The sequence below is a fragment of the Clostridium sp. C105KSO13 genome (genome assembly GCF_001517425.1).
Lineage (GTDB): Bacteria > Bacillota > Clostridia > Lachnospirales > Lachnospiraceae > Muricomes.
In genome coordinates, this window is sequence record NZ_FBWL01000154.1 from 1 (window position 1) to 57671 (window position 57671).

53 protein-coding genes and 2 tRNA genes (1 of these 55 running past the window's edge) are annotated in these 57671 nt (G+C 43.6%); 8 read left to right on the plus strand and 47 right to left on the minus strand.

Annotation, left to right across the window (positions count from 1 at the left end; translation table 11 throughout):
• Positions 1-262: 262 nt before the first annotated feature.
• The 13 genes from BN3456_RS04455 to BN3456_RS04515 form a co-directional block, all read right to left on the minus strand.
• Positions 263-847 carry an HD domain-containing protein gene (locus BN3456_RS04455; RefSeq protein ID WP_089982939.1) on the minus strand — a complete coding sequence of 195 codons (585 nt, stop codon included), beginning with the start codon at positions 845-847 and terminating at the stop codon, positions 263-265.
• Positions 848-927: 80 nt separating this feature from the next.
• On the minus strand, positions 928-1374 hold the full coding sequence (locus tag BN3456_RS04460) for a MarR family winged helix-turn-helix transcriptional regulator (RefSeq protein ID WP_089982940.1): 447 nt from the start codon (positions 1372-1374) through the stop codon (positions 928-930).
• Positions 1375-1429: 55 nt separating this feature from the next.
• Positions 1430-2488, minus strand: coding sequence for an NAD(P)H-dependent flavin oxidoreductase (locus tag BN3456_RS04465; protein ID WP_089982941.1), 1059 nt, complete (start codon positions 2486-2488; stop codon positions 1430-1432).
• A 23-nt stretch (positions 2489-2511) separates the two neighbouring features.
• Positions 2512-4194 carry an acetyl-CoA carboxylase carboxyltransferase subunit alpha gene (locus BN3456_RS04470; RefSeq protein ID WP_347457808.1) on the minus strand — a complete coding sequence of 561 codons (1683 nt, stop codon included), beginning with the start codon at positions 4192-4194 and terminating at the stop codon, positions 2512-2514.
• A 97-nt stretch (positions 4195-4291) separates the two neighbouring features.
• A complete protein-coding gene (locus BN3456_RS04475) occupies positions 4292-5626 on the minus strand; it encodes an acetyl-CoA carboxylase biotin carboxylase subunit (RefSeq protein ID WP_089982943.1) in 1335 nt (444 codons plus the stop codon).
• Positions 5627-5641: 15 nt separating this feature from the next.
• Positions 5642-6073, minus strand: a complete 432-nt coding sequence (fabZ, locus tag BN3456_RS04480) for a 3-hydroxyacyl-ACP dehydratase FabZ (protein WP_089982944.1) — start codon at positions 6071-6073, stop codon at positions 5642-5644.
• A 56-nt stretch (positions 6074-6129) separates the two neighbouring features.
• Positions 6130-6585: an acetyl-CoA carboxylase biotin carboxyl carrier protein gene (accB, locus tag BN3456_RS04485; protein ID WP_089982945.1), complete on the minus strand. Its 456-nt coding sequence runs from the start codon at positions 6583-6585 to the stop codon at positions 6130-6132.
• Between the two features lie 9 nt (positions 6586-6594).
• Positions 6595-7833 carry a beta-ketoacyl-ACP synthase II gene (gene fabF / locus BN3456_RS04490; protein ID WP_089982946.1) on the minus strand — a complete coding sequence of 413 codons (1239 nt, stop codon included), beginning with the start codon at positions 7831-7833 and terminating at the stop codon, positions 6595-6597.
• A 22-nt stretch (positions 7834-7855) separates the two neighbouring features.
• Positions 7856-8596: a 3-oxoacyl-[acyl-carrier-protein] reductase gene (fabG, locus tag BN3456_RS04495; protein WP_089982947.1), complete on the minus strand. Its 741-nt coding sequence runs from the start codon at positions 8594-8596 to the stop codon at positions 7856-7858.
• Entirely contained in the window at positions 8590-9510 is a 921-nt protein-coding gene (gene fabD, locus BN3456_RS04500; RefSeq protein WP_089982948.1) for an ACP S-malonyltransferase, read from the minus strand. The genes fabG and fabD overlap by 7 nt, the downstream gene beginning before the upstream one ends.
• Positions 9503-10441: an enoyl-[acyl-carrier-protein] reductase FabK gene (gene fabK, locus BN3456_RS04505; protein ID WP_089982949.1), complete on the minus strand. Its 939-nt coding sequence runs from the start codon at positions 10439-10441 to the stop codon at positions 9503-9505. The genes fabD and fabK overlap by 8 nt, the downstream gene beginning before the upstream one ends.
• A 27-nt stretch (positions 10442-10468) precedes the next feature.
• A complete protein-coding gene (acpP, locus tag BN3456_RS04510) occupies positions 10469-10693 on the minus strand; it encodes an acyl carrier protein (RefSeq protein WP_089982950.1) in 225 nt (74 codons plus the stop codon).
• 129 nt (positions 10694-10822) lie between these two features.
• Positions 10823-11782, minus strand: a complete 960-nt coding sequence (locus BN3456_RS04515) for a beta-ketoacyl-ACP synthase III (protein WP_089982951.1) — start codon at positions 11780-11782, stop codon at positions 10823-10825.
• 199 nt (positions 11783-11981) lie between these two features.
• Between BN3456_RS04515 and BN3456_RS04520 the strand changes: the two genes are divergently transcribed.
• Positions 11982-12065 (plus strand) — tRNA-Leu (locus tag BN3456_RS04520).
• A gap of 89 nt (positions 12066-12154) precedes the next feature.
• On the opposite strand, the gene BN3456_RS04525 is transcribed toward BN3456_RS04520, so the two are convergent.
• The 15 genes from BN3456_RS04525 to murB all read right to left on the minus strand — a co-directional run bounded on the left by BN3456_RS04525 (position 12155) and on the right by murB (position 27061).
• Positions 12155-12394 (minus strand): helix-turn-helix domain-containing protein, encoded by a 240-nt coding sequence (locus tag BN3456_RS04525; RefSeq protein ID WP_089982992.1) that lies wholly within the window; start codon positions 12392-12394, stop codon positions 12155-12157.
• Positions 12395-12699: 305 nt separating this feature from the next.
• Positions 12700-13107: a hypothetical protein gene (locus BN3456_RS04530; RefSeq protein ID WP_089982952.1), complete on the minus strand. Its 408-nt coding sequence runs from the start codon at positions 13105-13107 to the stop codon at positions 12700-12702.
• 91 nt (positions 13108-13198) lie between these two features.
• A complete protein-coding gene (locus BN3456_RS04535; RefSeq protein ID WP_089982953.1) occupies positions 13199-14107 on the minus strand; it encodes a DUF4340 domain-containing protein in 909 nt (302 codons plus the stop codon).
• 10 nt (positions 14108-14117) lie between these two features.
• The gene (locus tag BN3456_RS04540) at positions 14118-15512 is read right to left on the minus strand and encodes a GldG family protein (RefSeq protein WP_089982954.1); all 1395 of its coding nucleotides are present in this window, start codon (positions 15510-15512) and stop codon (positions 14118-14120) included.
• Positions 15513-15524: 12 nt separating this feature from the next.
• The gene (locus tag BN3456_RS04545) at positions 15525-16391 is read right to left on the minus strand and encodes an ABC transporter permease subunit (protein ID WP_089982955.1); all 867 of its coding nucleotides are present in this window, start codon (positions 16389-16391) and stop codon (positions 15525-15527) included.
• Positions 16375-17367: an ABC transporter ATP-binding protein gene (locus BN3456_RS04550; RefSeq protein WP_089982956.1), complete on the minus strand. Its 993-nt coding sequence runs from the start codon at positions 17365-17367 to the stop codon at positions 16375-16377. The genes BN3456_RS04545 and BN3456_RS04550 overlap by 17 nt, the downstream gene beginning before the upstream one ends.
• Before the next feature lie 173 nt (positions 17368-17540).
• Entirely contained in the window at positions 17541-19244 is a 1704-nt protein-coding gene (locus BN3456_RS04555) for an ABC-ATPase domain-containing protein (RefSeq protein WP_089982957.1), read from the minus strand.
• Positions 19245-19463: 219 nt separating this feature from the next.
• Positions 19464-21578: a glutamine synthetase III family protein gene (locus BN3456_RS04560; RefSeq protein WP_089982958.1), complete on the minus strand. Its 2115-nt coding sequence runs from the start codon at positions 21576-21578 to the stop codon at positions 19464-19466.
• A 236-nt stretch (positions 21579-21814) separates the two neighbouring features.
• Entirely contained in the window at positions 21815-22681 is an 867-nt protein-coding gene (gene fba / locus BN3456_RS04565) for a class II fructose-1,6-bisphosphate aldolase (protein WP_089982959.1), read from the minus strand.
• A gap of 123 nt (positions 22682-22804) precedes the next feature.
• A tRNA-Glu gene (locus BN3456_RS04570) sits at positions 22805-22876 on the minus strand.
• A gap of 83 nt (positions 22877-22959) precedes the next feature.
• The gene (locus tag BN3456_RS04575) at positions 22960-23886 is read right to left on the minus strand and encodes a diacylglycerol/lipid kinase family protein (RefSeq protein WP_089982960.1); all 927 of its coding nucleotides are present in this window, start codon (positions 23884-23886) and stop codon (positions 22960-22962) included.
• Between the two features lie 168 nt (positions 23887-24054).
• Positions 24055-24309, minus strand: a complete 255-nt coding sequence (locus tag BN3456_RS04580; RefSeq protein ID WP_089982961.1) for an HPr family phosphocarrier protein — start codon at positions 24307-24309, stop codon at positions 24055-24057.
• Complete coding sequence (gene whiA, locus BN3456_RS04585) at positions 24306-25265, minus strand: DNA-binding protein WhiA (protein ID WP_089982962.1); 960 nt, start codon at positions 25263-25265, stop codon at positions 24306-24308. The genes BN3456_RS04580 and whiA overlap by 4 nt, the downstream gene beginning before the upstream one ends.
• A gap of 10 nt (positions 25266-25275) precedes the next feature.
• The gene (gene rapZ, locus BN3456_RS04590; protein ID WP_089982963.1) at positions 25276-26154 is read right to left on the minus strand and encodes an RNase adapter RapZ; all 879 of its coding nucleotides are present in this window, start codon (positions 26152-26154) and stop codon (positions 25276-25278) included.
• Position 26155: 1 nt separating this feature from the next.
• Positions 26156-27061, minus strand: a complete 906-nt coding sequence (murB, locus tag BN3456_RS04595) for a UDP-N-acetylmuramate dehydrogenase (RefSeq protein ID WP_089982964.1) — start codon at positions 27059-27061, stop codon at positions 26156-26158.
• A gap of 209 nt (positions 27062-27270) precedes the next feature.
• Here murB and BN3456_RS04600 point away from each other — a divergent pair, with 209 nt between their 5' ends.
• The 3 genes from BN3456_RS04600 to BN3456_RS04610 all read left to right on the plus strand — a co-directional run bounded on the left by BN3456_RS04600 (position 27271) and on the right by BN3456_RS04610 (position 32205).
• Positions 27271-28557, plus strand: a complete 1287-nt coding sequence (locus BN3456_RS04600; protein WP_089982965.1) for an HlyC/CorC family transporter — start codon at positions 27271-27273, stop codon at positions 28555-28557.
• A 195-nt stretch (positions 28558-28752) separates the two neighbouring features.
• Positions 28753-29514 (plus strand): N-acetylmuramoyl-L-alanine amidase, encoded by a 762-nt coding sequence (locus BN3456_RS04605; protein WP_089982966.1) that lies wholly within the window; start codon positions 28753-28755, stop codon positions 29512-29514.
• Between the two features lie 102 nt (positions 29515-29616).
• Positions 29617-32205 (plus strand): PEP/pyruvate-binding domain-containing protein, encoded by a 2589-nt coding sequence (locus BN3456_RS04610; RefSeq protein WP_089982967.1) that lies wholly within the window; start codon positions 29617-29619, stop codon positions 32203-32205.
• Between the two features lie 63 nt (positions 32206-32268).
• On the opposite strand, the gene glmM is transcribed toward BN3456_RS04610, so the two are convergent.
• Together glmM and BN3456_RS04620 are read right to left on the minus strand one after the other, a co-directional pair.
• Positions 32269-33618 carry a phosphoglucosamine mutase gene (gene glmM / locus BN3456_RS04615; protein WP_089982968.1) on the minus strand — a complete coding sequence of 450 codons (1350 nt, stop codon included), beginning with the start codon at positions 33616-33618 and terminating at the stop codon, positions 32269-32271.
• Between the two features lie 180 nt (positions 33619-33798).
• Positions 33799-35211 (minus strand): NAD(P)/FAD-dependent oxidoreductase, encoded by a 1413-nt coding sequence (locus tag BN3456_RS04620; protein ID WP_089982969.1) that lies wholly within the window; start codon positions 35209-35211, stop codon positions 33799-33801.
• A 195-nt stretch (positions 35212-35406) separates the two neighbouring features.
• Here BN3456_RS04620 and BN3456_RS04625 point away from each other — a divergent pair, with 195 nt between their 5' ends.
• Positions 35407-36204: an HAD family hydrolase gene (locus tag BN3456_RS04625; RefSeq protein WP_089982970.1), complete on the plus strand. Its 798-nt coding sequence runs from the start codon at positions 35407-35409 to the stop codon at positions 36202-36204.
• Between the two features lie 98 nt (positions 36205-36302).
• On the opposite strand, the gene rpiB is transcribed toward BN3456_RS04625, so the two are convergent.
• The 14 genes from rpiB to BN3456_RS04695 all read right to left on the minus strand — a co-directional run bounded on the left by rpiB (position 36303) and on the right by BN3456_RS04695 (position 50520).
• Entirely contained in the window at positions 36303-36752 is a 450-nt protein-coding gene (gene rpiB, locus BN3456_RS04630; protein WP_089982971.1) for a ribose 5-phosphate isomerase B, read from the minus strand.
• A 94-nt stretch (positions 36753-36846) separates the two neighbouring features.
• Entirely contained in the window at positions 36847-37800 is a 954-nt protein-coding gene (locus tag BN3456_RS04635) for a TDT family transporter (protein WP_089982972.1), read from the minus strand.
• A 16-nt stretch (positions 37801-37816) separates the two neighbouring features.
• Positions 37817-38314 carry a C-GCAxxG-C-C family protein gene (locus BN3456_RS04640; protein ID WP_347457800.1) on the minus strand — a complete coding sequence of 166 codons (498 nt, stop codon included), beginning with the start codon at positions 38312-38314 and terminating at the stop codon, positions 37817-37819.
• Positions 38315-38465: 151 nt separating this feature from the next.
• The gene (locus BN3456_RS04645; RefSeq protein WP_089982973.1) at positions 38466-39485 is read right to left on the minus strand and encodes an ABC transporter permease subunit; all 1020 of its coding nucleotides are present in this window, start codon (positions 39483-39485) and stop codon (positions 38466-38468) included.
• Positions 39485-40549 (minus strand): ABC transporter permease, encoded by a 1065-nt coding sequence (locus tag BN3456_RS04650; RefSeq protein ID WP_089982974.1) that lies wholly within the window; start codon positions 40547-40549, stop codon positions 39485-39487. Before BN3456_RS04650 ends, BN3456_RS04645 begins: the two co-directional genes overlap by 1 nt.
• A gap of 1 nt (position 40550) precedes the next feature.
• Complete coding sequence (locus tag BN3456_RS04655; RefSeq protein ID WP_089982975.1) at positions 40551-42068, minus strand: sugar ABC transporter ATP-binding protein; 1518 nt, start codon at positions 42066-42068, stop codon at positions 40551-40553.
• 144 nt (positions 42069-42212) lie between these two features.
• Positions 42213-43310 carry an ABC transporter substrate-binding protein gene (locus tag BN3456_RS04660; RefSeq protein WP_089982976.1) on the minus strand — a complete coding sequence of 366 codons (1098 nt, stop codon included), beginning with the start codon at positions 43308-43310 and terminating at the stop codon, positions 42213-42215.
• Positions 43311-43459: 149 nt separating this feature from the next.
• Positions 43460-44956, minus strand: a complete 1497-nt coding sequence (locus tag BN3456_RS04665) for a sensor histidine kinase (protein ID WP_089982977.1) — start codon at positions 44954-44956, stop codon at positions 43460-43462.
• Positions 44953-46578, minus strand: coding sequence for a response regulator (locus BN3456_RS04670; RefSeq protein WP_089982978.1), 1626 nt, complete (start codon positions 46576-46578; stop codon positions 44953-44955). The genes BN3456_RS04665 and BN3456_RS04670 overlap by 4 nt, the downstream gene beginning before the upstream one ends.
• Before the next feature lie 55 nt (positions 46579-46633).
• Positions 46634-47194, minus strand: coding sequence for a 6-phospho-3-hexuloisomerase (gene hxlB / locus BN3456_RS04675; RefSeq protein ID WP_089982979.1), 561 nt, complete (start codon positions 47192-47194; stop codon positions 46634-46636).
• Between the two features lie 4 nt (positions 47195-47198).
• Positions 47199-47831, minus strand: coding sequence for a 3-hexulose-6-phosphate synthase (gene hxlA, locus BN3456_RS04680; RefSeq protein WP_089982980.1), 633 nt, complete (start codon positions 47829-47831; stop codon positions 47199-47201).
• A gap of 23 nt (positions 47832-47854) precedes the next feature.
• Complete coding sequence (locus BN3456_RS04685; protein WP_089982981.1) at positions 47855-48784, minus strand: ribokinase; 930 nt, start codon at positions 48782-48784, stop codon at positions 47855-47857.
• Between the two features lie 44 nt (positions 48785-48828).
• Entirely contained in the window at positions 48829-49845 is a 1017-nt protein-coding gene (locus BN3456_RS04690) for a LacI family DNA-binding transcriptional regulator (protein ID WP_089982982.1), read from the minus strand.
• A 12-nt stretch (positions 49846-49857) separates the two neighbouring features.
• Positions 49858-50520 carry a ribulose-phosphate 3-epimerase gene (locus BN3456_RS04695; protein ID WP_089982983.1) on the minus strand — a complete coding sequence of 221 codons (663 nt, stop codon included), beginning with the start codon at positions 50518-50520 and terminating at the stop codon, positions 49858-49860.
• Positions 50521-50803: 283 nt separating this feature from the next.
• Between BN3456_RS04695 and BN3456_RS04700 the strand changes: the two genes are divergently transcribed.
• Positions 50804-51931, plus strand: coding sequence for an ROK family protein (locus tag BN3456_RS04700; RefSeq protein ID WP_089982984.1), 1128 nt, complete (start codon positions 50804-50806; stop codon positions 51929-51931).
• Between the two features lie 72 nt (positions 51932-52003).
• On the opposite strand, the gene BN3456_RS04705 is transcribed toward BN3456_RS04700, so the two are convergent.
• From BN3456_RS04705 to BN3456_RS04715, 3 genes are all read right to left on the minus strand, one after another.
• Positions 52004-53032 carry a sugar ABC transporter substrate-binding protein gene (locus BN3456_RS04705; protein ID WP_089982985.1) on the minus strand — a complete coding sequence of 343 codons (1029 nt, stop codon included), beginning with the start codon at positions 53030-53032 and terminating at the stop codon, positions 52004-52006.
• A gap of 100 nt (positions 53033-53132) precedes the next feature.
• Positions 53133-54104: an ABC transporter permease gene (locus BN3456_RS04710; RefSeq protein ID WP_089982986.1), complete on the minus strand. Its 972-nt coding sequence runs from the start codon at positions 54102-54104 to the stop codon at positions 53133-53135.
• Positions 54101-55609, minus strand: a complete 1509-nt coding sequence (locus BN3456_RS04715; protein ID WP_176699097.1) for a sugar ABC transporter ATP-binding protein — start codon at positions 55607-55609, stop codon at positions 54101-54103. The genes BN3456_RS04710 and BN3456_RS04715 overlap by 4 nt, the downstream gene beginning before the upstream one ends.
• A 555-nt stretch (positions 55610-56164) precedes the next feature.
• On the opposite strand from BN3456_RS04715, the gene BN3456_RS04720 reads away from it, so the two are divergent.
• Positions 56165-57259, plus strand: coding sequence for an alcohol dehydrogenase catalytic domain-containing protein (locus tag BN3456_RS04720; RefSeq protein WP_347457805.1), 1095 nt, complete (start codon positions 56165-56167; stop codon positions 57257-57259).
• 32 nt (positions 57260-57291) lie between these two features.
• A protein-coding gene (locus BN3456_RS04725) for a dihydroxyacetone kinase subunit DhaK (protein WP_089982988.1) crosses the window boundary here: on the plus strand, positions 57292-57671 show its start. It continues 616 nt past the right edge of the window; the window shows 380 of its 996 coding nt (coding positions 1-380); its start codon is at positions 57292-57294; its stop codon lies off the right edge, out of view.

Sequence of the window (57671 nt, forward strand, 5' to 3'; positions counted from 1 at the left end):
ATTTCATGTATCGAGCCGCTTAAATCTCGTCACTATTATACTTCTATTTTAGGCAGGTTGACAATCTGTCTTTTTGGTATACGCAAAATTATTTTTTGTAATTCAGAGTCTGTTCTTTTTGTTCAAATTTCAAAGATATTCGTGCGGGCTTTCTTAACTAAACAGTGTTTCAATGATTTACAGTATATGATATACTGCTTTCATCTAGAAAAGGCTTAACTAAATGACATTGCATAAATGATTATGTTTTAGTAAATTAGCACTAGCAGTCCTGCACATTTCCTTTTTGAATGTGTTTATCCACAATAGCTTTCATACACTTCCAGATGTCCTTAGAAGTCTCTTCTATTTTTTCATTTCTCTTATAAATCTGGGACCTTTTAACCTTATGCTCTGCCCAGCTTATACCATCTGTCGCATCATTGAGCAGCAAAGGCTGAAAATTATCAAGCAGATGAGCATATTTTGCCTCTGCACTTTCGTATTTCTCAAACTCCTCCCACAAATCGCGGAAAAGTTTCCCCTGATCTTCCGGGAGAATGCCAAAAATGCGTTCTGCTGCCTGCACTTCCCTCGCTCTTTTTGTCTCTGCTCCGTCAGAATCATATGCATATGTATCCCCCGCATCAATTTCAACCAAATCATGAATCAGCACCATAATCATAACCTTCGTCAGGTCCGCTCCGGGTACGTATTCCTTCAGAAGAACCGCCATCAATGCAATATGCCAGGAATGTTCCGCATCATTTTCCTTTCTCTTCCCATCTGCCAGATAGGTCTGTCTGTAAATATTCTTTACCTTGTCAATCTCTTTGATAAATTCAAGCTGCTGGTCCAAACGTGTCATGTCATCACCTTTCCCTTCGGTCTGTTATAAGCCGTATTGTACTCCATTTCTTTCCAAACGTCAAAGCGTCTGCTGAAGATTTACTTTTTGGCCTCATAGCCTCGAAAAAACTCTGACAGACTGTTTAGTGTCTTCAAAAGAACCGGTATTTCCTCTGCATCCAGGCTTTTAACCACCGCGTCTGTCATCTGCATGTGGTAGTCCTTGTGATGAGAAAATGCCTTTCTTCCCTTCTCGGTAAGACGGACATAGACGACACGGCGGTCAGATTCACTTCTTTCCCGCACTAAATATTTTTTGTTCACAAGACTGTTGACAGACGTAGTAAGAGACCCGGCAGTAATGCCGAGTTTCCTGGCTACCATAGACATCGTACTGTCGTTTCCGAGCCCGACAGCCTCTATGATGTGCATGTCATTGTTGCTGATATCCTTAAATTCCTCAGTGATAATTGCTTTCTCTTCCAGCTCCCAGATTTCATTAAATAAATGAACGAGGATGTCGTTAATCGTCTCATATGCGTTCACAGATGGGGTGCTCCTTTTTTTATTCCTCTTCTACTGTCAGGACAATGTCAGAACACTATTTGTTATCAAACAGAGAATCTACTACTTCCTTTACCGTCTCTATGCGCTTAGCTTTATATGCATAAGCTCCACAGAATAATAGTGCCTGATCCGCCTTGCCCTTTGCAGCATTTATCAGACTGTCCGTAATACAATATGGGATATCATTCGGGCTACATTTCGCGAGACAGCCATGACATGGGGTATGGGGTATCTTTTCTTCTAGCATAACACGTTTCATAAACGGATTCAAGATTGCGCGTCCCGGCATACCCACAGGACTTTTTACAATAACAATGTCTTCTTTTTCTGCCTTCAAATATGCGCCTTTAAATTCTGTCGGAGCGTCGCATTCTTTCGTCGTAACAAATCTCGTCGCAACCTGCACTCCGTCCGCCCCCAGCCCGGCGGCATGTTTCACGTCATCGCTGTCAAAGATGCCCCCCGCAAGTATGACCGGAATCTTTTTCTGGTATTTTGTTTCATATCCCCGGATGATTTCTATAATCTTTCTGACCTCTTCGTCATAAACCTTCGGTGAGTACTGCTGCAGTTCATCCTGCCTGAATCCTAAATGTCCCCCGGCCTTTGGGCCTTCAATTACGACCAGATCCGCCGTTCTTCGGTATTTCCTGTCCCAATATTTTAAAATAACCTTTGCCGATCTCTCCGTAGATACAATGGGCGCAATCTGAGTTCTGCTCCCTGCCGTCAGTCCCGGGAGTTCTGTGGGCAGCCCGGCCCCCGAAATGATAATATCAGCACCGGCTTTTACGGCCGCGGCAACATGGTTCTTAAATTCTTTAAGAGCTGTCATGATATTGTACCCAATAATACCTTCAGGAGAGATTTCCCTCGCTTTATTCATTTCTTTTTGAATGGCTCTTTCATTTGCCTTGACAGGACTCTTTTCAAAATCCGGCTCCCCAAATCCAATCTGGGCAGTGGAAATAATGCCGACGCCGCCTTCTGCCGCTACAGACCCGGCCAAATTTCCCAGACTGATTCCAACTCCCATTCCCCCCTGAATGAGAGGAATTCTGGTTGTTTTTTCTCCTACTTTAAATGGACCCATATTTTAAAAACCTCTCCTTAACTCTATATTCTCCGGAATCTCTGATAACGCTTTTCTACAAGTTCATCGTTGGAAAAGCCTGTATACACTCTCAAAAAATCACTTAAGGCGACTTCCAGCCGGTTACAGACCTTTCCAAGGTTCTCCCGGGTATAATTCTCCGGCTCTGCAATTACCTGTTCAATCACTTCCAGTTCCAGTAAATCTCCTGCTGTCAGATGCATTACTTCGGCTGCCTCGCCGGCTCTTTTGCTGTCCTTCCACAGAATACTTGCAAACCCCTCGGGAGAAAGCACGGAATACACAGAATTTTCAAGCATCCATACTTCATTGGCAACAGCCATAGCCAGTGCACCGCCGCTGCCGCCTTCTCCAATCACAATTGAAAGTACAGGCACCTTTAAACCCGACATTTCATATAAATTTCTCGCAATGGCCTCCCCCTGCCCTCTTTCTTCCGCTTCCAGACCACAAAATGCACCGGGAGTATCTACGAAGCAGATAACAGGGCGCCCAAATTTCTCCGCCTGCCTCATCAGACGCAATGCTTTCCTGTATCCATCAGGAGATGGCATGCCGAAGTTTCGTTCTATGTTTTCTTTGGTGGTCCTTCCCTTTGCCTGGGCAATAACGGTTACCGGGCAGCCGTGAAAATATGCTGTGCCACCTATAATTGCCTTATCATCTTTAAAATAACGGTCTCCGTGAAATTCCATAAAATCATCGAATAAGCTTTCAATGTAATCGTCCGCCACAGGACGATCTTTTCTCCGGGATAGCAAAACCCGATCCCAGGCATTTATGGGAGTATCTTCCTCTGACATCTTTTTAAAAGCTTCTGCGAAGTTTCCTTTTAAACCTTCTGCTCTTCCGCCCTTACTGTGCAGCTTTAGTATCTCTGACAGTGTCTCTTTCATATTCTCACGCTCTACGATTTTGTCGACAAAACCATGCTCCAGTAAGAACTCAGAACGTTGAAATCCTTTGGGCAGCTTTTCCCCGATTGTCTGCTCTATGACCCGGGGCCCCGCGAATCCAATGAGAGCATTTGGTTCCGCCAGAATAATATCACCCAGCATTGCAAAACTTGCAGTAACCCCTCCTGTTGTTGGATCGGTCAAAATGGAGATATAAAGAAGTCCTGCATCACTGTGGCGTTTTAATGCAGCAGAAGTCTTTGCCATCTGCATCAAAGATATGATTCCTTCCTGCATTCTAGCTCCGCCAGAGCAGGCAAACAATATAACAGGAAGCCGCTCTTTAGTGGCGCGCTCTACGGCGAGAGTGATTTTTTCACCTACCACCTCCCCCATGCTTGCCATCATAAAGCGACCGTCACACACACCGATTACAGCTTCCCAGCCATTAACCTTAATCTTTCCCGTAACAATGGCTTCTTCCAGCCCTGTCTTTTTCTGCAGCGCCTCAATTTTTTCTTCATATCCTTTAAACTTCAGAGGATTTGCAGTGACAAGACCTTTATCCCATTCCTCAAAGGAGCCTTTATCCGCCAGCATTTCAATCCGGCGGCAGGCATGCACACGAAAGTAACCGTGGCATTTGGGACAGATATAGAAACCATTTCTCACATCCTCTGTCATAATAGCCGATCCACATTTATTACATTTGCTGAGAAGCCCGTCAGGAACTTCAGGTTTGGAATCTCTTAGAGAAATATAATTCTTCTTTCTTGTCTTCTTAAACATATTCTGTAACTTCATACGACAGCTCCTCATCTCCAATAACCGCAAAGGGGACTCGCAAAGGGGACTGACCCTTTTGAGGCCCGTTTTCAGAATATTCTTACAACGTTTCTATAAATTCTATATCTATGTCTCCCGACTCAAAGTTAGGATGATGTAGTATTTCATATTGGTAGTCTACATTTGTCTCTATCCCCTCTATGATAATCTCCCCAAGTGCACTCTGCATTTTCCGAATTGCTTCTTCACGGGTCTCTGCGTGTACAATCAATTTGGCGAGCATGGAATCGTAGTAGGGTGTTACTGTATAGCCACTGTAAATGGCAGAATCGATGCGCACGCCCTTTCCTCCGGGAAGGTACATATCTGTGATGGTTCCGGGGGAGGGGCGGAAGTTTTTTTCAGGATTTTCAGCATTGATTCGGCACTCTATAGCGTGGCCCGTCATTTTGATGTCGTCCTGGGTATAATTTAGAATTTCTCCGTCCGCTATGCGGATTTGCTCTTTAATCAAATCAATCCCGGTCACCCACTCTGTCACCGGATGCTCCACTTGAATTCTCGTGTTCATTTCCATAAAGAAAAAGTTACCATTCTTCTCCAAAAGGAATTCTATAGTCCCGGCACTCGAATAGTTTGCTGCTTTTGCGGCCTTTACGGCAGCCTGCCCCATTTTATACCTCATTTCGGGAGAGATAGCTATGGAAGGAGATTCCTCTATCATTTTCTGGTGATTTCTCTGGATAGAACAGTCCCGCTCCCCAAGATGCACTACATTGCCGTGTTTATCTGCAAGAATCTGGAATTCTATGTGCCTGGGATGCCGAACAAAATGCTCTATATACATCGTTTTGTCCCCGAAGGCCATCTGTGCTTCTTTTTGGGCTGTATTAAAACTGCTTTCAAATTCATCTGAGGTTTCAGCCACACGCATTCCTTTACCCCCGCCTCCAAGAGCCGCTTTTACAATGACAGGATATCCGATTGCTTTGGCAGCAGCAGCACCTTTTTTTGCATCAAAGATAGGTTCCTGACTGCCTGGGATTACAGGTACATCCGCTGCCACCATAGTATTCCTGGCTTCCTGTTTATTCCCCATTTTACGGATTACGCTGGAATTAGGGCCAATAAATGTAATATTGCACTGCTCACATAATTCTGCAAATCTACTGTTCTCTGACAAAAATCCAAATCCAGGATGAATGGCATCTGCACCGGATACCAGTGTAGCGCTTACAATACGCTCCATGTTTAGATAGCTCTCTGATGAGGATGCAGGACCAATACAGATTGCCTCATCTGCAAGCTGTGTATGCAGAGCTTCCCGGTCAGCCTCTGAATAAACAGCCACTGTCTCTATCCCCATCTCTCTGCAGGCACGGATAATGCGCACAGCGATTTCTCCCCGGTTTGCAATCAATACTTTTTCAATCATACCCTGTACATCTCCTTAATCTCCTACCATAAATGTCAGCTCTGCAGTGACTACAACTTTACCATCCACAGAGGCAGTCGCCTGGCCTACACCGACGGGTCCTTTGGTCTTAATGATTTTTGTTTCCAGCTTGATTTTGTCCCCCGGAACCACCATTCCTTTAAATTTGCATTTCTGGATACCGCCAAAATAAGCAGTCTTACCTTTATTTTGTTCCTGACTCAAAATAGCGACCGCTCCTACCTGGGCAAGTGCCTCCACTGTCAGGACGCCCGGCATAACAGGATGTTCCGGAAAATGTCCTTTAAAAAAGTCTTCTCTGTATGTCACACATTTGTACCCTACCGCATACTGCCCCGGTTCGTAATCTTCAATATAATCTACCAGAAGAAATGGGTGTCTGTGAGGGATAATCTCCTGAATTTGTTTTATATCCAATTTATTCATTTTCAACCCGCTTTCTCAAAACTTAAAAAAGGGACTGTTCCCTTTTTCATGCTGCTCTAATTAATAACAAATAATGGCTGCCCATATTCTACGGCATCACCATTTTCTACCAGTATATCTGTTATGGTTCCTGCAAAATCACTTTCTATTTCATTCATCAGTTTCATAGCTTCCACGATGGCGAGCACCTGCCCTTCTTTTACATCATCCCCTATCTTTACAAAGGGGGATGCATCTTCCGAAGGAGACGTATAAAACGTCCCAATCAGTGGGGACTTTACTATATTTCCATCAACAGTCCCGGTCTCTTCTTTTCCGGGAACCATCTTAGCTTCCGGGATTTCCGGCACATCCCTCAAAGCAGGTCTGTCCTGTCCCACAGGCACTGCTGCTTCTAAGAAGTCTGCTGTTTTTTTTAGAGAAAGTTTTACACCGCCTTCTTCGTATTTGAATTCTGTCAATGTGGAATTGGATACTGCTTCTACCAGTTCTAATATTTGCTCTGTTTTCATGGATTTTCCCTATCCTTCATACTTTTTTACTAATAAGGTTGCATTATGTCCGCCAAACCCGAGAGAGTTGGTAAGCACATAGTTTATTTCTTTTTCTATCGGTGCACCCACCGCATAGTTCAAATCACATCCCTCACCGGTTTCTCTGGTTCCCATAGTCTGGTGGATGTATCCATCCTGAATACTTTTCACGCATACAACAAATTCCACGCCTCCCGCTGCTCCCAGAAGGTGGCCTATCATAGACTTGGTAGAGTTTACGACAACATTTTTGGCTGCATTTCCCAGAGCCTGCTTAATTGCCCTCGTCTCAAAGAGATCATTTTTCTGCGTACTGGTACCGTGTGCATTGATATAATCCACCTGGTCCGGTGATATCCCGGCCTCCTTTATAGCCAGCTCCATAGCCTTTTGTGCCCCTTCACCATTCTCCTCGGGTGAAGTGATGTGATATGCATCCCCTGTAGATCCATACCCGACCAGTTCTGCGTAAATATGGGCCCCTCTGGCCTTTGCATGTTCCAGTTCCTCCAGCACAACAACCCCAGCGCCTTCGCCAAGTACAAACCCATCTCTATCCTTGTCAAACGGTATGGATGCCCGCATGGGATCCGGACATGCGGAAAGTGCTGTCAAGCCCGAAAAACCTGCAATTCCGGTGGGGCAAATGGCGCTTTCCGTTCCCCCCGCCACCATGATATCCGCATCGTCATACTGGATTGCACGAAATGCATCCCCGATACAGTTGGTTCCCGAAGCACAGGCTGTTACCACATTTGAACACTTTCCTTTTAGCCCAAGTTGGATAGATACATTCCCGGCAGCCATATTAGATATCATCAGCGGAACCATCAATGGATTCACCCTGCTGGGACCCTTCTCCACAATTTTTGTATAATTTTCTTCTATCACTTGAAGACTCCCGATTCCAGAACCCACAATCACACCGGCCCGGTAAGGATCCTCCTGCATCATATCGATTCCCGCATCCGAAAATGCTTCCTTCGCCGCAGCAACCGCATATTGGGAAAATGGTTCCATGCGCTTTGCCGATTTAAAGTCCATTCTCTCTTTTGCCACAAAGCCTTTTACTTCTGCTGCAACCTGCACTTTGTATTCAGATGCATCAAATCTGGTTATCGGTCCGATACCAACTTTCCCCTCACGGATTCCGTTCCAGAATTCCTCTACTGAATTACCGATTGGAGTCACTGCCCCCATTCCGGTTACTACAACTCGTCTTTTCATATTGATCTCCTATATTGCTATTTTACATTGCCATTCCGCCGTCTACACAGAGCACCTGACCTGTGATATAACCGGCCTCTTCCGAAGCCAGAAATGCAACCGCCCCCGCAATATCCTCCGGCTTGCCAAAATGGCCCAGGGGAATTCCGGCTGCAGCTTCTTCCTTAGTCTTCCTAGGAAGCCCCTCTGTCATCTCTGTGCAGATAAATCCCGGTGCAACTGCATTCACAGTCACCCCCCTGGATGAAAACTCTCTAGCCACGGATTTTGTAAGGCCGATAACGCCTGCTTTAGAAGCCGAATAATTGGCCTGCCCTGCATTTCCCATAACTCCCGATACGGAAGAGAGGTTGATAATCCGTCCGCTCCTCTGCTTTATCATCTGTCTGGCGGCAAACCGGATACAGTGAAACGTGCCTTTCAAGTTCGTATTCATAACGGCGTCAAAATCCTCCTCAGACATTCTCATCAGCAACCCGTCCCTGGTTATTCCTGCATTGTTGACTAAAATATCAATCCGGCCAAACTTCGAAAGGATTTCTCCCAGGAAGTTTTCACAGGCGTGAAAGTCAGAAACATCACACTGGAATATTTCCGCCTTACCTCCTCCCTGTACGATTTCTGTTTTTACTTCTTCTGCCTTCTCCCGGGAGCCATTGTAATTAATTGCAATGGCAGCGCCATCTTTTGCCAGTTTCAGTGCAACAGCTCTCCCGATCCCCCGGGAGGCCCCTGTGACAACTGCCACTTTTCCTTCTAACATAATTCACCAACCACCTTATCTGCATCTCTCCAGGTTTCCACGTTGTAAACTTTCGCATCTCTTTTAATCTTTCTCATAAATCCCCCAAGGGTTTTTCCGGGTCCCACTTCCACGAAGACCTCCACGCCGTCTTTTATCATATTCTCCATGCTCTGCTGCCAGCGCACAGAAGATGTTACCTGCTTTTCAAGCAGAGGCTTTATTTCTCTGACATCATCTACATAACCCGCAGTCACATTTGTAACATAAGGAACCTGCAGACTATGCAATTCTATTGGTTCTAAAACTGCCGCCAGTTTTCTCCCTGCTTCCTTCAAAAGAGGAGAATGAAAAGGTCCGCTTACATGCAAAGGCAGCACTCTCTTTGCTCCTGCCTCCTTCAAAGCTGCTGAGGCACACTCCACTCTTTCCTTCCACCCGGTAATCACAATCTGTCCCGGGCAGTTATAATTTGCAATGCTGACACCTTCTATCTCAGCAAGTACAGCCTTAATCTGGTCAGCATTCATACCAAGAACTGCCGCCATAGCCCCCTTTCCATCGGGAACTGCCGTCTGCATCAGAATTCCCCGCTGTCTGACCGCCCGGATGGCATCGTCTTCACTCATTCCTTTGCTCACAGCTATGGCACAGTATTCGCCCAGGCTTAACCCCGCCGTCACATCTGGTTTGAGTCCCTTTTCCTCCAGAACCGCTGTCATTGCCAGGCAGGTTGTCACAAGGGCAGCCTGGGTATACTCTGTCTGGTCCAGCAAATTGTTTTCTTCAAAGCACAGCGCTTTCATATCTATATTCAGCAGCCTGGAGGCCCTGTTAAAAATCCCCGCTGCCGCCTGACTATTTTCATAAAAATCTTTTCCCATCCCGGGCTTTTGAGCACCCTGTCCGGGAAATATAAATGCAGTCTTACTCATAGAATCCTTTTCCTCCAATCAGGCTGTCTGTTTCTCTTGCCAGCTTCTGAATCAGATCCCGACACGCTAGTTCTTCCTTCACCATTCCGGCTATCTGCCCTGCCATCACGCTGCCGTTTACAACGTCACCTTCTACAACGGCTTTCCTAAGTCCTCCCAGTGTCAAGAGCTCCAGTTCCTCAAAGCCGGCGCCCTCCTGCTCTTTCTGCAGGTAGGTCTTTGTCATCTGATTGCGAAGAGCCCGTACCGGATGTCCTGTGGAACGTCCGGTTACTCTGGAATCAATATCTCTTGCTTTCAGAATGCACTGCTTATAATTTTCATGAACCATAGATTCTTTCGTCACCACAAAATGAGTCCCCATTTGCACTGCCTGTGCGCCAAGCATAAATGCCGCCGCAATTCCTCTGCCGTCGGCAATTCCTCCGGCTGCTATAACCGGAACATTTACTCCATCCACAATCTGGGGTACCAAAACAAAGGTTGTGTTTTCACCGATATGTCCTCCGGCCTCTGTGCCTTCCGCCACAAGGGCGTCTGCACCGCAGCGCTCCATGCGTTTTGCAAGTGCCACAGAAGCAACAACCGGAATCACTTTCACTCCTGCTTCTTTCCACATCTTCATATATTTTTCGGGAGAACCCGCACCGGTAGTGACTACCTTTACGCCTTCCTCGACTATAATTTTCGCGACCTCATCCGCATAAGGACTCATTAGCATAATGTTTACGCCAAAGGGTTTTTCTGTCAGCTTTTTCGCCGACCTAATCTGTTCACGTACCCAATCGGCAGGGGCGCTTGCAGCTCCGATCAGCCCAAGCCCGCCTGCTTCTGATACGGCGGCTGCAAGATGATATTCAGCAACCCAAGCCATTCCACCCTGGATAATTGGATATTCAATTTCTAAAATTTCGGTTACTTTTGTCTTCATACGAACAACCTTTCTGTTATAATATTTCTATTTATGTCTTTCCAGGTATTTTATTACATCCCCAATCGTAGCAATCTGCTCCAGGTCTTCCGAAGGAATCTCTACGTCAAACTCTTCCTCAAATGCCATAGCCACTTCAAACAAATCCAGCGAATCTGCCGCCAGATCTTCCTTGAACGAAGTTGCCCCCGTAAGTGTTTCAATATCTGCTCCTAAGGACTCCGCTACAATTTCTTTAACTTTTTCTAACATAATTTTAAATTTCCCTTCTTATTTTTTTACCTGCTCAGAGCCAAACCGTGTGAACCCCCAGGTTTTCGAGACTGGTTCTGAATAGTTGCTTTTTATGTAATCCGGTAAAACCGGGAATTACTTACTTTCTTACCACTCAAGGCAGGCTGCTCCCCAGGAAAGTCCGCCTCCGAAGCCTGCTATTACCAGTTTTTGCCCTGTCTTCAGCATCCCCTTATGGTTCATCTCATCCAACAAGATGGGAATACTGGCTGAAGATGTGTTTCCATATTCATCCAGATTCACTGGGAATTTGTCAATATCCTGTTCCAGCCGCCTTGCCACTCCTTCAATAATTCTTTTATTTGCCTGATGAAGAACAAAATAATTAACTTCATCCAATGATATATCCGCCTCTTTTAGGACCTCCAGTATTACCTCGGGCACCTTTCTTACTGCAAACTTAAATACTTCCCGGCCGTCCATCTTTATATAAGAATCCACATCCTCCTCGGGAATCCAGCCTTTGCGGTGTCTGCTCATACAACTAAGAGCATTCCCTCTGTTTCCATCGGAGTGAGTCACCGGCCGGTACAAAGTTCCCTTTACTGACTTAAGCACTGTGGCTCCGGCTCCATCACCAAAAAGGATGCAGGTGCTTCTGTCCTTCCAGTTCAGCAGGTTAGATAAACTCTCAGAACCTATCACCAGTACAGTCCGGCACATGCCGGATGTAATGTAAGCCTGGGCTGTATTATAGGCAAATACGAATCCCGTACAGGCAGCATTCAAGTCAAATCCGGTGGCATTCACTGCACCGATTTCCCTCTGTACTTCACAGGCAGCACAGGGCAGCATTGTCTCGGAGCTAAACGTAGAGACCAGAATCAAATCCAGCTCTTCAGGGGCAACACCGCCATTTTCTAAAGCTCTTCTGGAGGCAGCCACCGCCATAGATACTACCGTCTCCTCCTGTATTATGTGCCTCCTTATAACCCCCGTCCGTTCCCTGATCCATTCATCATTTGTATCCACAAGCTTAGCCAAATCGTCATTATCCAGAAAATGAGCTGGCACATATGAGCCAGTTCCACATATCTTTCCAACCATATTTTGTCTCCATGTTTTATTTTGACTTCAAATATCTTTTATTTAAAATATTTTGATTATCAAAGTATATATCACATTGTTCTTGTTTGTCAAGATGAAATAGAAAAATACATATGGATAAACTGTTACACTTTTACAAAAAAGATAAAATTAGGGGTTTACAAAGACGGGTATTCTATGATATTATATCACTTGTCGAGCGGAAGTGGCGGAATGGCAGACGCGCTAGATTCAGGTTCTAGTGGGAGTTTATCCTGTGAGAGTTCAAGTCTCTTCTTCCGCATAAAGGCTGTAATCCTTACGGATTACAGCCTTTTTTGTTTTTCCTTGCATTTACTTGCTTTGCCATATTCACTTATTTCCGGTGTACCGTCAGCAAGACGAATCATTCTTCTTTACGTTCATTGTTTCTCTTCCCACCATTTCATCAAGTGATACTCCAAAAATATCTGCCATAGCTGATAACTCGTAAATATCCGGTGTTCGTTTCCCCACCTCATAATTTGAAAGTGTCTGCCTCTTCATATACATTTTTTGTGCCAACTGTTCCTGCGTCATATTCCGTTGCCCTCTCAACGCTTTTATATTGCGCCCAATTGTGTTTTTCGTCATTTCTTTTTTCCTTGCCTTCTCCACATATGGATTCATCCATAGGAATCAACATCTATACTCACCTTCGCCCATTGCTGATATTATATATTTTTGGACAATTTAAGTCAATCTACCAAATACACGAATTACGACCTTCAATATTATATATAATCAACAATTTTATCTTTTCTTGCATTTCTCGTAAGTTATTTTGGATAGACTTGTTTACTTGATTGTGAACCAAAAAAAGAGACAGACTACTCAGCCTGTCTCAGTAATATTTCGGAACTGCTCGGAAACCGCAGGTTTCCAAACTTAGTTCTGTCTCAGCTTTTTTTAATGAATGTGGTGCTGCATTTGGGGCAGCGGATTTCTATCTTTCCTTTCCCTCTTGGGACACGTATTTTTTGACTACATGTGGGACATTTATATATGTGGTGTGTCTTTCGCTGCCTCCACATACTCTTCTGTTTGTAAAAGAAACTGCGTATCTTATATGTTCTTGTCAAAAATGTCTGATTTTCAGTATATCGTTTTGTGACGTTTCTTGAAAACATCCTGAAATAGCAATAGATAATTAAAATCCAGCCAAGTGCATAGCAAATTGTACCGACAACTCTCCCTCTAAAAACGGAGGAAAGAAATACAACTATAAGACCGATAACAAGCAGAAATTTGGAAAATGCATCTACTCCATATCTTCCCTGCATAAACCGCATCATCTTTTCTCTCATGATTTACCATCCTAACTTTTATTCATCCTGTAACAACCTATAGAATATTTTCCTCCATCATACATCAATTGTCAATAAAATACCTATTAAATTAGTGTAAATTTAAAATGTTGTTACAAATATCTTCTGATATCAGGTATACAATCCTTGAATTCTTTATCATTACATACCTGCTCCCCTTGGTGTCTGTGCTGCCCAGGTATAATATGAGGACTTCGTCTTTTTTGTCTTTCGTATAGGTTGCTTCTACTGTAATTCTGGACGCCTCATCCAATCCAAATTTCGGAAGGTCTTTGTCATCAACAGAATAGTCCGCTGCAGTCTCTAATTTAACAGCTCCCAGTCCTCCTGCAGCCGCCGCAATATTCTTGGAGTCATCATCGTTTTTTGAATCATAGGTATTAGAACTGCCATTTTGAGTGATGACCACTTTTTTCAGATTTCCACTTCCAATACTTGGATAAGCATCCAATTGTGCCATATCCTCCAGTTTGTTTTGAAGGTCAGATATAGATGTACTGCTCACTGTGTAGACTTTATTTGTATCATCAACGGTAATATAATAATCGTCTCCGGTTATATTCCCATAATACAATGTGGTCTCTTTTCCATCCCCATCCGTCAATACCACGGTATAATCCGGCTCTTTCAACCCGTAGTCCTCCAAGGAGTCACCGTTTTTAAGCGCCCGCCTGGCTTTTAATTTACTGAAAGTATCTTCCATCTGCCGGAGATAACTCTGCGCAAGCGGAAAGTCCTTATCCTTTGCGTCATACCATTTATCATCTTCCTTCTTGAAGTCAAAATCACCATTTCCAACATTATATTTAATTTCTTTTAGACTATTAATATCCGTTACATAAATTGTTTCTGCCTCTGCTTTTGCTTTTTTCTTTTTTTCCTGGCTCTTATTATGTTTCTGTAAACCAAAATAAACTGCCAGGAGAATTAGTAGAACACAGAACAGCAATATGAATAACCTTTTTCTTTTCTGTTCCATATTTCTCCTCCTAAGCTTTTCTTCTTCTGAACCAGACTGTAAATCCCAAGCCCAGCACCAGGATTGGAACTCCAAATACCACCAGGAGACTAAACAGGCCCGCATGCTGCACTGTATTATACTCAGGTACAAGGCTTTTGGGCTCAATTGTAATGCTTTGCACATCATCAAAATTGCTGCCCACTGCGTTCATAAACACAGTCGTATTCTCAAGCTGAGAAAATGTATCTGTAATCTGAGAATCAATCAGGCTGGCCGCCGAGATAACCGTCAGACGGCTTTCTGCTTTACCCCTCTTTTCTGTCGCCACCGCTCCCAGTGTATAGGTTCCATTAGTCTGCTTATCTTCTGTCACTGCATAGGCTTGCTCAGAAGTTGTCATAAAAGGTTCTGCCGTTATAGTGTCTCTTGCTGCATCCACCATAGTCATGCCCTTCGCATTCGTCAAAAGTACCATCTGAGATGAAACTCCTTTTGTCATATCACCGGACAACGAAAGATTCGGGAATATATAGTAATAATTATTCTGATAACATCTCTGTGGATCCGCAATATATCCGTCGGCCTCCTGCATCCCATATTCCTTCAGTATCTGGGACAGATTCGGTAAATCTGAAGCTTCAGTTTCTCCCAGCAGTACGATCATCTTGCCGCCTCCGGAAAGGTAGTCTTTTACAGCTTTCAATTCATCCGCCGTTAAATCTGTGGCAGGCGCATACATCAATAATAAATCGCAGTCATCCGGTATGGATGCATCCATTACTAGATTCAGCTCTTTTGTGCTGTAATTGTTCTTATGCATCATATCCGAAACGGAACCTGACAAAGTTGCTTCTCCATGCCCGGTTGTCCGGAAAATTGTCTTGTCTGCATCACTGGTCACATAATTTACAGCACTTGTCAGCTGCCCGTCAGCATCGAATTGAGATTCTGATGCAGTCCCTGTATAATAATATGACGATTCATCCTTTACGATAATGCTGTCAAACGATACATTTGTAGTCTTCCCTGAAGCTTCATTTGCTACAACAATTGTATTTTTATCCGCATTATACTCTTTCAATACAGAAGGATGAAGGACCGGGTCAATCCATTTTACTGAAACATTTTTGGACAAAGCATCATACTTACTCAAAAATGTTTTTATTCTGTCATCTGTATTTTCTTTTTCTGCCAGTACTGTAAGCGTCACTTTTGAATTCATCTTCTTTAAAAGTTTACGGCTCGTATCTGATATTTCATATATCTTTGTACTGCTAACATCAATGTTCCTGTATTTTTCAGGCAGTTGTCCGAAAATGAGATTTATCACTACTATGACAGCAATTACCATAATAGTCAGCCCTACGCTGAAAACTCCATTTTTAGTTCCCGCTGACCGAAATAGTTTTTTAAGCTTTTTCACCTTTCACCCCTCCTAACTCCAGCGTCTTCTCTGTATTGTCTGTATCGTAAGAAAAACAAATGCTGCGATAATAGACAGATACAGGACGATTCCGCTTACATTTACAATGTTATTTGAAGTAATATCTGTAAAAAATTTTGCCAGCGCAAGATTGCCAAGAACTTTCGTTAGTATATTTTCAAATAGACTGGATTTCATGATATAGGTAATAACGCAGACAGCAGCTCCTGTCAGTTCCACAGCACCGCTTATCAGCCAGTTTCCAGTCATATGCTGTATATAAGCTGCCGCAATTGTCAAAATAAGGATAATTCCAATGACTCCGCCGGAAGCCGACCTTGGCAGGAATGACAAGATTCCATCCCACAGGTAAAGGGCCAGCAGCACGCCAAAGGTCGTCACGAAAGCAATGATCTGACTTTCTGTCAGAGAAGACAAAAACATTCCGATAGCAATGTATACACAACCCAGCAGGAAGAATACACCGATTGATATGTAGTCCACCTTCAGATAGGATATTCCCTGTAGTTTAATAATCAGTGGGAAGAGACAAAAAATAATATTCGGAACAGCCAGAACTGAAACCATGGCCAGGTATTTTCCCAATACTATTTTAGTCAGACTTACCGGTGCAGTTAAAAGCAGCTGATCTGTCTTATTTTTTCGTTCCTCCGCAAAGCTTCTCATCGTGAGCAGTGGTATACCTACCAGAAATACAATCAGCGAACCTGACAAAGTATATGAAAAGTACGGGTATCCCGCATTCAGATTATACGCCACAAAATAAATTCCCGTAAAACCTACCAGAAATGCAACAAACACGCATCCAATCATGGATTGAAAATATCCCTTCAGTTCCCTTTTATAAACGGCCAGCATCTGCTTTCGCCTCCTTCTCTTCTGGGATTTCTAATTTAGGCTCCTCTTCTTTTTGTGTCAGCTCCAGAAAGATTTCTTCCAGACTCGCACGATTTGTTTTCAGCATAAGAAGTGGACATTTTTGATCCGCGAATGCAAAAAATATCTTTTCTCTTATATCCGCATTTTTTTTTACATTCAATGATGCAAATGTAGTTCCATCCGATCTTTTTTCCATCTTTATAGATAAAATTTCATGAATCGGCTCCAATATTTTTCTGACTCGTGAGGGATCGGTTTTCGTCTGAATCTCCACCGACTCGGCATCATCCAGCAAATGTTCCAGATTGTCAGGAGTGTCACTGGCAACAAGCCTGCCTTTTGATATAATCATAATATAATCACAGACCTCTTTCACCTCTGCCAGAATGTGAGAACTCAAGATAACCGTATGTTTTTTCGATAGGTTACGAATCAGTTCTCTGATTTCAATAATCTGCTTTGGGTCCAGTCCCACTGTTGGCTCATCCAAAATAATGATATCCGGAAACCCCATTATGGCCTGCGCCAGCCCGGTCCTCTGCCGATATCCTTTGGACAGATTGCGGATAAGACGTTCCCTGACGTCCTGAAGCTTTACAAGCTTTAAAACCTCTTCCACAGAAGATTCTCGTTTTTCCTTTGATATTCCCTTCAGCTCTGCCACAAAATCCAGGTACTCCCAAACCGTCATCTCCATATACAGAGGAGGAATCTCTGGAAGATACCCTATGTACTTTTTAGCTTCTGTAGGCTCCTTGAGTATGTCATGCCCGTCAATGAGCACTTCCCCTTCTGTAGCTCCCAGATATCCCGTCATAATGTTCATGGTGGTGGATTTCCCTGCCCCGTTGGGCCCCAAAAAGCCATAGATTTTCCCTTTTTCTATCTTGAAACTTAGGTTATCTACGGCCAGATGATCCCCATATTTTTTCACTAAATTCTTTACCTGTATCAAGTCTTTACCTCCCTGTGATATAATTTAGGGCCCTGGCGCACTGTCCCATGAATTATTAAGGAGACGGCACACTGGTTCAGCCTTCACATGGCATTAACGTTAGCAGAACTTTGTGAAATATTTGTGTTGTAAATGTGGAATTTTCAGGGTCATTTATTCTGTATAAGTTTTCTCTACAGCTTCAAACCTCGGTATCTGTTCAGGCAGGCATGAATTTCCTGCCTTCTGGGCAAAGCAAGATTTGCAATGTTTGAATTGCTCTCGCATATCGCTGCCAGTCCGTCCCGCCTAATCTTCTCTTCCAGTTCTTCTGCTATCTTCTGCAGATTCTTTTTTCCATCCAGCAGGTGTTTCTCCGCATACCTCACACAATACCCAAGAGCTGACACCTGTTCACTATCCACGATCTGCTCCACATAGCGCAGATCTATGGTTTCCCGGTTAATCTGCACAGACTCTTTTCCCATAGTCTTCATTTTTATTCTGCTGTCTTTGCGTAAGACGTTGTTAGCTCTCGGGCATCTGGAGAATACAGGTCTGCCAGCTTTTCCCTCCGGCCCCATAAGCATGGGAAAATTTTCTGCTTCTTTTTTTGCGGGCAATGTAATGTCTCTAGGTACATATCTATCCATCTGAACGATACAGTCCGCAATGTGGAAATATGCTCCTGAACTTCCGGCTACAATCACCGTCGAAATGCCATATTCCTCGTATAGTTCTGTTATCCTTTCAATAAACGGAGTGATCGGTTCCATGTCCCTGTGAATCACCCTCTGCATCAGTTCATCCCGAATCATAAAATTCGTTGCACTTGTGTCTTCATCAATCAGAAGTAGTTTTGCTCCTGTCTCCATGGCCTCTATCACATTTGCAGCCTGGGAGGTACTTCCACTGGCATCTTCCGTACAAAATCTTATTGTATCCTTTCCGTTGGGAAGGTCGTTGATAAACATGGAAATATCTGTTTTCTTAATGCTCCTGCCATCTTCAGCCCGGATTTTTACAGCGGAGTCATCTGTGATAACATATTCTCTTCCGTCACCCGCAATATGATTGTAAACTCCCAGCTCCAGTGCCTTTAAAAGAGTCGACTTGCCATGATAGCCTCCGCCCACGATCAAAGTGATACCCCGACGTATTCCCATCCCGGTAATCTTTCCCCTGTGTGGAAGATCCATTGTCACTTTCAGCTCCTCCGGAGACTCAAAGACAACTGCCCCTTTCATAGGCTTTGAGGAAATTCCCGATTCTCTGGGCAGCACTGAACCATTTGCCACGAAAGCAATCAGCCCCATCTTTGACAGCTGTTTCCTGATAAATTGTTGATCATCCGCGAGAAATATCATCTGCTGAATCCTTTTCTTGTCACTATTCTTATAATAGAGTGCCCTTTCTACGCTTTCCGGAAGAAAATCAAACAATATCTTCATCAGTTCCCTTGCATGAATCGTTCTTCCATTCGCCGGGAAGCCCACTTCCAGCCTGAAAATCATATTTCCACTCTTGGGCTCAATTACACATGCAGTGCGTTCCAAAATTTCCTGTCCGCAGCGGCTCACCGCGATCAAGCCGCTCTTTCCCGATCCCTTTGCCTTAAAAGCATATTGCTCCACAGCGTGTCCAAACTGCCGCGTCAGGTAATCCTGCAGCGCAGCCCTGCGGTGCTCAGTCTCAAACAATTCTGTCGGAAAGCCCGCTGTCTTTCCCTCAATATGAATACTCAGCTTAGAGGGTGACGCAAACGGATCTCCCTGCACATGATCAATAGAAAGCTCATATCCCGAAAACCGATATACCCCCCTTGTATCTTTATAAGCAGGGTAGCCCTTGTGGTCAATCCTGTTCAGCAAATTTCTTAACTCCGCAGATGTCTGCATATTATAAACTCCTTCCCTCAAAGGGGTCAGTCCCCTTTGCGCTCCATATTCAGAATATTCTGAATACTGTTTCCGTATACTTTTTTATCTGTCCTATTATACCTCTTTTTACAGACCATGCAAACCTTATTGCTCCCATAAACCTGTTCCCTAATTGCAGAAAAAGCCGCAGGACATCCTGCGGCAATGTTGTAAAAGTATAAACTTTTTAAGTAAATCCTACACTTCAAAAATCAAATCACCATAGGATGGCATCGGCCACACTTCTTTGTCTACTATCATCTCCAGCTTGTCAACCGGTGTGCGGAGAACATCCATAGCCGGAAATACATCTGTGTGATAGAAGTTGGCCCGAACAGCTCCTTCCTCTTTATGTGCCGCTTCGTCCGTAACTTTAACCAGCGATTCCAAAGCATCTCTCGTCTCGGTCAGCAACGCAGAAACGTTCTCCAAAAGTTCCGACTGTACAGATGTATCTGCTCCCGCTTCCTTTACGGCAAGAATTGTATCTGCCAGTGTCTTTGTATACTTCATAACTGCAGGGATAATTTGTTTGCTCGTCATATCAATCATAGTACGTGCTTCAATGTTAATAGCCTTCGCATATGTTTCGTACTGAATCTCTGCACGGGATTCCAGTTCAGCCCTTGTGAATACACTAAACTTCTCAAATAAGTTTACAGCTTTCCTGGTTGTCATGGAAGGTATAGCCTCCACCATAGATTTAATGTTTGGAAGTCCCCGTCTTTCGGCTTCTTCCACCCACGCCTCTGAATATCCGTCGCCGTTAAATACAATTGCCTGGTTCTCTGTTGCATATTCCTTAATCAAATCATGAAGTGCCAGCTCAAAGTCATCTGCTTTCTCCAGCACATCACATGCCTCAGAAAATGCCTCTGCAACAATAGTATTTAAAACAATGTTGGGAGCCGCTATGGAATCCCTGGATCCAACCATACGGAATTCAAATTTATTCCCTGTAAATGCAAATGGTGATGTTCTGTTCCTGTCTGTGGCGTCTTTGATAAGACCGGGCAATGTCCTGACTCCGGTCCTCAGCCTCTCGCCCTTTATACTGTGGGTGGCCTCTCCTGTGCTGACCAACTGTTCCATCACATCTGCAAGCTGCTCTCCAAGGAAAACAGAAATGATTGCCGGAGGTGCCTCATTTGCTCCCAGTCTGTGATCATTTCCCGGATCAGCGGCAGATTCGCGCAGCAGATCTGCATGTTTATTGACCGCCTTCAAAATACACATCAAAACTAACAGAAATTGTGTGTTTTCATGAGGGGTCACACCGGGATCCAGCATATTGATTCCATCATCTGTAATCAGGGACCAGTTATTATGCTTGCCGGAACCATTCACACCTGCAAAAGGTTTTTCGTGGAGCAGGCATTTCATACCATGCTGGCAGGCTACTCTCTTCATAGTCTGCATAATCAGCTGATTATGATCTACCGCTATATTAGCCGGCGAATAAATAGAAGCCAGCTCATGCTGTGCCGGAGCCACCTCATTGTGCTGAGTCTTTGCGGGAACCCCTACCTTCCACAACTCCTGGTTTATATCCTTCATGTAGGAGGCCACTCTCTGGCGGATGGTGCCAAAGTAATGATCATCCATCTCCTGTCCCTTCGGCGGCATTGCCCCGAACAAAGTACGGCCTGTGTAAATTAAGTCCTTTCTCTGTAAAAACTTCTCTGCATCCACGAGGAAATATTCCTGTTCAGGACCGACAGAAGGTGTAACTCTTTTTGAAGTAGTGTTTCCAAAAAGACAGAGAAGCCTTAATGCCTGAACGGAAATCGCCTCCATAGATCTCAAAAGAGGTGTTTTCTGATCCAATGCCTCACCTTTGTATGAGCAAAACGCTGTGGGTATGCAAAGCGTTGCCCCTCCCGCATCCTTCCTTATAAATGCGGGTGATGTACAATCCCAGGCTGTATATCCTCTTGCTTCAAACGTTGCCCTAAGCCCGCCTGACGGAAATGATGACGCATCCGGTTCTCCCTTAATTAATTCTTTCCCAGAAAAGCTCATCAGCACTTTGCCACTTGGAAGAGGCGCAGAAATGAAAGAATCATGCTTTTCGGCAGTCACTCCTGTCATGGGCTGAAACCAGTGTGTGTAGTGGGTTGCCCCCTTTTCAATCGCCCATTCCTTCATCTCGTGTGCGATCACATCAGCAGTCGCAAGATCCAGTTCATTCCCTTCCTCAATTGTTTCTCTCAGGTTTTTGTAGACCTTCTTTGGCAAACGTTCCTGCATTACAGTATCATTAAACACGTTTTCCCCAAAAATATCCGCAACGTTGATCAATTCTGCGCTCATAATTCCTTCCTTCCTCTTCGCTATATGTGAATCCTGTTTTCTATAAAAGCCGAAACACGATTATCGAGTTTCGCTTGTTATCACGGTGGCTGCCAAGGAATATACACATATGTGCATCGGGCTCGTCACTCGCGAAAATAAAAAGGCACTCCAAGTCATCTTGGAACGCCTTCGTTCATATCTACGTGTGTTAGTATACCTCAACCGTCAAAAAAAGGCAAGTAAAATCTTAAATTTTATTCAGCTTTTCCGACTGAGCCGAATAATTCCATCTTTTCCTTTACAGTTGCAATAATTGCATCCGTACCTGGTTTCAACAGTTTGCGTGGGTCAAAGCCCTTTCCTTCCAAATCTTTTCCTGCCTCGATATATTTACGTGTTGCTGCTGCAAAAGTTAACTGACATTCAGTATTTACATTAATTTTTGCGACTCCTAAGTCAATAGCTTTTTTAATCATATCATCCGGAATACCTGTTCCGCCATGAAGCACCAGAGGCATATCTTTTGTCAGCTTTTGAATAGCATCCAGAGTCTCAAAGCTTAATCCCTCCCAATTTTCAGGGTATTTGCCGTGGATATTGCCGATTCCCGCTGCCAGGAAATCAATTCCAAGGTCTGCTATCATCTTGCACTCCTGGGGATCGGCACACTCACCTCTTCCGATCACTCCGTCTTCTTCGCCTCCGATAGAGCCGACCTCTGCCTCCAGAGACATTCCATGTTCTTTTACAATGTCCACAAGTTCCTTAGTCTTAGCCACATTCTCTTCAATCGGGTAATGGGACCCGTCAAACATAATGGAGGAAAACCCTGCTTCCACACACTTCAGACATCCTTCATAACTGCCATGATCCAAATGAAGTGCTACTGGAACAGTAATGTTCATCTCTTCCAGCATAGCTTTCACCATAGCTGTAACCGTCTTGTATCCTGTCATATATTTTCCGGCCCCTTCGGACACACCCAGAATTACCGGGGAGTTACATTCCTGAGCTGTTGCCAGGATAGCTTTTGTCCATTCCAGGTTGTTAATGTTAAACTGACCTACTGCATAGTGGCCGGCCTTTGCCTTTTGAAGCATTTCTTTTGCTGATACTAACATATTATATCCTCCACTTCTCTGTCAAATCTTTTCTTATTATAGCTTATCAAAGGAAAAAAGACAATCTGAAAATTAAAAAACCGAGATATCCAATGAAATGGACATTCCCGGTAATTGGTTCAGTGACTCCGAGGGGAATCGAACCCCTGATTCCAGCGTGAGAGGCTAGCGTCTTAACCGCTTGACCACGGAGCCTTAATCTATAGCGCTTTCACAAGCGAATTTAATTATACTATACCTTGTCCGCTTATGCAAGCACTATTTTAAAAAAATTTTTATTATGATATTTCACCATTTCCAGAAAGTCTTTGAATACTTTTCTTTGTTACCATAATCTGCAGACCTTGTTTCATATTCTTTACCACCACTTCATCATGCTCACCGCCAAACTCGCCATCCAGTGTCCATGGGATCTCTTCCACTGACTCAAAATGGATCTCGCCGGAGCGGAACGAATACATGTGCTTAGAGTCAATTTGTTTGAGTACAAGTGCACCAATAGTTTCATTTAATTCTATTGGATTCTTTGGTGTCTTGATCAATGTGACTTCAAACTGCCCGTCATCGAACACCACATCCTTGCCGATAATGCCCTTAAAGCCGCCGACAGACCGTGAATTGGTCACCATGCCATACACAAATTCGTCCTCGATTGTCTCGCCATCATGGATCACTTTAATGTGATAAGAAGGAATATTAAAAATTCGCTTTGTTCCCTCCAGTACATAAGCCAAATGCCCCAGTACATTCTTCATGCTCTGTTTTGTCTCATATGACACATCTGTAAAAAGGCCGAAAGCTGCAATGTAGACAAAAAAATCATCGTTAAATACACCCACATCGCAGGAAAAGGGGACTCCGTTCGCTGCGGTATCTGCTGCCTCCAGCAAATTCTTCGAAATATGAAGGCTGTTCGCAAAGTCGTTCGTTGTACCCGCCGGAATATAGCCTATGGGAACCTTTTTCTCTCTTTTCAGCATGCCGGTCACCACCTCACCCAGAGTCCCGTCACCGCCGCTGCAGACCACTACATCATAGTCTTCTTCATACGAAAATGTTTTCGCAAGTGCGTCATGGTAACGCTGAGTAGGGTATACAGTGATCTCATACCCCCCTTTAACAAAAATATCCAATACCTCGGATAATTTAGGTTTCAGCAGGCCTAAGCCCGCATTGATGTTGTAAATAAACAGCATTCTCTTCATATATTGTAAGTCCTCCACTATGACAAAACAGGTACTGCGAATTCCCTGAAGAGGGAAATGGTTCACCGTTCATCTTCCTTGTATGACATCATTATAAAAGAGGCTGTACAAAAGCACAACCTCTTTTCACTCTTTATTATATTTTCAAAGTAACAGTTCTTCCAACTGCTATTCCTTGCACAGGAATGTCTTGATTCCTTCTGCAGCTTTCTGTTCATCTTCTCCGTCTGTCACTACTGTGAGCTTTTCGCCGTCTGTAATGCTTAAACTCATCATCCCCATAATGCTCTTTGCATTGATTTTCTTTCCATTCACCTGGATAAATATTTTACTTGCGTACTGGCTTGCCTCCTGTACTAACAATGCGATTGGTCTTCCGTCCAGTGCTTCTTCATGTTTTACAACAACCGGTGTTTCAATCATAATAATCCTCCTTGCTTTTGCCTTGCCTGTTCTGCCATTTCGCTCAGTTTGCGAAGTCTGTGGTTTACGCCAGACTTTCCAACGGGCGGTGATAAAAGTTCCCCCAGCTCTTTCAGGGTCGCGTCAGGGTGAGCAAGACGGGCAAGCGCTACCTGCTCAAGTCCCTCCGTCAATTTTCCAAAACCTATCGTATCTCTCAGATATGTAATATCCTCCATCTGCTTCACAGAGGCTGATACCGTTTTGTTGATGTTGGCAGTCTCACAATTTACCTTACGATTTACTGTGTTGCGCATTTCTTTCAGAATCCTGACATTTTCCAATTCCATCAAAGAGATGTGCGCTTCCATTATATTCAATATATCTACTATCTGAGAACCTTCCTTCAGGTACACAACATACGACCTTTTTCTTTGGATAACTTTTGCATCCATAGCGAATCCGCATATTAATTCCTGAATCTGATATGCAAGTTCTTCAGAAGCGCAGACAATCTCAAAATGATATGACTTGTTTGGATCACTCATCGAGCCTGCGGCAAGAAAAGCGCCTCTGATAAAAGAGCGTCTGCAGCAAGTCTGCTGTATGACCAGTGGATTTATACTGTGAACCCTTACAACATCCGCCTGGTGTCCATCTGCCAGCTTTACCGCCTGAAGGATACGAAGTGCATCTTTATGCCCCTTTACAATCACAGCATATGAAACACTTTGCTTCGATATGTTTCTTCGGATAGAGATATCAGCTTCTATATTAAATGTTTTTTCTATTAATGTAAAGCACTTTCTTGCAACAGAGAGATTTTCCGAATGAACTCTTACGCTGTGACGGCCATAATCATCAGTAAATACTAAACCACACAGGCTGATCAATGCTGCCAGTTCCGCAATCTGACAATGCCTTGCCGTGTTTAACTGTCTTGAAAGTTCTTCTTTCACCTTCCCTGAAAATGACATCTTGTTCTCCCTATTTCGCCTTTGTTATTACATCTTTCCCAATGTCACGGTGTTCGATACGCACCCCATAACTTCCCTTGGGCTCCAGATATTGGTATAAAACGTTCGACAGAGTTACCGAACGGTGCTTGCCGCCGGTGCATCCCACAGCAATTACCAGCTGATTTTTACCCTCCAGGATATAATTCGGAATAAGAAAATCAATCATCTCTGTCAGCTTATCCAAAAATTCCCTGGATTTATCATTATCCATGACATAACCCTGAACCTCAGGGTCGTTTCCGGTTTTCGGACGCAACTCTTCAATATAATACGGATTTGGCAGAAAACGAACATCAAATACCAAATCAGCATCTCTGGGAATTCCATATTTAAACCCAAAAGACATCACTGTGATATATAGATTCTTGAAGTCCTTTCCTTCTACAAAAATTTTTTCAAGTTCAAGCCTCAGCTCCTTTGTCAGCATCTTACTTGTATCAAGTATATACGCAGCCCGCATTTTTAAGAACGCAATCTTCTCTCTTTCTTTTGCGATACCCACATCAATATGCCCCATACAGCCCAGAGGATGCTGACGTCTGGTTTCTTTGTATCTTTTTACAAGAACATCATCTGCCGCATCCAAAAATAGAATTTCGTAGTGTATTCCCATTTTGTCAATTTGAGCGAGCTTTTCTTCCAGCCCTTTAAAAGCCTGACTGCCCCGGATATCTATACCCAATGCGACCTTATCAATTTCGGTATCCGGAGTGGAAAACATTTCTGCAAATTTGATCATCAGAGGTATGGGAAGATTATCCACGCAAAAATATCCTTTATCCTCCAGAACCTTTAAGGCTGTGGATTTCCCCGCTCCTGACATGCCAGTAACAATTACAAATCTCATGTCAAAACTCTCCTATGCGCTTCACTTCAGGATCCAATCTTACACCTGATGCAGCCTCTACTCTGTCTATGACCTGATTGATTAACTCAACAACCTCTTTTGCCGTTGCCCCTCCTAAGTTTATCACAAATCCGCAGTGCTTCGTCGAAACCTGCGCATTCCCCACACGGAAACCTCTCAGGCCTGCATCGTCAATCAGCTTCCCTGCAAAATATCCTTCCGGGCGTTTAAATGTACTTCCTGCGCTTGGGTACTCCAGGGGCTGCTTCGTCCGGCGTCTCTCTTTCAGCTCTTCCATAAGAGCACGAATCTCCTCCACATTTCCCGGCTTCAGGCCAATAACTGCCTCAAGGACCAAATAATCGTTCTTTGCAATAATGCTGGTCCTGTACCCCAGTTCCAGTTCGTCCATTGACAGTGTCTTCATTTCTCCCTCCTGAGTCAAAATGGTGGCACTTTCCAGAACGTGACTCATTGCACCGCCATAAGCTCCCGCGTTCATCATAACGGCTCCACCCATAGTCCCAGGGATACCTGAAGCAAACTCAAAGCCCGCCAGGCTTTTGTCCAGTGCCTCTGCCGCAATTTTAGAAAGCAGCGCTCCGGCCTGTGCATAAATACGATTTCCCTGTGTTCTGACCCTGTTCAGATTCTTGTACAAGTATATGATAACTCCTCTGTATCCCTTATCTCCAACCAGCAGGTTGCTTCCATTGCCTAAAATATAATATGGAATGTCCTCGCGCCTTAGAAAAATAATCAATTCTTTTATTTCCTCCGGGTTCTCCGGCATCACGAAATAGTCCGCAGACCCGCCTACCTGAAATGTAGTGTGCCTGCTCATAGGTTCGTCTGCGATTACTTTTTTCTCTCCCAGTATATTACACAGCTCTTCATATAAAATCATAGATGTTCCTCATTTCCTTTGAACTCTTCTTTTTCCAATCATACAACAAACCCTTTGGAAATTCAACTAAACTGTTCATCTGCCGGTTCACATTTACTGCAAAAGCTCAGGAATCCGCAGCTTGCAAAAGACTAACAAATGATGTATATTTACTGTGTATACATGCTTTGAGTAAAGATAAATAGAGAAATGAAGGAGTGAATATATAATTGGACTCGGGTGATGCCATACGATTTATCATTTTAATTTTTTTACTGATGTTGTCTGCCTTTTTTTCATCTGCAGAAACAGCACTTACGACTGTCAGCAAAATCCGCCTGCGCTCCCTGGCCGACGATGGAAATAGACGGGCAGAAATGGTGTTGGATATACTAGACAACCAATCACGCAAGATGTTAAGTACTATACTGATCGGCAATAATATTGTCAATATTACCGCCTCCACTTTATCGGCTACACTGGCTTATGATTTTGGCGGCTACATGGTCGGTATTGCAACCGCAGTCATTACTGTTGCAATTCTTGTATTTGGTGAAATTGCACCTAAAAACATTGCATTTTCAAATTCAGAAAGACTTTCGTTGTCTTACGCACGTATAATAAAAGTTTTTATGCTGTTAATGACACCTTTTGTTTTTACTATCCATATTATCTCCCGGGGAATATTATTCTTATTCAGGGTTGATCCTGACACAAAGGGCACTGCAATAACAGAGGCAGAGCTGCGTACTATAGTAGATGTGGGGCATGAAGACGGGGTCATTGAACCCGAGGAAAAAGAAATAATCAACAATGTATTTGATCTGGGAGATGTTTGTGCTAAAGATATTATGGTTCCGCGTATTCATGTGACATTTGCAGATATAAGCAGCACCTACAAAGAACTGATTGCTATTTTCAAAGAAGATAAACACACGCGGCTTCCCATATATGAAGAAACCACAGATAATATCATCGGTACCATCAACATGAAGGATCTGCTGTTATTCGAAAGTAAAGAGAACTTCTGTGTGCGAGACATAGTGCGTGAAGCATACTTCACTTATGAATATAAAAATGTCTCTGAGCTTTTGGTAGAGATGAGAAATGCTTCTTTTAGTATTGCGATTGTTCTTGATGAATACGGCGAGACAGCCGGACTGATTACACTGGAAGATATACTGGAGGAAATTGTGGGTGAGATTCGTGATGAATACGATGCCCATGAGGAAGAGTTTGTAAAGAAACTTGGTGCAAGCGAATATATAGTGGAAGGTTCTCTGAGCCTGGACGATGTGAATGAACGGTTAGGTCTGGAACCGGACCTTGAATTGGAATCCGAAGATTATGATTCACTGGGCGGATTAATCATCGAGTATCTGGACAGGCTTCCCGAAGTCGGAGATGAGGTTGTAACAGAAAACAAAATCCGGCTGGTTGTAGAATGTCTCGATAAGAATAGTATAGAAGGGGTCCATGTATATCTGCCGCAAGACAGGACAGCAGAGGATGTCTAAAGAGCAGGGCCGTTTTGGGGTCCTGCTCTTTTTATGCTATAGCACAGCTGAATTCTTAACTTGAGGTCGTATTCTTCTTTTGAATTAAAGATTTACACCATCCAGCCAGGAAATAGCAATATCAAAAAATAAAGGAACTTCTTTCATATTTCTACATAACATAAAATAGAACAATTATGAAAGGACTTTTTGTCTATGCCTTCAATCATGTTAGATGCCGGTCACGGCGGCCGTGACCCTGGAGCCGTATACAACGGACGGCAGGAAAAGGACGACACACTGCGTCTTGTACTTGCTCTTGGTCCAATCCTGGAAAGCCAGGGGTTTGACGTGGATTACACAAGAACCACAGATGTTTATGAATCACCTTATGAAAAAGCCATGCAGGCCAACAATGCCGGAGCGGACTATTTTGTTTCTATTCACCGCAATTCATTTCCTACCGATAATGTAGTATCGGGGGTGGAATCTCTCGTTTACAATGAAGAGGGAATCAAACTACAGATGGCAGAAAATATCAATGCACGGCTTGCGGATGTAGGATTCGAAAACCTGGGAATCACAGCCCGCCCTAACCTCGTTGTCCTCCGGCGCACACGGATGCCAGCTGTGCTGGTAGAGGTTGGCTTTATCAACTCTAATACAGACAATCAGCTGTTCGACGATTCCTTTGACGAAATTGCTCAGGCAATCGCTGACGGAATCTCCGATACGCTAAACGCCGGCAGCACTACTGTTTCTATGGAATATAGTGTTCAGACAGCCGCTTTTCGCAATCCTACCTATGCAAATCGTTTTTTAAACGAACTGCTGGAACAGGACTTCCCCGCTTACATTGATACATCCAACGGTCTTATGCGAGTTCGGGTAGGACACTTTAATACACTGGAAGACGCAACAGCAATGGAGCAGCGTCTGAAAAGAGCTGGATATCCCACAATCATTATCAGTGAATGATCCCTTAAAAGCCGATAGTCCTTAAAAATTGGGCTACCGGCTTATTTTTATTTATGGTACACTGATATTGATTAAAGTTTTTCAATAGATTGGGAGGTGCCTATGAATCGTGTAAGTACAGGTCTTCAGGGAGCAGATATCGTAATTGATTTTCTCCGTCTCGGTGACAATGTAGTCTGGCAGGTGGATTCTTTAGAGGCTTATACCTTTGCCGTAAATAGGTTTGTGCATCAGGCAGTGAAGGATAACAGACGCCTTGTTTACATACATTTCGGAGATCATCCCCGGCTGGTGGACGAATCTGCCCTCCGAAGCGCCGAAGCTGATTTTCAAATATATACACTCAATGCAGGGGTGGGGTTCGAGTCCTTCACCAGCGCAGTTTACCGGATAATTACCTTTGAAGGACGGCAGGTTTTTTATGTGTTTGACTGTCTGAGTGAACTTCAGAAGAATTGGTGCTCTGATCTCATGACAGGGAACTTCTTTCAGGTCACCTGTCCTTATCTGTTTGAACTGGATACAGTTGCATATTTTGCCCTTTATAGAAGTGCCCATGCACAGGACACTGTTGCGCGTATCAGGGAAGTCACCCAGGTCCTTCTAAATCTATATACCATCGACCAACAATATTACCTTCACCCTTTAAAAGTATGGGAACGCTATTCCCCGGTTATGTTTCTTCCCCACCTGGTGACAGAGTCCGGGGCAGAATGTATTACCGACAGTGCCAGCACTGCTGAGCTCTTTTCCACACTGCAGATTCAGACGAAGAAACTGGACTACTGGGATATTCTTTTTGAGGAAGCGAAGCCCTATCTGGACGCCCCCTTGTCAGAACAGACTCCTGTAAAAGATAGGCTTCTTAATCTCCTGATTGGAAAGAAATCCCGTATTGCTTCTCTGTGCCAGGAATATTTTACTTTAAAGGATCTGATTGAAGTCGAAGGCCGTGAAATCGGAACAGGATATATTGGCGGAAAGTCAATAGGTATGCTGCTTGCGCGGAAAATTCTGGAGACAAGGACGCCTTACATATGTAAAGACTATCTGGAAATGCACGACTCTTATTATATAGGCTCCGATGTCTTCTACACTTATATCGTACAGAATGGCTGCTGGCATCTCCGCATGGAACAGAAAAAAAAGGATAAATATTTTTCGGCAGCCCCCAGTCTTCAGGAAAGGTTAATGGCCGGAAATTTCCCGACTACCATTAAAGAGCAGATTATGCTGATGCTGGAATATTTCGGGCAGTCTCCCATCATCGTTCGCTCCAGTTCCCTCCAGGAGGATAATTTTGGGAATGCATTTGCCGGAAAGTATGAAAGTGTTTTCTGTCCCAATCAGGGAACACCCCAGGAACGTTACAATGCTTTCATGGAGGCCGTCCGTATAGTGTATGCCAGCACTATGAACCGAGATGCGCTGGAATACCGACTTAACAGAGGTCTGGCACAAAAGGATGAGCAGATGGCCCTGCTGGTGCAGAGAGTATCGGGGGATTACCACGGAAATTACTTTTTCCCTCATTGTGCAGGCGTTGGAAATTCCTCAAATCTGTTTGTCTGGGATAAAAACACTGATCCTTCCAAAGGCATGCTCCGCCTCGTATTTGGAATGGGCACCAGAGCCGTAGACAGGGTGAATACCGATTACCCCAGGATTATTGCGCTTGATAACCCAGAGAGGACACCCCTGCTTACCTACGGGGACGAGGGCAAGTTTTCCCAGCATTATGTGGACGTAATCAACCTGTCAGAAAATACGTTTCAAACTATTTCTCTGGAAGAAGCCGCAGGGCTTGCCCTGAAAACCAATATCCGCCTTTTTCTGGAACCGGACCATGCACTCGCAAGACAATTCAGAGAAACCGGGCAGAAGGGCCGGAAGATTCCGTATATTGCCAGCTTTTCCCATCTGTTGCGGCACACAGATTTCGCAAAAGTTATGGAAGATATTTTAACTATATTGTCTACAGTCTACGATTACCCTGTGGACATTGAATTTACCTGCAATTTTAAAGATAAGGAGCGTTACCGGATTAACCTGCTCCAATGCCGCCCGCTCCAAACCAGAGGACTGGAAAAAACAATCGAGTTCCCCAAAGATCTGGACAAATCCCATTATTATTTTACTTCTGCCGGAAATTTTATGGGAGGGAATGTGCGGCTCCCGGTGCAATACATTGTCTTCGTCAAAATCAAGCCCTACCTGAAATTAAATGATTCACAGAAATATGCTATAGCCAATCAGATAGGAAGACTAAATCATCTGTTAAAAAATAAGCACGCCATCCTGCTGGGTCCCGGTCGCTGGGGCACTACCACGCCGTCACTGGGTGTACCCGTCCGCTTTACAGATCTCTGCAATATGGATGTCCTATGTGAGATTTCCTATGACAGTCTGGGCCTGATGCCGGAATTATCCTACGGAAGCCATTTTTTTCAGGATATTGTAGAATCCGATATTTTTTATGCTGCACTGTTTCAAAAAGATCCAAAGGTCTATTTTAATGAGGCTAAAATACTTGCAAAAGAAAACGTATTGGAGAACCTGTTGAAGGATACCAAGGAAGAAGTGATTTATTCCGATGTGATACATGTGGCAGATCTGGGTGACGATGGGGGAGAAATCTATTCAGATATTTTGGAGCAGAAACTAATTTGCACTGACAAAGAGCTGTCATAGCTGCAATAACTATGGCAGCTCTTTATGTGTCTACTATCTTATATATATTAGTGTTCTTCTGTGTTAAGCCTCTTCGATCAGCTTCTCTTTTGCCAATACTTTTACTACCTTCTTTACATACTCTTCACAGATATCATCAGAAGGCGCTTCTACCATAACCCTGAGAACCGGCTCCGTTCCACTTTCACGTACAAGTATCCTGCCGTCACTTCCCAGTGCTTCTGTCACTTCTTCCACCGCCTTGATCACTGCCGGATTTTCCCTTGCGGTTTTCTTATCTGTCACCCGTACATTCTGCAGCAGCTGGGGATAAATCTTTACTTCCTCAGACAAGTGTGCCAGAGTCTGTTTCTTTTCCATAATGACTTCCATGAGCATCAGCGAAGTCAGGATGCCGTCTCCTGTTTTTGCATATTTGCTGAAGATAATATGACCAGACTGTTCGCCTCCAAGCACATAACCGTTCTGCAGCATATTTTCATACACATATTTGTCCCCCACAGCGGTCTGCTCATATTTCATTCCAATATTGTCGCAGGCTTTATAAAGTCCAAGATTCGACATTACGGTAGTGACAATGGTATTGTCCGCAAGACGCCCCTGCTCCATAAGATATTTTCCACAGATGTACAGAATTAGATCTCCGTTTACCACATTTCCATTTTCGTCTACAGCAATACATCTGTCCGCATCGCCGTCAAATGCAAATCCTACATCCAGCTTATTGTCTTTCACAAACTGCTGCAGCTCCTCTATATGGGTAGAACCACAGTTTGTGTTAATATTTGTCCCATCCGGGTCGTTGCTTATAACATAGGTTTTGGCACCCAATGCATCATAAACGCTCTTGGCAATACTGAAAGCACTTCCGTTTGCACAGTCCAAACCAATCCTCATATCCTTAAAGGATCGGGTTGCAAGGGAAATCAAGTGTCCGATATAGCGGTTCCTTCCGGCGGCGTAATCGATTGTGCGGCCTATGTTCTCTTTTGTCGCAAGAGGCAGTTCTTCAATCTTCCCGTCGATATAATCTTCAATCTTCTCTTCTACCTCTGCTTCCATCTTATGGCCCTGTCCGTTAATAATCTTAATGCCGTTATCATAAAACGGATTGTGGCTTGCAGAAATCATAATTCCACAGTCAAAATCTTCGGTACGCACTACATAAGACACACTAGGAGTCGTGGTCACATGGAGCAGATAAGCGTCTGCACCCGATGCCGTAAGGCCGGAAGCCAGCGCATATTCAAACATATAGCTGCTCCTTCTTGTATCTTTTCCAATTACAATTCTGGCCTTATGCTCACGTCCGAAATACCAGCCCAGGTATCGGCCTGCCAAAAAAGCATGCTCTACAGTAAGTACTACATTAGCTTCGCCTCTAAAACCGTCTGTTCCAAAATATTTTCCCATATGTTTTACCTTCTTATATATTGTTTTTGATACCGTCATCAGCACTTCAGGAGGGCAGCTCTATTGCACTCCAAGGATACCATTCTTGTTAAACAACCAAAATACGGTTGCTAAGTATGTCATTACAGTTCAGCCATAAGCTCGATTCGAATGGATGAACTGTTATCACTAACATTATATTTAATTCCCCTGTGATATACAACCTTTTTCTAAGATTGCTCTTGCTACACACAGTCCGTTGGCTGATGCCTGCTGCAGCCCTCTTGTCACGGAAGCACCGTCTCCCATTGCGCGAAGTCCCTTAATATTTGTCTCAAATTTTTCATTCACAAGAACTTTATTTGAATAGAATTTCACCTCTACACCATACAAAAGTGTCTCATCACTGGCGATTCCCGGTGTGACATTGTCCAGCGCTTTTATCATCTCATCGATGGCTACCATAATTCGGTGAGGAAATACAAGGGAGAGATCGCCAGGCACTGCGTCTTTCAAGGTCGGCGTGATATTGTTGCGCACCAGTCTTTCTCCCGTAGTCCGTCTTCCTCTTCTGAAGTCCCCATATCTCTGAAGCAAAATACGGCCCCCGCTGAGCATATTTCCCAACTGGGCAATCTGCTTGCCATATTCAATAGGAGATTTGAACGGTTCCGTAAAATTCTTGGACACCAGAAGGGCAAAGTTCGTGTTGTGGGTCTTCATGTCCTGCGACTTATAGGCATGCCCGTTTACAACTGCCAGCCCGTTTTCATAATACTCTGTGGCTACTTCTCCGGATGGGTTTGTACAGAACACTCTTACCTTGTCATCAAAGGTCGGTGTGTAGTATACCAGCTTTGCCTCATACAACTTGTCATTTAATTCTTTCATGATTTCATCCCGGACTTCTACACGGACACCTACATCCACGGTTCCATTTTTTGTCTCAATATTATGTCCCTTGCACACATGAGAAAACCATTCAGATCCCTCACGGCCTACTCCGGAAACAATCTCCGGTGCATAATAAGTCTCACCCTTATCTGTAATAACTCCCCTGGCTGCACCATCTTCTATAATAATATCTGTCACCATAGTTCTAAACAGAATCTCCACACCTGCATCCAGGAGATGATGCTGCAGACGGGTGTATATCTTGTAACCCTCTTCCGTTCCCAGATGACGGATTGGACACTCAATTAACTTTAAATTTGCCCGTATTGCTTTTGTACGGATATCTGTGATTGCCTGCTGATCCTCGATGCCATACACCTTCTTATCTGCACCAAACTGTAGATAAATGTTGTCCGCCTCATTGATCAGTTCCGTTGCTTTTTCATAGCCCAGGATTTCCGGCAGGGTTCCGCCTACATCCGGTGACAGGGACAGTTTTCCATCCGAAAATGCACCGGCCCCTGCGAATCCCGTTGTAATGGAACAGGGCTGGCAGCCCACACAGACCTTTGTTTTTCGCTTGGGACAGTTTCTCTCCTCGATGGAGCGGCCCTTCTCAATCATCAGTACCTTTATATCCGGATTCTGACGTTTTAATTCATATGCACAGAAAATACCGGATGGACCGGCACCTATTATCACTACATCATATTGATTCATGTTATCCCTCTGCTTTCTTTTTTCCTACTATAGGATAGTACCATACATTTTCCCGGAGAACAAGGCTATACAATCCGCCATTTTTAGGGTAATATATAAGAAGTACAACCTTTCTGCAAAGATAGGATATTATAATGTAAGAGTCAAAAGGTATTTTGACCCTTGATACCTGGTATTATATTATTGGAGGTTTTTATGATTAAATTAGTGGCAAGTGATTTGGACGGCACACTCCTTCAGGGTGACGCGCAGAAACTCACTCCCCGTGCCATAGAACTGATACATGAACTTATACAAAAGGGCATACATTTTGTGGCTGCCAGCGGAAGGCAGTATGACAACCTGAGAAGGTTATTCGATGAGGTTAAAGATGACATTTCTTATGTAGCAGAGAACGGTTCCATCTGTTTACATCAGGGAAAGGTCATATCCCGGGCTACAATTACCAGGGATCTGACGGCAAGAATCATTGCGGAAATTAAAAAACAGGAGGATTTTGAGATCCTTCTGTCCAGACAAGATGCCTGCTTTATAGAGAATAATGACCCGGCATTTGTCAACCACATCGTAAATGTAATGAAAAATACTACACAGGTTGTGGAGGATGTCTCAAAGGTTGAAGGTCCTATTTTAAAAATTGCCATCTGTAATATGACAGAAGGTCCCCATATCGTAGATAAGTATCTTAAATACCTTCAGGATATGTTCGGTGATGAGATAAAAGTTGTAACTTCGGGGAATCTCTGGATTGACTTCATCGCACCGGGCACCAACAAAGGAACCGCTCTGCAGAATCTATTGAATCTTTTTAATGTAAAGCCGGAAGAATGCATGGCCTTTGGAGACCAGTACAACGATGTGGAAATGCTTCAGCTCGCCGGCACCAGCTATGCGATGTCAAATGCGGCGCCGGGGATTGCCTACTATTCTACTTATGTTACGGATTCTGTGGAGGAAGTCCTTGAAGACCTGGCTGCTGAGCAAGATTATTAAGAGACATCTCATAGGGAGCCTTTATGGCTCCCTATTCTGTTATGATACCTGCCGTAGCCTTTTTCATGACCCAGATACATGGGGCCGCACGGACTTTTTTACTCCCATCTCTCCTCGATTTCAGTAATCATATCCACTCTTCGCTGGTGCCGTCCGCCCTCTTCAAAGCCGGTGTCCAGCCATACTTCCACAATCATCTTTGCAAGCTCTATTCCGATTACCCTGGAACCAAAGGCCAGTATATTGCAATTATTGTGCATCCTTGCCATGCGGGCTGTAAAGGGCTCGCTGCATACCGCGGCACGCACACCCTTGACCTTGTTTGCAGATAATGAAATTCCAAGTCCGGTACCACAGATTAATATCCCCTGATCCACCTCGTGATTGACGACAGCACGTCCGACAATCTCGCCATATATAGGATAATCCGTGCTTTCGGCGCTATCCGTACCGTAATCCACAACCTCATGTCCTCTTTCTTTCAAAAGTTTAATAATCGCAGCCTTCATTTCCAGAGCTGAGTGATCATTTCCTATACCTATTGTCATCTTATTCCTCTCCTTTTAGAGTACCTTTCAAAATCAGTAATACAGTATTATTCTCTACCAGGATAAGAAAATTGTCAAGAGTGAACCTGATATACTAGCGTAGAGCTGGTACTTTGCCGGATTTCTCTGCAGGTGTCCCGACAAAAATAAAACCTAAAAATCTTACAAGTGTATACACTACCAGTATGACCGCAATGATGGTTTCAATAAGCGCTACATACTTTAGCGCCGGAATCGGGCGACCCATGTTTACCAGACAGGCAGCTGTCTGCTTAGATGCAATGGCACTGATTACAAACGGAAACGTAAAAGCTGAGTAACTGGGATAAAATGGAAGCCTCAAATATCCTACAGCTTTTATCAGGGCAAATATGTACAAAATACCTGACACTATAAACATTCCCATTAAAAGACCATATGACTTGGGATTTACAGACTGAACATATCCTGCAGCACAAAGACTTACAGGTGCCGCATAAATGCAGATCAATGGTTTTGCCGGCTCCATAACATCTTTATATTTGATGTAACGCATTGTAACCAGCATAAGCAGTATAATCAGCACTATTAAACCAAACCAGAACGCCGCCGTTCCGATGGAAAGCTGTTCATAAGCAGGAGCTGTGACAGCCGCAGTGACTATACCCACATATACAATGTAATAGCTGGCAAATACTTTCGGCATCTGCAGCTTGAAAATAAACTTCACAGTAAAGTAAATAATCAATGCAATGTGGAGCAATATTGCCAGAAACCAGATAGCCAATGCTACATTTCCGATAAATGGCTTCACGTATACACTGAGAAGCATCAAAGCCATAGGAAAGGTTCCTGACACACTTGCCATAATCGGGTTCTTCATATCTTCTTTTATCATATTCGGGAACATAATCAGCTTCAGAAGAAGCAGGATCAAAAGAAGCCCTGCCACAATTCCGCATATACTGCGAATTCCTTCCGAATAGCTCTGCAGCAAATTTCCAAGTGCTGCTGTTCCCAGCATAACACCGCTAAGAGGCACCGGTACTTTTTTTATAATAGCGCTCATTTTTCATACCTCCGATCTACGCTGTCTTTGCATCCTGGTTAGTCAAGCCCAGTTCCCGCACTATAATATCTGCCACTTTCCATGCACAAAGGCCTGTATAGCGTATACATTGTTTCTTATGCTCACCTTTGCTCATATCAAATTCCTTAGTCAGTACGCGGCAACAGACACTGTTTTTACCTGTAGCCTGCTTAAACCATGTATGCAGTTCATTAGTGAGTTCCATACACTTCACCACTTTCGGGTCCTGAGGACCTCCTTGTTCAGTCCGTCCAAAAAACATTCCCAGAGCCAGAATCCCGCCGTTTAAAGCTCCGCACATACATCCTGACTTTCCTGCTCCGACTGCCATGCCTGAAGCCATGGCAATCACTTCCCTTGGCACATCAAGTTCAAAATTATCCCGGATAGATGCCATCAGTGCCTCACAGCAAAAATATCCTCCTTTGAAATTCTCCTCCGCATCTTTTTGTACCTTACTAAGGCTGATTTCCTGTTTTACATTCATTTCCATATTTCCTCCAGTCTTTTGTTTATACTGCTATAATCATAACATTTTACTCATCTGTTGTCTTATTAATAATTCCCATAAAAAGGCACCGCCTATAGAATTAGCCTATAGGCGGCGCTCTATCAAAGTATAATGAAATAATGATAACGTATCATTATTTTTTCTTTTTTACGCTTGCAAAGATTGACTGCAGTACTATGAAGAAGCATAAGAGGGCAGACAGCGTAATTCTTACCCACCAGCTTGACAACGTACCCTGGGTTGTAATCAGGCTGGAAATTGTTCCCTTTATCAGGACCCCGAACAGGGTTCCAAAGGGGGTGCCCACACCGCCGCTCAGCAGAGTTCCACCGATAACAGCCGAAGAAATAGCGTCCATCTCGAGTCCTTTTGCCTGTTCAACGAACCCTGCGGTACTATTGAGACAGAATAAGAATCCACCGAGGCCAGCCAGAAAACCATCCAGCAGATACGCTTTCAATTTTGTTTTTCTCACATTCAGCCCCATCATCATAGCACTCTGCTCATTTCCTCCGATTGCATACACTGAACGGCCGAATTTTGTATATTTCATAATAATGATGATAACTACAAGCACAAGCAGTGCAATTACAACGGTGGGGTAAATATAAGCTGGTAGAAAATTACCTCGTTTACTATAGGATCCTATAGGTAGATATATCTTATAATTTGCCCATTTCAGGAAGGTCTCATTTTTAATAGAAATCATATCTGTACTGACAACGGAGGTCATCCCTCTTCCGAAAAACAGTCCTGCCAAAGTTACAATAAATGGCTGGATATCCAGATAGGCTACCAGTACTCCCTGCACAAGTCCAAACGCAAGGCCGATGGCCAGAGCGATTACAACTGCCATGTAAGCACTGGTCCCATGGTTCTCCATCTGATTTGCCACCACCATACATACCAGAGCAGTCACGGAACCTACGGAAATATCAATTCCGGCTGTAATCATAACAATTGTCTGCCCCATTGCAATAACCAAAAGGCCTGCATTGGATATAAACAGATTCAGGAACATCTGAGGTTTTGCAAACCCCTTGGAGGCAAAGACAATCATGCCGGCTCCATACATCACTATAAACAGGAGGACCGTAATCATCAGCAGGTAAGTGCTGCCGTTTATTTTTCTTCTGTTGGTTAATCTCTTCATTATTGATTCCCCCCTTCCGCTGCTGTTTTTTCCTTGTGCCCGGCTTTTAAAGATGACAGTGCCTTTTTAAATACAGGGCTTTGTAATGTAACAATGATGACAACAACTATTGCTTTATATACCGGAAGCTGATCTGCGGACACGTTCATCGCATAAAGGGTGGTCGTTAGTGCCTGTATTGTATATGCCCCGATTACAGAGCCCATCAGGCTGAACTTACCGCCGCCTAGAACATTGCCGCCCAGAGCTACAGCAAGAATAGCGTCCATTTCCAGGTTCAGTCCAATATTGTTGGCATCTGCGGAATAGATACGGCTTGAGGCAATCAGGCCTGCTGCCCCTGCCAGTAAACCACAGATAACATAAGTCAGAAATTTTATCATTGTGGAATTCAAGCCTACCAGCCGGGAGGCTGTTGAATTAATTCCGACACTTTCTATGTACAATCCCAGTGTTGTCCTTTTCAATATCAAATGTACAACAAGAATGACAAGCACTGCTGCGAAAATAGGTGTGGGAATCGGGCATTTCCCAATATAGCCTCCAAGTATTTTATAGCTACCTACCCTTACATAGGTAATCTGTCCCTTTGTAATTAACTGTGCAATCCCCCGGCCTGCCGTAAAGAGAATCAGAGTTGCAACCATAGGCTGTATATTTAGCTTTGCAACAAGAAATCCATTGAAAGCACCACACAGTGCTGCACCCAGCAGGCCGACAATAATTGCCAGAACAAAGGAATTCTGAAATGCGGTGGTGGAAGCTGCACCACCAGAAAGTATCTGACAGCACAGAGCGGCCGCAACTGTCATCACAGCACCCACGCTGATGTCCTGTCCTCCGGAGGCTGCTGTCACAAGGGTCATACCTACCGCAAGAACAACAAGCTCAGAGGCACGGTTGATCACATCTATGATGTAACCATACAGCACCCCATTATTTACAGAGATTTTAAAGAATCCCGGTGTAGTAATCACATTGACCAGAAGCACAACCAGAAGACATACCAAAGGCATAAACAGGCGCATACCCGTTATTTTCTTTATATTCCATTTCTTTTCCATCTTATTCTTCACCTCCGGCAATTGCTTTCATAATTCCATCCTGAGACAATTCATTGCCTTCCAGTTCTCCTACCTTCCTGCCGTCGCGCAGAACTGCCATTCTGGAACAGGTACGCAGCATTTCTTCAATTTCCGAAGAAATAAATGTTACTGCCATACCCTGATCTGCCAGATCCAGCACTAACTTCTGAATCTCCGTCTTCGTTCCAATATCAATTCCTCTCGTAGGTTCATCCAGTATCAAATATTCCGGATTCGTTAATAGCCATCTGCCAATAATCACTTTTTGTTGATTACCTCCTGAGAGACTCTTGACCGGAGTCTCACGGCTGGCAGTTTTAATCTGTAGAAGATTAATATATTTGTCTGCAGCTTCCTCCATTTCTTTTCGGCTCATGGGTTTAAAAATACCTCGTTTTGCCTGAAGCGCAAGAATGATATTTTCACGCACAGACAAATCCTGAATAATTCCATCCCTTTTTCTGTCCTCAGGAAGATAGGCCATTCCCTTTTTCATTGCATCCAAAGGAGTGGTGATCTTTTCGGGTTTCCCCTTAATCTCCACTGCTCCCGTATCTGGCTTATCTGCACCGTAGATGGCCCTCACAAGCTCTGAGCGGCCGGAGCCGAGCAGACCGGACAGCCCTATAACTTCTCCTCTGCGTACTTTCAGGTTAAAAGGTTTAATGGTTCCTTTTCTCCCCAGCTCTTTTGCCTCTACAATAGTTTCCGCATTTTTATAATTCTTTTCGCCGTGGGCACTCTTTATATCTGCCAGGTCGTCAAAGTCCTTACCCATCATCTTTGCAACAAGCATGACTCTGGGAAGTTCCTTCACCTCATACTCTCCCACCAGTTCTCCGTTTCGAAGTACTGTAATTCTGTCGCATACTGCATAGACCTGCTCCAGAAAGTGTGTTACAAATATAATTCCTACACCTTCATTTTTCAGTTTTCTCATAAGCATGAACAGCTTTTCTACTTCCTCGTCATCCAGAGATGATGTAGGTTCATCCAGTATCAGCACTTTACATTTCATGTCCACTGCGCGGGCAATAGCAATCATCTGTTGATTTGCAATGGAGCACTCTTCCAGGTTCTGTGTCTCAGGAACGTCTATATTTAAATTCCGCAATATCTCTCCAGACCTTTTATTCATGGTTTTCCAGTCAATCATACCTGCCTTTCTCGGTTCCCTTCCGATAAAAAGATTCTCTGCTACGGTCAGGTTCGGGCATAGATTAATCTCCTGATAAACTGTACTTATGCCTATATTCTGGGCTTCCTGGGGCGAACGGTTCACAACTGGCTTTTCCATTCCCGCCATGTGTATTTCGCCGGATTCAAAATCATGCACCCCCGTCAGCACCTTAATCAATGTAGATTTTCCGGCACCGTTTTCCCCCATCAGTGCATGTATCTCTCCCTTTTTCAGTGTAAAATCTACATGCTGCAGTGCTTTCACTCCGGGAAACGTTTTCGAGATATCTTTCATTGTCAATACAATATTATTTTCCATTCGGGGCTCACCTCTTTCTTACTATGTTTCCTATTACATAAAAATGGCGTGGCAGCATATCAGGTATGTATGCCTCCTGTTGCCTGCCACGCCGTTAATTTATAATATTGGGGCAGAAGCTTTTCGCCCCATGATACCTACGGATTAGTATGCACGTCCGTCAAGGATTTCCTGTGTAATCTGGGTTACATCGAATTCTTCTTCAGCATCCAGACTGTTTACTGCTTTAACCTTGGCTACATCATCGCCATGAGTAAATATTTCTTCAGCTACATAATTCAGCTTTTCTACTTCTTCCCCTGCTTCTAATTTCTTGATCAGTTCTTCTGCACGGGGACCATGTAATGGGTTACACTCAACATCACATGCAATCTTGCCTGAGAGTGTGTCTGTAAGACCTGCGTTCGTTGTGTCGAAAGAGATGACAGCAATTTCACCGTTCTTAATATCGCCGCCTACAGTCTTGCCTGCTGCCTCGATTGCATCGATAGCGCCAAATGCTTCATTATCATTTTCGCAGTAAACTACATTGATATTATCATATTGTTTCAGCATGGACTCCATAACTTCCTGTCCCTTCGCCTGTGTAAACTCACCGGTCTGCTGTGCCAGCAGGTTCCATCCGTATTTCTCCACACCTTCTTCAAGACCTTTGGTTCGTCCGATCTGCGCTGTGGACCCGATAGTTCCCTGTATATTAACGATGTTTAGCTCTTCCGGCTTAACTTCTTTCGCCTGGGCATACTGATTCAGCCAGTCCGCCGCTTTTCTTCCTTCCTGCAGAGCGTCTGTTCCGATCCATGTAGTATAAAGATCATCGTCTGACACATCAACCATACGATCGACAATGATAATCGGGATATCCGCATCCTTTGCTTCCTGGAGTACTGTATCCCACCCTGTCTCTGTTACCGGAGCTAATAGTATGTAATCTACTTCCTGCTGAATGAAATTACGAATCGCTGTAATCTGATTCTCCTGTTTCTGCTGTGCATCATCAAAAATCAGCTCATATCCATTTTCACTGCTGAAGGTATCCTTCATTGACTCAGAGTTTGCAGTACGCCAGTCTGATTCAGCACCGACCTGGGAAAAACCTATTGTCAGTACATCGCTGCCGCTCTCACTCTTTTTTGTGTCGTCGGAAGCTGTGCTCTTACTGTCACCCTTTCCACCGCATCCCGCCAGCAAAGCTGCCGTCATTGCCATACAAAGTGTTGCCGCCAAAACTTTCCTTTTCATTTCATAATCCTCCTTATTATTGATGCTCTATACTTTAATCATCTATACATATCTTAGCGGATATCTGCCAAATAAGAAACAGACTATCATTTTAAGTTTTTATACTTTTTTATGTTTTTTTATGCTCAACTTACATAAAAGGGGTTTTTTTATAAAAAGGGTTCGTTATTTTTTGTTTTTATTATGACCGTTGCCACTGTCCCTTTATTTTCTTCGCTCTCAAAGAAAACACCGTATTCCTCTCCATAATAATATTGAAGACGCTGATTTACATTCGCCAGGCCGAAACCACTGTTGTCCACCTCTTTGTCCTTTCCGCAGATGATTTTTTGAAGCTGCTTAAGATTATCCGGGCTCATACCGATACCATTGTCCTCCACCCTAAAATAAATCTTCTGTCCTTCTTTTCTTCCTGTAATCCGGATCATGCCGCGCCCTCTTTTGTTCTTAATACCATGGTACAGCGCATTTTCCACCAGCGGCTGCAAAGTAAGTTTGGGAATACTGAACTGATAAAGATCTTCTCCGATTTCTATCTTATAATCCATAATGTCCTGATAGCGGAACTGCTGTATTTTCAGGTAACTTTCTATATGTGACTTTTCCTCTTTCACAGTAATATAATCCTTCCCTTTACTTAAAGTGGTGCGGAAGAATTCCGACAGCGAACCCACCATAGAAACTACCTCCTCCGTCTTCTTTGCCTCCGCAAGCCACATAATCGTATCCAGTGTATTGTAGAGAAAGTGTGGATTAATCTGAGCCTGCAGAAGTTTTGATTCTGTAATTCTTAAATTTTTTTCCTGGTTCTTTATGTTTTCGATGAGCACCCCTATCTCAGCTGTCATATTATTAAAGCTATCCGTGAGTACAGCAATTTCATCCACAGTCTCAATCTTCGTCGTCGCCGTAAAATCCCCTTTTGCAACCTTTCTGGCCTGGGTACAGAGTTTTTTTATGGGACGGGTGACACTTTGTACTGTCAGTATAGACAGACCGATGGATATTACAACTGTCACACACAGGGCTCCCACACTGAATTCTATTGCATGCCTGGTCTGTCTTTCCAGGTCTGCCTTTGCCTCGTCAAAATTCCTTGTTTCGTTGTAAACATACTCCTGTAGTGCCCCTTGAATTACCGTAGTGAGACCGCTGCTTCCCCGTATATTCAGATCCAGATATTCAATCTTCTCATCATAGGGTTTTTCGTCTGCGATCATTTTCTCCAGCTCTGCCACGTTTTTCTTCAAAGATTCCAAACTGTTCTTCACAAGAATAATTTTCCGTTCATTAATAGAAGCTGTAGCCATCTGAGACAATTCATCACATACCTTTGACAGTTCATCGCTGTATTCATAGGGATCCACCGTCACGATTCCATTGATTGTAGTCTCCCCATCCCCCAGCTCTTCTGTAGTTTTATTTCCTATCACCGACAGATACATGCTATAATCAACCCGCTCTTTAAATTCCTTAGAATAAAAGTTCGCATAAGTGGCACTCTCTGTTATAGCGCTGTATGCACCTGCTGATCTTAAGAGAGTCGTCACAAGGTAAATAATCACAAAAATCATCGGTATAAATACTGCACAGGGAATCAATGCAATTCTTTTATTTAATGTTAAAGATATTCTTCCCCTCTTCATTCCCGCTCTCGCTTTCCCCTGTACCGGTACTCTTTCGGTGAGCAATCCTGTGTTTTTTTAAATATGTAACTGAAATAATGAGGATCCTTGTATCCTACCTCGTAGCCTATTTCCGATGTCTTCAGTGCAGAGCACATCAAGAGTTCTTTCGCCTTGTCCATGCGAACATCCGTCAGATATTCCACAAAAGTCCTGCCCACTTCTCTGCCAAACACGGAGCTGAAATAACTGGGGCTCATATTTACAGCTGCGGCGGCCGTATTTAAAGATACATCATCTGACATATAATTGGCCTCAATATATGCTTTCGCTGTTTTAATTACATCTAAATACCTGCTGCCGCTCACCGTATCCCGCCGCTCAATGGTAATCTTCAGCAGATCTCCCACATATTTCTTCACCTCGGCTGCTGTTGTCACCCGCTGCAGAGCTTCCTCCAGATCTTCAGCCTCCCCGGCACGTTCTTCCCTAGATATTCCCAGCTTTCCGCAGAAAGAGCTTGCCACAACATACATATCCATAGTAATATACTGCCGCATCAGAGAAGACTGCAGATTTTCCTTCGGTATTTCCTCAAAATACGCTGCGACGAAACTCTCCACCTCCTCCAATGTTCCTTTTTTCAGAAACTTCTCCATCAATGTTCGGTTTCTTTCCATCACATCCAGATTCTGTACATTGAATGTTTCCTTTTCATGAAGAAGCTTAATGTCTCTGCTCGTTAATATCTGTCTGGAGTCGTTAATAAAACGGGTGGCAAACACTCTTCCCGCCTCTTCGTAGGAATCCCCCAGTTCCCGAATGCGTGACACAGGACCTCCAACACCACCAAAATACTCAACATCCGGATATTGCTCCATAATCTCCTTTAAATATTGTTTCAGTCTTTGTACGACTTTCTGAAGATCAGTCCCGGACTCCGCCATTGACAGAAAGGCCCAGCCTTCCACACCTTTCCGGAAACAGTATACTCCCTGTATCACATTCTGTGCCTCTTCCACTTTAGCGTACGCCTGCATAGCCTGCTTTGGTGTTTCGTAATCGTCTATTTTTACTGACACTTTAAAGAGCATCACACTGTAAACCCGTGCGCTTAAATCCATACCCAGATCTTTTGCCCACCCTACAGCATCTCCCATGGATATATTTCCTGCTGCCAGAGATGTGAACAATTTCATCTTTTCATTTTCCACATTTTCCTGGTTATCCTTTTGAAACTGCTCCTTCAGAGCCTGCTCCTGGCGTTCCTGTTCCAATTCCCCCCTGATATTTCCCAGCGCCTCCAAAAGCTTCACAGAAGAAACCGGCTTCAGCAGATATTCCGCCACTCCCAGATGGATGGCCTCCTTTGCATAGTCAAATTCATTATATCCGCTTAGAATCAAAATTTTAATATCCGGCAGTTCCTCGCGGACAAGTCGGCTTAACTCCAGCCCGTCCATAAAAGGCATCCTAATGTCCGTAATTAATATATCCGGCTTCTCCGACATAATCATAGGATATGCCAATTCTCCGTCACTGGCCTCCCCCACAAATTCATAACCCTCTTTCTCCCAGTCAATACTGCTTTTAATGGCACTTCTTATTACAATTTCATCCTCTACGAGAAAAACCTTTATCATAAACTCCCTCCACTTTGCATACGCTCTCGTTTAACGGCAGGTAAACCCGATATGTCTATTCAAGATTTGCATGCAGCTTAAACATTTCTTCTTCTGTCTTTGCCAGTTTGTCCATCAGTATCATGATTACATTATCACATATAAGCCAGGTCATCTGCTCGAAAGCATTTCCCATAGGCTGCACGGATGTAACATTGCTCTTAAATTCACTCTTCGGTGTACTGCCCGGAACATGTACCACCGCATCTGCCATGCTTCCAATCGACGCTTCCGGGAAGATGGTAATTGTAGCCACTGAAGCACCCTGTTTTTTTGCTTTTACAGCCATGACCTTCAGACTGCCGGTCTCACCGGATCCGGACACAATAATCAGTAAATCAGCTTTCTGTATGGAGGGTGTGGTAGGTTCCCCCACAAAATAAACCGTGAGCCCCAAGTGCATCAGCCGATTGGAAAATGCTCTTGCTACAAATCCGGAACGTCCTGCTCCGGCCACAAAAACTCTTTTTGCTGTCTGGATTTTATCCGCAAATTTTTCCAGATCCTCCTGACGAATTTGTTCTGCATTTTCTTCCAGCTCCTCCAATATTTTCTTTAAGACTACTGCCTCTGCCATTTTATTAACACTCCTCCATGCTTTTCTTTATCTCTTTTGCGGCCTTTAGAGGATTTTTCGCATGTGTTATGCCGCTTCCCACAATCAGCACTTCTGGTTTCAAAGCTGCATATTTCGGTGTTGTGTCGGCACTGATACCTCCCGCAACCGATATCCTGGCAGTTTTGCAATACTCGGCCATCACCCGCAGATCATCTATAGGTTTACGTCCTGCCGCCTGCTGATCCGTACCTACATGGACTGCCAGACCGTGAGCTCCAAGATTCTCCAGCTCTCTAATACGCTTGGGCATATCCGGGACACAAATCATATCCACAACAATTTCTTTATCGTACTTCTCTGCTGCCTCGATGCAGCCCTTTATTGTCAGGTTGTCTGTAATTCCCAGTACTGTCACATAATCAGCACCCGCCTTCAGAGCCTCCTCAGCTTCGTAATAGCCTGCATCCATAATTTTCATATCCGCCAGTATTTCCTTTGCAAAGAAGTGCTGCTTAAACATCTTCACCGCTCTCATTCCCTCCTGGTAAATAAAAGGAGTTCCAATCTCGATAATATCAATATAATCCTGCACCTTCTCTGTCAATTCAAGTGCATCATCAAAAGTTAAGTCATCCAGTGCCAGTTGTAATTTCATATCCTTCTCCTTCATTAGAAATTTTAGTGTTCACTTCTGAGGAACTCTTCTACTTCTCCTGCTTTAGGAATCGACACCTGTGCTCCCATTCTGGATACACAAATTCCTGCCGCAGCGTGGGCAAACCGAATTGCGTCCCGCATTTTATCCCCCTTGCAAAGACGTATGGCAAGAGCTGCTCCGAAAGTATCTCCCGCCGCTGTGGAATCTACTGCTTTCACCTTAAAACAAGGAATTAGTTCCGCGGTTTTCCCATCGTACAGCAATGCCCCCCGGGAGCCAAGTTTTAATACCACATACTCCGGCTTAGCTTCTTCATACAGAACCTTTGCTGCTTCTATTGCTTTATCCGTTGTCTCGGGACTGATACCGGTGAGGGCCTCTGTCTCCACTTCATTTGGAGATAGAATATAAAGCCCCTCCAGTCTTTTCAGCGGAATGTGCATTGCCGGACCTGCATCTAAAAACACCGGAACTTCTCTTTCCTTTGCCAGCTCATAAGTCCGGTACACTGTTTCCAACGGCATTTCCAGCTGCATAATTACCATATCAAACCGTCGCACATCCATTGCAGCTTTGACATCCGCCTCACAGATACCGCCATTTGCCCCCATGGCAACATAGGAAACATAACGCCCGTCCTCATGAAGCAGCATCAGGGCAAACCCCGTCTGCCTGTCGGGATCTGTCACGATACAGTCGGTGTGCACCCCGGCTTTTTTCAGCTCTTTTCGAAGTGATTCTCCATTTGTATCATCTCCCAGGCGTCCCACCATTGTTACATCCGCCCCCTGCAGAGCTGACGCAATTGCCTGGTTGGAGCCTTTTCCACCTGTAGCATAGCCGTAATTTCCGCATAACACGGACTCTCCGAACTTCGGAAGCGTATTCGCTCCCTCCATAAAAAGATCCATATTCATACTTCCCACTACTAATATCCTCGGTTTCTCCATAAATATCCTCCCTTACTAGCCTCTTGCATAAACAGAACAATAACTCATAAGTCATGAATTTTAAGAACCGGTGTCAAAATAATCTGTTTCAACGGCATCTGGGGATATGCTACTCTGTCACTCAGCAGATTCATTGCATGACGTCCCATTTGATTGCCGTCCCGTTCAATATAACTGAAGTTATTATTAATAATGTCAAACGCCTCTATTCGATCCAGCCCTATGCATGCAATATCTTTCGATAAGCGTTCTCCGCGTTCGTACAATGCTTTCAAAAAACCCAGACTTGTCCTGTTATTACAGGTCAATACCGCCGTTGGTCTGTTTTCCATGGCAAGAAGCTTTTTTGAAAAATTATACGCTGTGGTCATTCGGTAGTCACCCTCAAATATATATTTCCTGTTCATAGGAAGGCCGGCTTCCCTCATTGCCTTTTCATATCCTCTGTAGCGTCCTCTGGCCAGTACTCTATCCATGGTGGCATTTAAAAGACCTATTTTGGTATGTCCTGCATGTATCAGTGCCTTTGCAGCCTCACACATGGCTTTCTCGTCATCAAAAAATACACCATCGTATTCTTCCATACTGTCTGTCTGCCGGTCCATAATTACAATTGGCACATTCAAATCTTTTAAAAGCTTATTAATTGATATCTGCTGTTCCTTTGTAGTGTAGTCCACCGCAGGAGTGTAAATCAGCCCCCTCACCCTGTGCCCTTTCAGCATCAGTAAAGCCTTTTTATCCTTTTCTGCACTGTCATCCGAGTTACAGCAAATCATCATATAGTTACTCTTATCTGCGATTTCTGTAATCCCTCTTAATATATCTCCGAAAAAAGGGTTATCTACTTCGGGCACGATTACACCAATCGTATCAGACTGCCGTCCAGACAAATTCCGCGCCGCTGCCGATGGTGAAAAATTCTGTTCTTTCATAATATTGAGAATACGTTCCTTTGTTTCCGGTTTAACGGAAGCTGATCCATTGAGCACACGCGATACTGTAGCTTTCGAAACACCGGCTTCTCTTGCAATGTCATTAATCGTAAATTCCTTGGGCATGGACTTTTCTCCTTATCCTATGATACTCCTCAGTTTACGGATTCCCGGCTGTACCTGATCAAGTCCGCGCAGAAAACTTGAGGTTCCTGCCACAAAGATATCTGCGTGTTTTTTCGACATTTCTCCTGCCAAGTCATAGCTTACATTGCCGTCCACCTCAATCTCGATATTGGAGTACCCTTGTGCATCCAGATAATTCCGACAGTCTTCTATCTTCCGGATGGTCTGAGGAATTGCCTTCTGCCCGGCAAACCCCGGATTAACGGTCATCACCAGCAGGCCGTCCATGTCATCTAAAACGTACCGGAGGCTTTCCACCCTTGTGGCCGGATTAATAGCAACCATCGTTTTGGCTTCGGCCGCCTTTATTGCCTGCAAGGTCTTTTGTAAATGCTGGGTGCTTTCCGGATGTACAGACACATATTCTCCCTCCTGAAAATCAAACCACTCAATTTTCCTTTCCGGGTTATTAACCATCAAATGTACATCCAGGGGGATATTTGTTAATTTGCGCAGCTGTTTAACATAATCTGTTCCCAGAGTATAGTTGGGAACATACTCACCGTCCATTATATCAATATGCAGGTACTCAATTCCCTCTTTTTCAAATATCTGCAGATATTCTTTCAATTTGTCAATTTCAACACACATCATTGATGGGGATATCTTCTTCACTTTTTCCTCCTTACTCGGTTATATTTCCTACGAATAACAAAACTGCCACATTCGACATACTAATTTTGTAAGTCACTAAATATTCTTGGCATGTAACCGGTTACAATATAAGATAAATATAACCCTATTTCTTTCTGCTTGTCAATAGTTTCCCAGTTTCAGGAAATCCTGCGGCTCTTGATAAAAAAATAGCTGTCCTTTTATAAACAGAAGAAGACTTATGACTGGTTATTTTCACTATGTTTTGTTATAATTATGTAAAAATATATCAGGGACGTTTTCTATGAAGAAGAATTTTACAGTATCTACATTAAAAATAAATAATGCAAAGAATGTGCTAAATTATATTTACACCCAAAAACGGGCTACCCCTCAGATGCTGCAGGAAGCTACTTTGCTCAGCCGGCCCACTATAGCACAGATTCTCAGGGAACTTCAGGAAGATCATCTCATTTTTCCGGGTGGACTTGCTGACTCTACCGGAGGACGGAAAGCGATGTTATACGAATTTAATCCGGGTATTAAAGTCACCATCGGGGTTGAACTGCTAATTGACCATTATGAGATAGTAGCAATTGATTTGTATGCAGAAATTATAAAATTCGAGAAATTTAACCTGATATTTTCTGACAGCGAAGCCTACTTCAATGAAGTCTGCAGTTCTGTTAATCACTTTATTGACAGTTTAAATATTAGCCACGGCCAGATACTCGGCGTAGGCATTGCACTCCAGGCGTTGATTTCTGCCGATGGGAGGCATATTATTTACGGAAAGGTTTTAAACTGCACCGGAATGGATATTGAGGAATTCAACAGCCGGATTCCTTATCCGTGCACTTTTAATCACGATGCAGAGTCCAGTGCGAATGTAGAATTATGGAGGAATCCTCTTCTAAAAAACGCTGTTTATTTTAATATTCGTTCGGACGTGAGCGGTGCCATCATTATTGACCGCAAGTTTTTTAAAGGTGGTGAATATAAGAGCGGCGTGTTTGAACACATGACTATTGTTCCGGGCGGAGAACCCTGTTACTGCGGAAAACGGGGATGTGTGAATTCCTATTGCTCACTGGCAGCCCTTTTGGGGCCCCGGGAAGATATTCAGCACTTTTTCTATATGCTGCGCAAAGGCACTGTTTCCTATCAGAAACGCTGGGATAAGTATCTGGAATATCTGGCCATCGCCGTGGACAACCTGCACATGGCGATTAACTGTGATGTTATCCTTGGAGGAAACCTTTCCCGCTACTTGGTTAACAGCGACATTGAAAGACTTCATGACCTGGTGAATAAACGGACAGCATTTCCCGCCGCAGATTCATACATCAGTATCAGCTCCTGCTTCAATATTCCTCTATGTATAGGAGCCGCATTGCCTTTCATAGAAAAATACAAAAACAAAATTATGTAATGATAAAAAGAGGCTGCTGCTTCACAGATGAACACTTCATCCATGGAGCAGCAGCCTTTTGTTTTAACTTTTTTACTTTACCATAGTTGCAAAATCTAATTCTTTATCCGCATATTCTTTTACATTAGAAGAATCGATTACAACGGTACCCGCATCTACGAATTCCTCCACGCTCTCCCCATCAAAGATTTTAATTGCCGTATCCACCGCCGTCTGTCCCAGAAGTACCGGATCATTAGAGGCTGTACATTCATATTTGCCGTCCTGAATCTGAAGAACTGCTTCCATCAGGCCATCCACACCACATACCATTATATCCGAAAGTCCCTGCTCAGCACATACCTGTGCTGCTCCCAGTGCCATGTCATCATTGTGTCCGAAAATAGCGACTACATCTTTATTAGCCTGGAGTAAATCCTGGGTGGCAGGAATTGCCTTGGATCGATCATAGTCGCAATAGGAGGACTGTACAACCTTCAAACCGGGCACCTTATCTATTGCTTCATGGAATCCATCTCTTCTGTTCATCATAGTTGTGGAACCGGCTGTTCCCTGAATTTCAAGAATGGTTCCTGCAGCGCTTTCACCGCCCAGCAACTCAATCAGTTTTTCGCCGACAAGACGACCCATTTCTACGTTATCACGGCCAACCCAAGCAGTATAGTCCTTCTTTACATTTTTATCAACAGTTACAACAGGGATACCTGCGTTTTTACAAGCTTCAATGCCAGCAGAAGGACCATCTTCATTTACCGGATTAATAATAAGCATATTAATTCCCTGAGAAATTAGATCCTGGATATCCTTATTTTGTTTTGCAATATCATTATCTGCATTAAGTGAAACAACGCTGATATCTTTTCCCTTGGCATAATCTTCGATAATGGGAGTCATATTTGCGAAAAAGGGCGTATCCTGTGAACAATTAGAAAAACCGATTTTAAGTTCATCATCCTTTTTCACTTCTTTACTTGTTGTTTCCTTACTTTTGTCTGTACTGTCACTTTTGTTTTCATTCTCTGTTGTAACGGCACCACAGCCTGCTGTAGCAAGCACCAGTGCAGCTGCCATTGTTAATGCTGTTAACTTTTTCAACTTCATGTTTTTTCCTCCTAAAAATGATTTGATAATTAACTTATCGGGGCCCCGATAATATCTGAAAAGCCGTGGCTGTTCATTCTTGAGCACAGTAGAAATATCTCTACTCCTTTCTATCTTTTCCTTTAGAAACAAATTGATTTAGTAACAATGCAAATATAATAATGGCGCCCTTTGCAATTCTTTGATAATAAGAAGGCAGCCCAACTAGGTTGAAAATGTTGGTGATAATCTGGAGTAAAAAGACGCCCCCAAAGGTCCCCCCTATAGAACCGATTCCGCCGCTTAAGCTGGCTCCGCCGATAACACTTGCGGCAATGGCATCCAGTTCATAGCCATTACCAGCCGTAGGCTGACCTGTGGACATCCAGGATGCTGTCAGTACACCTGCAAACCCTGAAAGCAGGCCACTTATCATATAGGTAATGGCATAATTTCTTTTTGTCTTAATTCCCGAGAGCATAGCAGCTTCACGATTTCCGCCTATGGCAAACAGACTTCTTCCGAAAATAGAATATTTCAGCATAAAAGCAAATATAATCGTCAGGACAATCCAGAATAAGCCGCTGATGGCAACTCTGCCGAACAAGAAACCTCCGCCCAGAATGTGAAAAGCATCACCGAGTCCAAACACAGGATTTCCGCTTGTAGTCAGCAGTGCGGCGCCCCTTCCGATCTCCATCATGGCAAGAGAGGCAATAAAATCAGGGAGATTAAACCTTGCGATTAAAACACCTGTCAACAGTCCCATAGCTGTGCCTACGGCAATACCGGCAAGGCAGCCAAGCAGGATGGATACGCCGCTTCCATTCATTTTCTCCACAATGATAGAAGCAATCATCCCAGAAAATGCCAGAACAGAACCTACGGAAAGATCGATCCCACCTAAAAGTATAACAAGTGTCATGCCGATTGCGACAATTCCAGGAATGGAGGCTTGCTGAAGCAGATTCAGAAAATTCCCCATGGTCAGAAAGTTAGGAGATAAAATCGTAGATATTAGTATAAAAACAATGAGTAATATAGCTAAATTATACTTCCTGACAATCTCATTAAAATTCATTTTTTGTTTCATTTCGTACTCCTCCCAATTACTGATGCATGCATAATCTGATCCGCATTAAAGTTTGCTTTGTTAGTTTCCAACACTTGTTTCCCATCATATATTACATGGATATTGTCACTGACACGCAGCAGCTCCTGCAATTCCGAGGAAACCATAATAACGCTTTTTCCCATTTCTGTCATTTCTCGGATTAACTTATAAATCTCTTCCTTTGCGACTACATCTATCCCCTGCGTCGGTTCATCCAGCAGCAATATATCACAGTCCTTCATCAGCCATTTAGCCAATATTACCTTCTGCTGATTTCCACCGGAAAGGCTGCCCGCCGCAGTCTGGATGGAAGGAGTCTTAATATTTAGTTTTTTGATATAGTCACGGCATTCTTCATTTATAGCCTGATAATTGATTCTTGCTTTCCTTTTAAATTGGGGCAGAGATACCATGGTTACATTTTCCCAGACCGGCAGAAGAAGTACCAGACCCTGAGTCTTTCTACTCTCCGGTGCCAGACCGATTTTATGCTGCACTGCTTCCTGGGAACTTTTAAAGTTCACTTTTTCTCCGTGAATTCGTATTTCCCCTTGCAGAACCGGCTTAAGTCCAAAAACAGACTGCAGAATTTCTGTTCTGCCTGCACCCACCAGGCCATAAAGACCAAGCACTTCTCCTTTATGCAATTTGAAGCTAATATCAGATACCTTATAATTACACATATTATTTAATTCCAGGACAACTTCACTGGATACTTTGTGGACTTCTGCTTCCTCATGTTCGATTTGGCATATGGTAATTCCAGTCATATATTCCACAAGACTGTCTTCTGTCAGGTCCACCGTATCTTTGCAGACCACAAATTTTCCGTCACGTAATACTGTAATCCGGTCACCGACAACAAAAAGCTCTTCCAGATGATGTGATATATAAATAATTGTGATTCCCTTCTCCTTTAAATCATGAATTACCTTTACTAATATTTCAAATTCTGACCTTGACAGGGTAGAGGAGGGCTCATCCATTACAATTAATTTGGCATTGCATGCCAGGGCCTTCATAATTTCCGTCAGCTGCTTCTGTCCCATATTTAGGGAGGATACTTTAGCTTTGGCATCGATTCGTATGTTAAGTCCGTCTGCGAGGTCCTGGGTCATACTGTAAACCTTTTTCCAGTCTACTGCTCCCAGTGCAGTCCGTGGATAGTTATTTATGTAGACATTTTCTCCTACGGTCAATTCATTAAACAGGGACAGCTCCTGATAAATAACCGCAATACCTTCTTTTCTTCTTTTTTCCGTACTATGTGACTTAAGAAGTTTATTGTCAAAATAGATCTCCCCCTCATCTTCGGTGTAAGCTCCTGATAAAACCTTCATTAATGTAGATTTTCCTGCCCCATTGGCACCTATCAGACAATGTACTTCTCCCCGCCTGGCAACAAAATCAACATGGTCCAGAGCTTTTACACCCGGAAATATTTTAACAATTTTTTTCATTTCTAAAATATTTTCACCACACACATGTATTCCTCCCATTCGTCCGCATTTATGTAAATCAACTTTACATAAGAATACCTTCTAACTCGTTTTGTGTCAATTATACTATTTGTATGTTTTTCAATTCGTAATTTTGTTATATATGCACATAGTTCCATTTTTTCTGTTTTTATTTGTGTCTATTTGATATATTTTTTGTAATAATATTGGGAAAAATACATAAATATAGTCGTTACATTTTTATCACTTGTTTTTATTTCAATCAGAAAATATCACTGCATATACAAAAATTATCAGTACATCAAAAGTATTTTTTGTCATATTTCAAGAGATCCTGTATAACATCTTATATTTGTTTGTGAAATTATTATTAATCATAAAATCAATTAAAATTATACCCAAATTTTTTGTTATTATTTTGGTTATTTTTATCGATTGACACAAAAACGAATTCATTGTAATCTTATGTAAACATTGTTTTCATAAGTTTTAAAATCACGTGATTTAATTTTTTTACATTTCCGCTTGGCTCGTTTCTCGCGGGAATACACAAATCAGCTACATGAAAGGATGGAATGAATGATGAACAATATACCGGAGAAAATGAATGCATTGGTTGCCTATGCCCCGGGAGATTATCGGTATGAGCAGGTAGAAACTCCCAGAGCTGGAGAAGGGGAAATGATTCTTAAGGTTGAAGCCTGTGGGATCTGTGCCGGAGATGTAAAGGCCTACCACGGAGCAAAAAGCTTTTGGGGAGGCGACGGGAATCCACCATATATTAAGGCTCCCATGATTCCGGGCCACGAATTTGTAGGCCATGTAGTGGAAATGGGTCCAAATGTAAAGGGCGACTGGAAAATAGGTGACAGAATCTGTCCTGAACAGATTGTCCCCTGCGGTGAGTGTATGTTCTGCAAAACAGGGCGCTACTGGATGTGCGAAAAGCATGATCTTTTTGGATTCCAGAATAATGTAAACGGGGGTATGGCTGAATACGTGCGACTGACAAAAGAAGCTATTCCTTATCTGATCCCCGAATCACTGGCTTTAGAAAAAGCTATATTGACAGAACCCTATGCCTGCTCCTGGCACTGTGTTGACAGAGCGCAGATCGGAAATACGGACATTGTGGTCTTATCCGGTGTAGGCACTCTTGGCCTTGGGATGGTAGGCGCCATCAGACAGAGAAATCCCAAAACATTAGTCGTTCTGGACATGAACGATGCCCGTCTGAAAAAAGCAAAGGAATTTGGTGCGGACATTATCATGAATCCGGGAAAAACAGACGTGGTCAGTGCCATCAAAGATTTAACCGAAGGTTATGGATGCGATATTTACATAGAGGCAACCGGTCACCCCTCCAGCGTGGAGCAGGGGCTTCAGTGTATACGCAAGATGGGGCGATTCGTAGAATTTTCTGTCTTTGCCGAGAAAGTATCCGTAGATTGGAGTATCATCAGTGACAGAAAAGAACTGGACCTGCTTGGAGTCCACCTCAGCCCTTATTGTTATGACACTGTTATCGACTGGATTGAAAGCGGCAAACTTCCCACAGATGGTGTTGTGTCCCACAAACTTCCACTTACCAGCTGGAAAGAAGGGTTTGATGCAGCAGCTGCCGGCGCTGAAGGAACCTTTAAAGTCGTACTGGTACCGGAACCAATACAATAGAAACAAAACTTTACAGACAGGAGGAGTCAGCCATGCAAAGAATTTTAAACAACCCAGATGATATTGTAGATGAAATGTTGGAAGGTTTCTTAAAAACTCATTCTGATATGGTAGAACCTACCGGGAACTCCCGGGTTGTTAAAGCAAAAAATATACCGGAAGGCAAAGTCGGTGTTATAACCGGCGGCGGTTCCGGCCATAAACCAGCTTTTATAGGATATGTGGGTAAAAATATGTGTGATGCCGCAGCGGTAGGGGAGATTTGTTCCTCCCCCACCGCAGCTGCATTTCTGGATGCCTGCAAAGCCGTATCCCAGGATAAAGGTGTGGCCTGCCTTTACGGAAATTACTCCGGAGATAACATGAATGTGAAAATGGCAGTGAAAATGGCCAAAAAAGCCGGTATTAACGT

Excerpts from the sequence above, each read along its gene's own strand:
- BN3456_RS04455 (WP_089982939.1), bottom strand. The coding sequence starts at position 847 with ATGACACGTTTGGACCAGCAGCTTGAATTTATCAAAGAGATTGACAAG.
- BN3456_RS04720 (WP_347457805.1), top strand. The coding sequence starts at position 56,165 with ATGATGAACAATATACCGGAGAAAATGAATGCATTGGTTGCCTATGCC.
- fba (WP_089982959.1), bottom strand. The coding sequence starts at position 22,681 with ATGTTAGTATCAGCAAAAGAAATGCTTCAAAAGGCAAAGGCCGGCCAC.
- murB (WP_089982964.1), bottom strand. The coding sequence starts at position 27,061 with ATGATTTTATATGAAGAGCTGTGTAATATACTGGGAGAGAAAAAAGTA.
- whiA (WP_089982962.1), bottom strand. The coding sequence starts at position 25,265 with ATGTCATTTTCAGGGAAGGTGAAAGAAGAACTTTCAAGACAGTTAAAC.
- BN3456_RS04670 (WP_089982978.1), bottom strand. The coding sequence starts at position 46,578 with ATGATAAAGGTTTTTCTCGTAGAGGATGAAATTGTAATAAGAAGTGCC.
- BN3456_RS04700 (WP_089982984.1), top strand. The coding sequence starts at position 50,804 with ATGAAGAAGAATTTTACAGTATCTACATTAAAAATAAATAATGCAAAG.
- BN3456_RS04635 (WP_089982972.1), bottom strand. The coding sequence starts at position 37,800 with ATGAGCGCTATTATAAAAAAAGTACCGGTGCCTCTTAGCGGTGTTATG.
- rapZ (WP_089982963.1), bottom strand. The coding sequence starts at position 26,154 with ATGAGATTTGTAATTGTTACTGGCATGTCAGGAGCGGGGAAATCCACA.
- fabD (WP_089982948.1), bottom strand. The coding sequence starts at position 9,510 with ATGAGTAAGACTGCATTTATATTTCCCGGACAGGGTGCTCAAAAGCCC.
- BN3456_RS04665 (WP_089982977.1), bottom strand. The coding sequence starts at position 44,956 with ATGAAGAGGGGAAGAATATCTTTAACATTAAATAAAAGAATTGCATTG.
- BN3456_RS04605 (WP_089982966.1), top strand. The coding sequence starts at position 28,753 with ATGCCTTCAATCATGTTAGATGCCGGTCACGGCGGCCGTGACCCTGGA.
- BN3456_RS04620 (WP_089982969.1), bottom strand. The coding sequence starts at position 35,211 with ATGAATCAATATGATGTAGTGATAATAGGTGCCGGTCCATCCGGTATT.
- BN3456_RS04625 (WP_089982970.1), top strand. The coding sequence starts at position 35,407 with ATGATTAAATTAGTGGCAAGTGATTTGGACGGCACACTCCTTCAGGGT.
- accB (WP_089982945.1), bottom strand. The coding sequence starts at position 6,585 with ATGAAAACAGAGCAAATATTAGAACTGGTAGAAGCAGTATCCAATTCC.
- fabG (WP_089982947.1), bottom strand. The coding sequence starts at position 8,596 with ATGTTAGAAGGAAAAGTGGCAGTTGTCACAGGGGCCTCCCGGGGGATC.
- BN3456_RS04475 (WP_089982943.1), bottom strand. The coding sequence starts at position 5,626 with ATGATTGAAAAAGTATTGATTGCAAACCGGGGAGAAATCGCTGTGCGC.
- BN3456_RS04580 (WP_089982961.1), bottom strand. The coding sequence starts at position 24,309 with ATGATTGAAACACCGGTTGTTGTAAAACATGAAGAAGCACTGGACGGA.
- BN3456_RS04640 (WP_347457800.1), bottom strand. The coding sequence starts at position 38,314 with ATGGAAATGAATGTAAAACAGGAAATCAGCCTTAGTAAGGTACAAAAA.
- BN3456_RS04705 (WP_089982985.1), bottom strand. The coding sequence starts at position 53,032 with ATGAAGTTGAAAAAGTTAACAGCATTAACAATGGCAGCTGCACTGGTG.
- glmM (WP_089982968.1), bottom strand. The coding sequence starts at position 33,618 with ATGGGAAAATATTTTGGAACAGACGGTTTTAGAGGCGAAGCTAATGTA.
- BN3456_RS04655 (WP_089982975.1), bottom strand. The coding sequence starts at position 42,068 with ATGGAAAATAATATTGTATTGACAATGAAAGATATCTCGAAAACGTTT.
- BN3456_RS04545 (WP_089982955.1), bottom strand. The coding sequence starts at position 16,391 with ATGCTGGCCGTTTATAAAAGGGAACTGAAGGGATATTTTCAATCCATG.
- hxlA (WP_089982980.1), bottom strand. The coding sequence starts at position 47,831 with ATGAAATTACAACTGGCACTGGATGACTTAACTTTTGATGATGCACTT.
- BN3456_RS04465 (WP_089982941.1), bottom strand. The coding sequence starts at position 2,488 with ATGGGTCCATTTAAAGTAGGAGAAAAAACAACCAGAATTCCTCTCATT.
- hxlB (WP_089982979.1), bottom strand. The coding sequence starts at position 47,194 with ATGGCAGAGGCAGTAGTCTTAAAGAAAATATTGGAGGAGCTGGAAGAA.
- BN3456_RS04690 (WP_089982982.1), bottom strand. The coding sequence starts at position 49,845 with ATGCCCAAGGAATTTACGATTAATGACATTGCAAGAGAAGCCGGTGTT.
- BN3456_RS04575 (WP_089982960.1), bottom strand. The coding sequence starts at position 23,886 with ATGAAGAGAATGCTGTTTATTTACAACATCAATGCGGGCTTAGGCCTG.
- BN3456_RS04650 (WP_089982974.1), bottom strand. The coding sequence starts at position 40,549 with ATGGAAAAGAAATGGAATATAAAGAAAATAACGGGTATGCGCCTGTTT.
- BN3456_RS04515 (WP_089982951.1), bottom strand. The coding sequence starts at position 11,782 with ATGGTTGGAAAGATATGTGGAACTGGCTCATATGTGCCAGCTCATTTT.
- BN3456_RS04470 (WP_347457808.1), bottom strand. The coding sequence starts at position 4,194 with ATGTTTAAGAAGACAAGAAAGAAGAATTATATTTCTCTAAGAGATTCC.
- BN3456_RS04555 (WP_089982957.1), bottom strand. The coding sequence starts at position 19,244 with ATGCAGACATCTGCGGAGTTAAGAAATTTGCTGAACAGGATTGACCAC.
- fabF (WP_089982946.1), bottom strand. The coding sequence starts at position 7,833 with ATGAAAAGACGAGTTGTAGTAACCGGAATGGGGGCAGTGACTCCAATC.
- BN3456_RS04685 (WP_089982981.1), bottom strand. The coding sequence starts at position 48,784 with ATGGAGAAACCGAGGATATTAGTAGTGGGAAGTATGAATATGGATCTT.
- fabZ (WP_089982944.1), bottom strand. The coding sequence starts at position 6,073 with ATGAATAAATTGGATATAAAACAAATTCAGGAGATTATCCCTCACAGA.
- rpiB (WP_089982971.1), bottom strand. The coding sequence starts at position 36,752 with ATGACAATAGGTATAGGAAATGATCACTCAGCTCTGGAAATGAAGGCT.
- BN3456_RS04710 (WP_089982986.1), bottom strand. The coding sequence starts at position 54,104 with ATGAAACAAAAAATGAATTTTAATGAGATTGTCAGGAAGTATAATTTA.
- fabK (WP_089982949.1), bottom strand. The coding sequence starts at position 10,441 with ATGAAGACAAAAGTAACCGAAATTTTAGAAATTGAATATCCAATTATC.
- BN3456_RS04610 (WP_089982967.1), top strand. The coding sequence starts at position 29,617 with ATGAATCGTGTAAGTACAGGTCTTCAGGGAGCAGATATCGTAATTGAT.
- BN3456_RS04535 (WP_089982953.1), bottom strand. The coding sequence starts at position 14,107 with ATGGAACAGAAAAGAAAAAGGTTATTCATATTGCTGTTCTGTGTTCTA.
- BN3456_RS04530 (WP_089982952.1), bottom strand. The coding sequence starts at position 13,107 with ATGAGAGAAAAGATGATGCGGTTTATGCAGGGAAGATATGGAGTAGAT.
- BN3456_RS04660 (WP_089982976.1), bottom strand. The coding sequence starts at position 43,310 with ATGAAAAGGAAAGTTTTGGCGGCAACACTTTGTATGGCAATGACGGCA.
- acpP (WP_089982950.1), bottom strand. The coding sequence starts at position 10,693 with ATGTTAGAAAAAGTTAAAGAAATTGTAGCGGAGTCCTTAGGAGCAGAT.
- BN3456_RS04645 (WP_089982973.1), bottom strand. The coding sequence starts at position 39,485 with ATGAAGAGATTAACCAACAGAAGAAAAATAAACGGCAGCACTTACCTG.
- BN3456_RS04525 (WP_089982992.1), bottom strand. The coding sequence starts at position 12,394 with ATGACGAAAAACACAATTGGGCGCAATATAAAAGCGTTGAGAGGGCAA.
- BN3456_RS04560 (WP_089982958.1), bottom strand. The coding sequence starts at position 21,578 with ATGAGCGCAGAATTGATCAACGTTGCGGATATTTTTGGGGAAAACGTG.